49 protein-coding genes and 5 tRNA genes (1 of these 54 running past the window's edge) are annotated in these 57,671 nt (G+C 40.9%); 29 read left to right on the forward strand and 25 right to left on the reverse strand.

Translation table 11 applies throughout. The features are described 5' to 3' along the window. Window positions 1-258 precede the first annotated feature (258 nt). From BM308_RS06595 to BM308_RS06635, 9 genes are all read left to right on the forward strand, one after another. Entirely contained in the window at window positions 259-1,692 is a 1,434-nt protein-coding gene (locus tag BM308_RS06595; RefSeq protein ID WP_074943909.1) for an FAD-dependent oxidoreductase, read from the forward strand. Then, window positions 1,693-2,289 (forward strand): RdgB/HAM1 family non-canonical purine NTP pyrophosphatase, encoded by a 597-nt coding sequence (gene rdgB, locus BM308_RS06600; protein WP_074943911.1) that lies wholly within the window; start codon window positions 1,693-1,695, stop codon window positions 2,287-2,289. It begins immediately after the preceding gene. Next, window positions 2,289-3,419, forward strand: coding sequence for a radical SAM family heme chaperone HemW (gene hemW, locus BM308_RS06605; protein WP_074943914.1), 1,131 nt, complete (start codon window positions 2,289-2,291; stop codon window positions 3,417-3,419). Before rdgB ends, hemW begins: the two co-directional genes overlap by 1 nt. Window positions 3,420-3,708: 289 nt before the next feature. After that, entirely contained in the window at window positions 3,709-6,225 is a 2,517-nt protein-coding gene (gene rnr, locus BM308_RS06610; RefSeq protein WP_074943915.1) for a ribonuclease R, read from the forward strand. A gap of 8 nt (window positions 6,226-6,233) precedes the next feature. Beyond that, window positions 6,234-7,007 carry a 23S rRNA (guanosine(2251)-2'-O)-methyltransferase RlmB gene (gene rlmB / locus BM308_RS06615; RefSeq protein ID WP_074943918.1) on the forward strand — a complete coding sequence of 258 codons (774 nt, stop codon included), beginning with the start codon at window positions 6,234-6,236 and terminating at the stop codon, window positions 7,005-7,007. Window positions 7,008-7,198: 191 nt separating this feature from the next. After that, window positions 7,199-7,603, forward strand: coding sequence for a 30S ribosomal protein S6 (gene rpsF / locus BM308_RS06620; RefSeq protein ID WP_074943919.1), 405 nt, complete (start codon window positions 7,199-7,201; stop codon window positions 7,601-7,603). Window positions 7,604-7,614: 11 nt separating this feature from the next. After that, window positions 7,615-7,845: a 30S ribosomal protein S18 gene (gene rpsR / locus BM308_RS06625; RefSeq protein WP_021890783.1), complete on the forward strand. Its 231-nt coding sequence runs from the start codon at window positions 7,615-7,617 to the stop codon at window positions 7,843-7,845. A 12-nt stretch (window positions 7,846-7,857) separates the two neighbouring features. After that, window positions 7,858-8,310, forward strand: a complete 453-nt coding sequence (rplI, locus tag BM308_RS06630; RefSeq protein ID WP_074838881.1) for a 50S ribosomal protein L9 — start codon at window positions 7,858-7,860, stop codon at window positions 8,308-8,310. Window positions 8,311-8,372: 62 nt separating this feature from the next. Further along, a complete protein-coding gene (locus BM308_RS06635; RefSeq protein WP_074943921.1) occupies window positions 8,373-9,188 on the forward strand; it encodes a DNA adenine methylase in 816 nt (271 codons plus the stop codon). An 88-nt stretch (window positions 9,189-9,276) separates the two neighbouring features. Here BM308_RS06635 and BM308_RS06640 read toward each other — a convergent pair whose 3' ends face one another. From BM308_RS06640 to BM308_RS06655, 4 genes are all read right to left on the reverse strand, one after another. Then, entirely contained in the window at window positions 9,277-10,443 is a 1,167-nt protein-coding gene (locus BM308_RS06640) for an iron-containing alcohol dehydrogenase (RefSeq protein ID WP_074943922.1), read from the reverse strand. 74 nt (window positions 10,444-10,517) lie between these two features. After that, window positions 10,518-11,396 (reverse strand): 4-hydroxy-tetrahydrodipicolinate synthase, encoded by an 879-nt coding sequence (gene dapA / locus BM308_RS06645; protein WP_074943924.1) that lies wholly within the window; start codon window positions 11,394-11,396, stop codon window positions 10,518-10,520. A 16-nt stretch (window positions 11,397-11,412) separates the two neighbouring features. Next, on the reverse strand, window positions 11,413-12,423 hold the full coding sequence (gene pdxA / locus BM308_RS06650; RefSeq protein WP_074943925.1) for a 4-hydroxythreonine-4-phosphate dehydrogenase PdxA: 1,011 nt from the start codon (window positions 12,421-12,423) through the stop codon (window positions 11,413-11,415). Between the two features lies 1 nt (window position 12,424). Beyond that, window positions 12,425-13,726: a four-carbon acid sugar kinase family protein gene (locus tag BM308_RS06655; protein WP_074943928.1), complete on the reverse strand. Its 1,302-nt coding sequence runs from the start codon at window positions 13,724-13,726 to the stop codon at window positions 12,425-12,427. 167 nt (window positions 13,727-13,893) lie between these two features. On the opposite strand from BM308_RS06655, the gene BM308_RS06660 reads away from it, so the two are divergent. From BM308_RS06660 to BM308_RS06685, 6 genes are all read left to right on the forward strand, one after another. Further along, window positions 13,894-14,646: a DeoR/GlpR family DNA-binding transcription regulator gene (locus BM308_RS06660; protein ID WP_074943929.1), complete on the forward strand. Its 753-nt coding sequence runs from the start codon at window positions 13,894-13,896 to the stop codon at window positions 14,644-14,646. A gap of 412 nt (window positions 14,647-15,058) precedes the next feature. Continuing rightward, window positions 15,059-16,081 carry a TAXI family TRAP transporter solute-binding subunit gene (locus BM308_RS06665; protein WP_074943932.1) on the forward strand — a complete coding sequence of 341 codons (1,023 nt, stop codon included), beginning with the start codon at window positions 15,059-15,061 and terminating at the stop codon, window positions 16,079-16,081. 70 nt (window positions 16,082-16,151) lie between these two features. Further along, on the forward strand, window positions 16,152-18,134 hold the full coding sequence (locus tag BM308_RS06670) for a TRAP transporter permease (protein ID WP_074943934.1): 1,983 nt from the start codon (window positions 16,152-16,154) through the stop codon (window positions 18,132-18,134). Continuing rightward, entirely contained in the window at window positions 18,131-18,574 is a 444-nt protein-coding gene (locus tag BM308_RS06675) for a NanQ anomerase/TabA/YiaL family protein (RefSeq protein ID WP_074943936.1), read from the forward strand. The genes BM308_RS06670 and BM308_RS06675 overlap by 4 nt, the downstream gene beginning before the upstream one ends. A 7-nt stretch (window positions 18,575-18,581) precedes the next feature. Then, entirely contained in the window at window positions 18,582-19,742 is a 1,161-nt protein-coding gene (locus tag BM308_RS06680; protein WP_074943937.1) for a sialidase family protein, read from the forward strand. A 142-nt stretch (window positions 19,743-19,884) separates the two neighbouring features. Then, on the forward strand, window positions 19,885-20,757 hold the full coding sequence (locus tag BM308_RS06685) for a DNA adenine methylase (RefSeq protein WP_074943939.1): 873 nt from the start codon (window positions 19,885-19,887) through the stop codon (window positions 20,755-20,757). A 421-nt stretch (window positions 20,758-21,178) separates the two neighbouring features. Here BM308_RS06685 and BM308_RS06690 read toward each other — a convergent pair whose 3' ends face one another. The 13 genes from BM308_RS06690 to leuS all read right to left on the reverse strand — a co-directional run bounded on the left by BM308_RS06690 (window position 21,179) and on the right by leuS (window position 35,600). After that, entirely contained in the window at window positions 21,179-22,201 is a 1,023-nt protein-coding gene (locus BM308_RS06690; protein WP_306705633.1) for a SanA/YdcF family protein, read from the reverse strand. Between the two features lie 49 nt (window positions 22,202-22,250). Next, window positions 22,251-22,562 (reverse strand): DUF493 domain-containing protein, encoded by a 312-nt coding sequence (locus tag BM308_RS06695; RefSeq protein ID WP_074943942.1) that lies wholly within the window; start codon window positions 22,560-22,562, stop codon window positions 22,251-22,253. A gap of 31 nt (window positions 22,563-22,593) precedes the next feature. Then, window positions 22,594-23,874 carry a serine hydrolase gene (locus BM308_RS06700; RefSeq protein WP_074943944.1) on the reverse strand — a complete coding sequence of 427 codons (1,281 nt, stop codon included), beginning with the start codon at window positions 23,872-23,874 and terminating at the stop codon, window positions 22,594-22,596. A 23-nt stretch (window positions 23,875-23,897) separates the two neighbouring features. Then, on the reverse strand, window positions 23,898-24,893 hold the full coding sequence (locus BM308_RS06705) for a septal ring lytic transglycosylase RlpA family protein (protein ID WP_074943945.1): 996 nt from the start codon (window positions 24,891-24,893) through the stop codon (window positions 23,898-23,900). A gap of 141 nt (window positions 24,894-25,034) precedes the next feature. Continuing rightward, window positions 25,035-26,042 carry a lytic murein transglycosylase B gene (gene mltB / locus BM308_RS06710; protein WP_074943947.1) on the reverse strand — a complete coding sequence of 336 codons (1,008 nt, stop codon included), beginning with the start codon at window positions 26,040-26,042 and terminating at the stop codon, window positions 25,035-25,037. 36 nt (window positions 26,043-26,078) lie between these two features. After that, entirely contained in the window at window positions 26,079-27,140 is a 1,062-nt protein-coding gene (rodA, locus tag BM308_RS06715; protein ID WP_373604443.1) for a rod shape-determining protein RodA, read from the reverse strand. A 123-nt stretch (window positions 27,141-27,263) separates the two neighbouring features. Continuing rightward, window positions 27,264-29,198 carry a penicillin-binding protein 2 gene (mrdA, locus tag BM308_RS06720; RefSeq protein WP_373604444.1) on the reverse strand — a complete coding sequence of 645 codons (1,935 nt, stop codon included), beginning with the start codon at window positions 29,196-29,198 and terminating at the stop codon, window positions 27,264-27,266. Window positions 29,199-29,409: 211 nt separating this feature from the next. Next, the gene (gene rlmH, locus BM308_RS06725; RefSeq protein ID WP_074943950.1) at window positions 29,410-29,880 is read right to left on the reverse strand and encodes a 23S rRNA (pseudouridine(1915)-N(3))-methyltransferase RlmH; all 471 of its coding nucleotides are present in this window, start codon (window positions 29,878-29,880) and stop codon (window positions 29,410-29,412) included. Window positions 29,881-29,883: 3 nt separating this feature from the next. Further along, window positions 29,884-30,219, reverse strand: a complete 336-nt coding sequence (rsfS, locus tag BM308_RS06730) for a ribosome silencing factor (protein WP_074943951.1) — start codon at window positions 30,217-30,219, stop codon at window positions 29,884-29,886. Between the two features lies 1 nt (window position 30,220). Beyond that, window positions 30,221-30,943: a nicotinate (nicotinamide) nucleotide adenylyltransferase gene (gene nadD / locus BM308_RS06735; protein ID WP_074943953.1), complete on the reverse strand. Its 723-nt coding sequence runs from the start codon at window positions 30,941-30,943 to the stop codon at window positions 30,221-30,223. Then, entirely contained in the window at window positions 30,943-32,040 is a 1,098-nt protein-coding gene (holA, locus tag BM308_RS06740; protein ID WP_177214425.1) for a DNA polymerase III subunit delta, read from the reverse strand. The genes nadD and holA overlap by 1 nt, the downstream gene beginning before the upstream one ends. Before the next feature lie 140 nt (window positions 32,041-32,180). Beyond that, the gene (locus BM308_RS06745; RefSeq protein ID WP_074943956.1) at window positions 32,181-32,984 is read right to left on the reverse strand and encodes an LPS-assembly lipoprotein LptE; all 804 of its coding nucleotides are present in this window, start codon (window positions 32,982-32,984) and stop codon (window positions 32,181-32,183) included. An 18-nt stretch (window positions 32,985-33,002) separates the two neighbouring features. Next, complete coding sequence (leuS, locus tag BM308_RS06750; RefSeq protein WP_074943957.1) at window positions 33,003-35,600, reverse strand: leucine--tRNA ligase; 2,598 nt, start codon at window positions 35,598-35,600, stop codon at window positions 33,003-33,005. A 673-nt stretch (window positions 35,601-36,273) separates the two neighbouring features. Here leuS and BM308_RS06755 point away from each other — a divergent pair. After that, window positions 36,274-37,188 carry a L,D-transpeptidase family protein gene (locus BM308_RS06755; protein ID WP_074943959.1) on the forward strand — a complete coding sequence of 305 codons (915 nt, stop codon included), beginning with the start codon at window positions 36,274-36,276 and terminating at the stop codon, window positions 37,186-37,188. A gap of 8 nt (window positions 37,189-37,196) precedes the next feature. After that, window positions 37,197-39,809: a hypothetical protein gene (locus tag BM308_RS06760; protein ID WP_074943961.1), complete on the forward strand. Its 2,613-nt coding sequence runs from the start codon at window positions 37,197-37,199 to the stop codon at window positions 39,807-39,809. A 65-nt stretch (window positions 39,810-39,874) separates the two neighbouring features. Here BM308_RS06760 and lnt read toward each other — a convergent pair whose 3' ends face one another. From lnt to BM308_RS06795, 8 genes are all read right to left on the reverse strand, one after another. Next, window positions 39,875-41,473, reverse strand: coding sequence for an apolipoprotein N-acyltransferase (gene lnt / locus BM308_RS06765; RefSeq protein WP_074943963.1), 1,599 nt, complete (start codon window positions 41,471-41,473; stop codon window positions 39,875-39,877). A gap of 1 nt (window position 41,474) precedes the next feature. Further along, window positions 41,475-42,338 (reverse strand): HlyC/CorC family transporter, encoded by an 864-nt coding sequence (locus BM308_RS06770; RefSeq protein WP_074943964.1) that lies wholly within the window; start codon window positions 42,336-42,338, stop codon window positions 41,475-41,477. 42 nt (window positions 42,339-42,380) lie between these two features. Further along, the gene (ybeY, locus tag BM308_RS06775) at window positions 42,381-42,857 is read right to left on the reverse strand and encodes an rRNA maturation RNase YbeY (protein ID WP_074943966.1); all 477 of its coding nucleotides are present in this window, start codon (window positions 42,855-42,857) and stop codon (window positions 42,381-42,383) included. Then, window positions 42,841-43,956 carry a PhoH family protein gene (locus BM308_RS06780; RefSeq protein ID WP_074943968.1) on the reverse strand — a complete coding sequence of 372 codons (1,116 nt, stop codon included), beginning with the start codon at window positions 43,954-43,956 and terminating at the stop codon, window positions 42,841-42,843. Before BM308_RS06780 ends, ybeY begins: the two co-directional genes overlap by 17 nt. 9 nt (window positions 43,957-43,965) lie before the next feature. After that, window positions 43,966-45,330 (reverse strand): tRNA (N6-isopentenyl adenosine(37)-C2)-methylthiotransferase MiaB, encoded by a 1,365-nt coding sequence (miaB, locus tag BM308_RS06785; protein ID WP_074943970.1) that lies wholly within the window; start codon window positions 45,328-45,330, stop codon window positions 43,966-43,968. Window positions 45,331-45,347: 17 nt separating this feature from the next. After that, on the reverse strand, window positions 45,348-45,944 hold the full coding sequence (locus BM308_RS06790) for a Fic/DOC family protein (protein ID WP_083425482.1): 597 nt from the start codon (window positions 45,942-45,944) through the stop codon (window positions 45,348-45,350). Window positions 45,945-45,947: 3 nt separating this feature from the next. After that, window positions 45,948-46,106 carry an antitoxin VbhA family protein gene (locus BM308_RS13340; RefSeq protein WP_177214426.1) on the reverse strand — a complete coding sequence of 53 codons (159 nt, stop codon included), beginning with the start codon at window positions 46,104-46,106 and terminating at the stop codon, window positions 45,948-45,950. 778 nt (window positions 46,107-46,884) lie between these two features. Next, window positions 46,885-47,739, reverse strand: coding sequence for an HAD family hydrolase (locus BM308_RS06795; protein WP_074943973.1), 855 nt, complete (start codon window positions 47,737-47,739; stop codon window positions 46,885-46,887). Window positions 47,740-48,082: 343 nt separating this feature from the next. Between BM308_RS06795 and BM308_RS06800 the strand changes: the two genes are divergently transcribed. From BM308_RS06800 to ilvN (BM308_RS06855), 12 genes are all read left to right on the forward strand, one after another. Then, window positions 48,083-48,158, forward strand: a tRNA-Gln gene (locus tag BM308_RS06800). Window positions 48,159-48,184: 26 nt separating this feature from the next. Beyond that, window positions 48,185-48,260 (forward strand) — tRNA-Gln (locus BM308_RS06805). A 6-nt stretch (window positions 48,261-48,266) separates the two neighbouring features. After that, a tRNA-Met gene (locus BM308_RS06810) sits at window positions 48,267-48,343 on the forward strand. A gap of 35 nt (window positions 48,344-48,378) precedes the next feature. Then, a tRNA-Gln gene (locus BM308_RS06815) sits at window positions 48,379-48,454 on the forward strand. A gap of 6 nt (window positions 48,455-48,460) precedes the next feature. Then, window positions 48,461-48,537, forward strand: a tRNA-Met gene (locus BM308_RS06820). Window positions 48,538-48,669: 132 nt separating this feature from the next. After that, on the forward strand, window positions 48,670-51,768 hold the full coding sequence (locus BM308_RS06825) for an FAD-binding and (Fe-S)-binding domain-containing protein (protein WP_074943975.1): 3,099 nt from the start codon (window positions 48,670-48,672) through the stop codon (window positions 51,766-51,768). Then, window positions 51,761-52,267, forward strand: a complete 507-nt coding sequence (locus tag BM308_RS06830) for a methyltransferase family protein (protein ID WP_074943976.1) — start codon at window positions 51,761-51,763, stop codon at window positions 52,265-52,267. The genes BM308_RS06825 and BM308_RS06830 overlap by 8 nt, the downstream gene beginning before the upstream one ends. A gap of 21 nt (window positions 52,268-52,288) precedes the next feature. Beyond that, a complete protein-coding gene (gene ilvB / locus BM308_RS06835; RefSeq protein ID WP_074943978.1) occupies window positions 52,289-54,001 on the forward strand; it encodes a biosynthetic-type acetolactate synthase large subunit in 1,713 nt (570 codons plus the stop codon). Window positions 54,002-54,003: 2 nt separating this feature from the next. Continuing rightward, window positions 54,004-54,507: an acetolactate synthase small subunit gene (ilvN, locus tag BM308_RS06840; RefSeq protein WP_074839461.1), complete on the forward strand. Its 504-nt coding sequence runs from the start codon at window positions 54,004-54,006 to the stop codon at window positions 54,505-54,507. A gap of 108 nt (window positions 54,508-54,615) precedes the next feature. Next, the gene (locus BM308_RS06845) at window positions 54,616-55,641 is read left to right on the forward strand and encodes a suppressor of fused domain protein (RefSeq protein WP_177214427.1); all 1,026 of its coding nucleotides are present in this window, start codon (window positions 54,616-54,618) and stop codon (window positions 55,639-55,641) included. 49 nt (window positions 55,642-55,690) lie between these two features. Next, a complete protein-coding gene (gene ilvB / locus BM308_RS06850) occupies window positions 55,691-57,409 on the forward strand; it encodes a biosynthetic-type acetolactate synthase large subunit (protein ID WP_074943981.1) in 1,719 nt (572 codons plus the stop codon). Further along, window positions 57,410-57,671, forward strand: partial view of an acetolactate synthase small subunit gene (ilvN, locus tag BM308_RS06855; protein ID WP_031490918.1) — the 5' portion only. Its footprint extends 242 nt past the window's final position; the window shows 262 of its 504 coding nt (coding positions 1-262); it begins with the start codon at window positions 57,410-57,412; the stop codon falls past the right edge of the window.

Raw genomic sequence — 57,671 nt, forward strand, 5'->3', positions numbered from 1 at the left:
GAATATAAGTTAAAAAGAGAAAGTCGCAATTTTTTAAAATAAAATTCATGGGGTGTGTTTCAAATTTTGGAGCAGGATTTAAAAAAAACGGTAATTAAGAAAATTTTTATAGAAATTTTTCGAAAATGATCTTACTGCTAAAAGGAGGTCTGCTTGATGCTCTTAAGTTAGGACCTAATCTCTCAAATAGTATGGAATTATCTGTCTCTCATTGTTAAAATCTTCCTATAATAAGATGAGAGTTGAAAGGATAAAGTCATGGAAACTCGAAAAATTGAGTGTCATACTTTGATTGTCGGAGCCGGATCTGCAGGCATAGAGGCCTTTAAAAGTGCGGTTGAGAGTGGTGCAGACTGTGTTATAGTGGATTCCGGTCCTGTTGGAACGACTGCTCAGCGTTCCGGTGAACTTCCTACCAGTCTTTTAATGTCCGCTGCTCAATCCTTAAAAGCTATAAAAAATCTCGAACAAAGTGGCATCAGTTTCCCAATTCCTGTTCAGCCTGACACTTCAAATGTTTTATCTTCTTTAAGAGCTGTAAGATCAAGAGCAACCTCAGATGTCCTCTCTTTTATGTACAGGATCCCCGAAAATAAAAGAATCCGCGGAACCTTGAAGTTTATGGACAATCATAATGCGGTTGTGGATGACTCTGTTGAAATACATTTTCAGACTGCTGTAATTGCTACCGGTTCGTCACCTCTGGTCACCTTTGAGCAGTCAAGACTGAAGAATATTCTTACCTCAAACGAGTTCTTCGAGCTTGAGACTCTGCCAAAATCAGTTGCAGTGTTCGGTAGTTCTAAGGTAGGTCTTCAGTTAGGGCAGTCACTCTCATATCTAGGAGTTGATACTGTTGTTTTCGGTCAGAAAAAACTCTGGCAGTTTACGGATGAATCCGTGTTACTGGTAGCCCATCAGCTTCTGTCCTCAAGATTCAGACTCTATGTCGATACCTATGTCACCTCCATGGAAGATGATGGAGAGAAGGGCTATACCATTTATTATGTAGACGGTAAAGGCTATGAGAATTATCTGCACATGGAAAGTATTGTTGCGGCAACTGCCAGAATTCCTAATGTTGGCGGAATGAATCTGCAGAAAATAGGAGTGAAGCTGCTACCTCATGGTCTTATAAAAATCAATGAAGACACTATGCAGACCTCTGTGCCAAATATCTTTGCTGCAGGTGATGTCTGTCGCGATACATTCCTCTCATCAGTTGCCTTTTCGGATGGTAAGTACGCTGGAAAGAACGCAGCCAACTATCCGGTTTTAGTCAACAAGCCTTCTCAGGTAAAGGTAAATCTTGTATACACCGATCCTGTTCTTGCTATAGTTGGTAATTCTCTTGAGGAAATGAGAAAATACGCGAAAATGACCGGTGATACTTTTATTACAACAGAAGTCAGGTTGTCTCAGGGGCATTACAGAGGTTTAAGGGAAGATGGCGGCATCCTGAATATATATACTTCAGTCTCTTCTCACAGGATTCTCGGTGCTGAAATATGTGCCTACAGAGGAGATAAAATAGCCAACTTTTTAGCCCTGGCAATGGAAAACAATTATACTGTTGAAAGATTATCAGAGTATAATTTTGCAAATTTATCTGCAGAGTCAGCAATCGGAATAGCAGCAATGAACACTGTAGATAAACTAAAGAAGAGTAATAAATTTAGAGTTAGACATTAAATGAAAAAGAAGATTGTTCTAGCCTCCGCAAATGAAGGAAAGGCAAGAGAGTTTCGCGCAATTTTAGAGCCATTAGGTTTTGATCTGATTCTTCAGTCAGAGCTTGGAGTTGAATCTCCTGAAGAAACTGGAAAGAGCTTTATTGAGAATGCTATTTTAAAGGCCAGATATGCTGCTGAGCAAACTGGAATGTGGGCTCTGGCAGATGATTCTGGTTTAGCAGTTGACGCTCTCAACGGTGCTCCTGGCATTTATTCAGCCCGTTTTTCAGGAGGCGATGATAAAAGCAATAATGCCAAACTACTTGATCTGATGAAAGATGTCCCTGCAGATAAGAGAACCGCAAGATATTACTGTGCCTTATGCCTTGTAAAACACAAGGATGATCCTGTTCCTCTGACTGTTCTTGCTTCATGGGAAGGTTCAATCGGTTATAAAGAAATAGGCTCTGGTGGTTTTGGCTATGATCCTTTATTCATGGTAACCGGTCGCCACTGTTCAGCAGCACAGCTGCCTCCTCAGATTAAGAACCTGATTTCTCACAGAGGAAGAGCTCTATCAGCATTAACCTATAAGCTTGAGCATAATTACATATAATGTCATCAGAACTTCCTGTCGGTTTATACGTTCATTATCCCTGGTGTGTAAGGAAATGTCCTTACTGTGACTTTAATTCCTATCCTATTAAGGAACGTAACTGCACCGAGGATAAATATGTAAAGGCGCTACTTTCAGATTTTTCTTCATTTGAAGAATATCTGAACGGACGATCTTTGCTGTCCGTATATTTTGGCGGAGGTACTCCATCCCTGTTTTCTCCTTCTGAGATGGAGAAGATTATCAAAAGGATTTCTCCTTACCTTACGGACAAAACCGAAATCTCAATGGAAGCTAATCCTGGTACCGTTGACCTTGATCTTCTTAAAAAATACCGTGGTATAGGGGTTAATCGAATCAGTATTGGGGTACAGAGTTTTAACGATGTTTCTTTAAAACTACTGGGAAGAATCCATAGTTCTAAGGATGCTGTTGTCTGCTGTGAAAATGTTATCAGTGCAGGATTTGACAATTTCAATATAGATATTATGCACGGTCTGCCTAAACAGACGGTCTCAATGGCGCTCGATGATATCAATAAGGCTGTTGAACTTGGATGCAATCATCTCTCCTGGTATGAACTGACTATAGAAGAGGATACCGCCTTTGGTCTGAATCCACCGGTACTACCTTCTGAAGATGCTCTGTCTGAAATAGAGGAGCGAGGCTTTGAACTTTTAGACTCCAAAGGTTTTAACCGTTATGAGGTTTCAGGTTATACCAAAGACAGAAGATGTCTTCATAATCAGAATTACTGGTATTTTGGTGATTATGTAGGCATTGGTGCTGGCGCTCATTCAAAGCTTAAAATAGGCGATGATACTTTCAGAAACGCCAATCCTGAGAGCCCATCAGAATATATCTCAAAGGTTTTGAATACTCCTCTTGAGCTTTCTAGAGTAAATCCGGAGGATCTGCCTTTTGAATTTATGCTGAACCGACTCCGTATCTTTGATGATATAAAGTACAGCGAGTTTGAGACTGCTACCGGGCTTTCCTTTGAAACAGTCAGAGAAAAACTAGAGGAGTCTCAATCTCTTGGTCTTCTGATTATGGAAAAGGAATCCTACAGACTCACGGAAAAGGGAAGATGGATGCTTAACGATATTCTGGAAATGTTTCTGGATTAAGAGTAAACTGCAGTCACATTCCACTCCAGAAAACATTTTTTTGTCAAAAATGAGCAGTAGAACACTTAACTTTTTTAAAACGCTCTGCTCTTCCACATAGTACCCTTTTTTTAAGATGCTATAATTTTAGTTAGTACAAATAAAATCATTTCAATAAAACAGCGGGAAACAACATCATTTTTACCCTGTCAGAAAACAGGCTGCTTTACAGACGGATTTTGGATAAGAAAGATCCTCTTTGCTCAGACTTTTCCCCGCAAAAGAGTAAAGATTTTCAACGAGAATACATATGAATACAAACGATAAAAAAAGAATTAACTCACTGTTGGCATTAAAGAATGCTCCAAAGGGAAAAATAGAATCTGATTTCAGAGTGGCTCTTTATATTGTGGCTGCCTTATATCATTTGGATTTTGCTAACAAATCCAATCTTGGAGTCTGCTCCTATCTGATGGGAGAGGTCGGATTTAAGGGTGATATTACCAGATATTCTGACAGGGATTATTCCGATTGTCTTAAGGATCTTGTTGATAAAGGCTGTCTGATCCCTCTAGGCCAGGGAAGTTCCTATACAACTCCAAATGATCTGATGATTTTTAAATCAAAGGTTTTCTGCGTTGAAGATCCTGCCATGTCAATTGAGATGGGGGAGAAGTTCTTTAATTACTGTGTTGCTGATGAGACCGGTAAAGAATATCGCCTGAATTCTGATTTTGTGCTGCTGCCTAATGATGAGGTTGAGGCTGTGGTTTCAAAATCCGGAGATGTTGCCTACATCAGAAGTATCACCAAGGTAAGACAGTGCGTTTTAGGAAGAGTTATTCCTCTGTCTGGTAAAAAGGCAGGCTTTTCTCCTGATGAACCAAATTTAAAGCAGCTTAAGTTCTTCTTTAAGTCAAAAGAGGATTTGGGTGAGGCAACCTCAGGTGATGTGGTTATTGCACAGGTTGTTAAAAGAGATGCTTCTGGCTTTGAAATCAAGACCAGAGAAGTGGTAAAGGATATCGGTAATCTTAACAACATAATCGTTATGGCAGTCCTGAGAAACGATATTCCTAATGTATGGCCGCAGAATCTTTTAAAGTCCTTATCCAGAATCCCAGATACCGTAAGTGAAAAGGAGACAAAGGGCAGAGTTGATTTAAGAGAACTGCCTTTAGTTACTATTGATGGTGAGGATGCCCGAGACTTTGATGATGCAGTTTACTGCAGAAAGGAAGGCAAAGGCTGGAGACTGTGGGTAAGCATCGCTGATGTTTCAACCTATGTAAAGCCAAATACGCTTCTTGATAAGGAAGCTGTAAACCGCTGTAACAGCTGCTACTTCCCTAATTTTGTAATTCCAATGCTGCCTGAAAAGCTTTCAAACGGAATCTGTTCTTTAAATCCTAATGTGGACAGACTGTGTATGACTGCTGAAATGGAAATCTCTCATCAGGGTAAGATAACCTCTTATAAATTTTATCCTGCAGTGATGAGATCTCATGCCCGACTTACCTATACCGAGGCATGGCAGATGATGGAGAAGGGCACTGTTCAGTTTGATGAGCATGAGAGTGTGGTTGAGGATGTTAAAGAGCTGCACAATCTGTATCTTGCCTTTAAAAAGGATCGTATCAATCGCGGCGGTATTTCTGTTGAGTCAGAGGAACTTCATTTCGTATTCAATGAGGATATGGAAATCGAAGGAATCAAGCCTTTAGAGAGAAACGATGCTCACAAGGTTATTGAAGAGTGTATGATTGCTGCAAACGTCGCAGCTGCCTGCTTTGTGGCATCCAAGAATGCTCAGACTCTTTACCGTGTTCATGCTAAACCTACCGAGAAGAAACTTGGCCTTCTGTTCACTCAGCTGGCTCGATTCGGTCTGTCTCTTCCTGGCGGTAAGGAGCCTACCTCAAAGGATTACATGAAACTTGCCGATTCTGTTGCCAATCGTGTGGATGCGAAGATCATCAATGAGCTGATTCTAAGAAGTATGTCAAAGGCTGAGTATACTCCTGAGAATATCGGTCATTTTGGTCTGGCTTTGGAAAAGTATGCGCATTTTACATCTCCAATCCGTCGTTATGCAGATCTTCAGCTTCATCGCGTAATCAAGTATCTTCTGGAAAAAGAGGAAAAGCGTTCCTGGGGCAAGATTGGCTCCAGATCCTATACTAGAGCGGAACTGGTGGCTCTTGGAGTAAAGTGTACCGACAGAGAAATTGCTGCAGATATGGCAGAGCATGAGGTAGATGCGGCTCTGGCCTGTATCTATATGGAGAAGTTTATCGGTGAAACCGTCGAGGGTACCGTTACTGCTGTAACCAGCTTTGGTGTCTTTGTCAGAATCGATGACTTCGGTATTGACGGTATGATTTATATCGGAAACTTCAATTCCTATATGGTCTTTGATGAAAGAACCCAGACTCTGACCTCAAATCGTGGCGAATCATATGCAATCGGCAAGAAGGTTAAGGTTGTGGTTGCTGATATAAATCACGAAGAGCATAAGATCAACCTGATGCCGGCCAATATGAGCAAAGGTCAGATTAACGCTCTGAAAAAAGAAAGAGATGCAATAGTTGCAAATAGACAGAAAATTGTTCAAAATGCACCAAAAAATGATAAAGAAACAATTTTCAAGAATCTTTCAGACATATCAAAAGGAAAAGATCCTTCTGAGCAGGATATTGTGTTGAGAAACAAAAAACAGGCGTTTTCAATTGGAAAGGAATATATAAGTGATCCATATGATTCAGCCATTGATATGAAAAAGATCAAGTTCTCAAAGAAATCGAATAAAAAGAGTAAAAAAGGTTAAAAGATTATATGTACGTAAATAAGAAAAAGGCTAATACCAGAGAAATCATCTACGGTATTAACGCAGCCACTACAGCGATTCAGTCAAATCCAGACAAGATTACCGCAGCCTGGGTGGTTAAAGGTCGTGAAGATGACAAGCGTATCCGCCAGATTGAGCAGATGCTCTCTCAGATCGGAATCAAAGCACAGGTTGCAATGCGCCATTCTCTGGATGAGAAGACTGATAACGGAGTACACCAGGGTATTGTTCTTGAGGTTATTGCTACTCCTCCAAAGGATGAGCGTTTCCTTGAGACTCTGTTAAAGGATCTTGAAGGACAGCGACAGCTTTATCTGATCTTAGACGGTGTAACCGATCCTAGAAATCTTGGTGCTGCCATGCGTTCTGCCTGGGCAGCCGGAGCTGCTGCAGTAATTGTTCCAAAGGACAAGTCTGCATCTCTGACTCCTGTAGCCAGAAAGACCGCTGACGGTGCTGCCGAGCATGTTCCTTTTGTTGCAGTAACCAACCTTGCAAGAACCATTGAACTTCTTCAGGAATTCAATGTTGAGGTTGTTGGAATGGCAGGTGAGGCAACAGATACCATCTATGATTATGATTTCCAGAAAGCCACTGCTCTGGTAATGGGCTCAGAGGAAAGCGGTATGCGTCATCTGACCCGCGAGAAGTGCGATACCATTGTAAAAATTCCAATGGCCAAGGGCGTTGAATCCTTAAATGTTTCAGTTGCAGCCGGAATTGCAATGTTTGAAGTTGTACGTCAGCTTTCTGTAAAATAAAATTAACAATATTTTTTGCTATCGTATCAGATAGATACGATAGCTTCCCCTCAAAGTCCTCGTTTTTTCTTGATAATCCTCTCAAAAAGCGTATAATAATCGCACTCAGTCATGTGGATAACATATTCACATTGGTCTCCTTGTCTGATAATTGACTGATTTATCAGATTTTTACCGTAAGGGGCATTTTAATGCGTAACTACGAAATTGTATTCCTGGTTCACCCAGATCAGACCGATCAGGTTCCAGGTATGATCGAGCGCTACAAGGGCGAGATCGAGAAATCAGGTGGTAAGGTTCACCGTTTAGAGAACTGGGGCCGTCGTCAGCTGGCTTACCCAATCCAGAAAGTACACAAGGCAACTTATGTTCTTATGAACGTTGAAGCTGAGCAGGAAGTTATCGATTCAATCGAGAACACCTTCCGTTTCAATGATGCTATTATCCGTAATTTAATCATTCGTACCAATGAGCCAATTACCGAGCAGTCTCCAATGATGAAGGCTCGTGATGACCGTCGTGTACGTGATGAAGAAATTTCTTCACAGAAGATTGAAGATGATGCAGATGCTGAAGCTTCAGTAGATGCAGAATAAGGGGATTAATCATGGCTCATTACTATCACCGTCGTAAGTTCTGCCGTTTCACTGCAGAAGGCGTTACCGAGATTGATTACAAGGATGTTGCTTTATTAAAGAACTATGTTACCGAGTCAGGTAAGATTGTTCCAAGCCGCATCACAGGTACAAGTGCTAAGTATCAGCGTCAGCTGGCTACTGCTATCAAGCGTGCTCGTTTCTTAGCTCTATTACCATACACTGACCTACAAAGCCGCTAATTAGGAGCTAAAATGGAAGTTATTCTATTAGACAAAATTGGCCGTCTAGGCGGTCTAGGTGACAAGGTTAAGGTTAAGAATGGTTATGCTCGTAACTACCTGTTACCTTTAAAGAAGGCTGTTTTAGCAACTAAAGAGAACCTAGCTAAGTTCGAAGCTGAGCGTGCTCAGTTTGAGGCTAAGATTGCTGCTGAATTAAAAGCTGCTCAGGAACGCGCTGAGAAGTTAAACCAGATCGGCAAGTTCGAAATCGCTGCTCAGGCTGGCGACGAAGGCAAGCTGTTCGGTTCAGTTGGTACTCGCGATATTGCTGAAGCTGCATCAAAAGCTGGTGTAGAGTTACACAAGTCAGAAGTTCGTCTTCCAGACGGTGTTCTACGTTCAGTTGGTGATTACCAGATTGAGATTCAGCTACACGCTGACGTTAAGACCGAAATTACTGTTTCTATCGTTCCAGAGAAGTAATAGTTTTTCGCTCTAAAACAAAAACGGAGACTTGTTCTCCGTTTTTTAATGCATAAGAAGTAATGATTCAACCTGTTTTAAAATGGGTCGGTGGAAAAAGACAGATTATTAAATCCATTGCACCTCTTGTCCCAAAATCCTTCTCAAGCTACTGTGAACCTTTCTTTGGTGGCGGTGCTGTCTGTTTTCATTTAAAACCTAGCTTAGCAATCATTAACGATATTAATACTGAACTTATTGAATTCTATAAGACTGTTAGGGATTATCCTGATGATTTAATCTCAGAACTTCTGACTTACGTTAATGATGAAGAGTTTTATTATTCTATAAGAGCTTTGGACAGGTCTGATTCTTTCAGGGATTTATCTCCTGTAAAGAAGGCTGCAAGAACTTATTATCTGAATCGAATGGGCTATAACGGACTGTATAGAGTAAACAGCAAAGGACTTTATAATGTTCCTTATGGCAAATATAAAAGACCGTTTTCTCCTTTTGCTGACTCCATCAGAGAATTAAGTAATTATTTTAATTCAAATAATATTGTGTTCCTGAATGGACATTATTCAGCGGTTCTTAGCTATCTGGATTCTGATTCCTTTGTGTATCTTGATCCTCCTTATGATCGTGTTTCTACAACATCCTTTATAAGTTATTCAAGTAATTGTTTTTCTCGTTTAGATCAGATTGAGCTTAAATATTTCTGTGATCAGCTTTCTTCAAAGGGAATCAGATTTATGCTGTCCAATTCAGCAACTGACTTTATCAAAGATCTTTACAAAGACTACAAAGTATCTATTGTCGGCGCTAAAAGAAGTGTCAATTCTGATGGGAAGAATCGAGGCTCTGTCGATGAGGTTATTGTCAGAAATTACAAGTAACCATTTACTGAATAAAGAAAGGATCTTAGCAGGTGAAGGCTAGATCCTTTTCTTTTGGTTAGTTTTGCTATGTAGTTGTTTTCAATCTTTATCTGTTGGCTTCGATAAGTTTACGATAAATATCTGCCATTTCTTCGTGCGTGAAGGCCTTAGGATTATTGCCAAGCAGTCTTGTTACCTTTGAGGCGCCTTCAACCAGCTCTGGAATTACATCCTCAGAAATTCCCTTTTCCTGAAGATTGCACTTGATGTTTAGATCTTTATTGAAAGCGTAAAGCTCTTTTACGAACATATCTGCGACTTCCTGCTTTGACTTTCCGTTAACATCCAGTTCCATTGCAACAGCCATGTCATAGTACTTATCAAGGCATGCTTCCTTGTTTGCATCCATTACAAGTGGCATAAGGATTGCGTTGGCTAGACCATGTGGAATATGGTATCTGCCACCTAAAGGATAAGATAGGGCATGAATAGCAGTTGTTGATGAAGAGGCAATACAGATTCCTCCATAGCATGCTGCTAACAGCATCTTCTCTCGTGCCTTCAGATTAGAACCGTTCTTATAGCATTCACGAATGCTCTTGGCTACGAGCTTGATTCCCTGAAGTGCAAAAGTGTCAGATAAAGGATTTGCTTTCTTTGATATATAGCATTCCATTAAATGACATAGAGCATCAATTCCGGTATTAGCGGTTATGTGTGGAGGTAGACCTGCTGTCATGGCAGGATCTAGAATTACGCAGTCAGCAATCATAAGATCTGTTACGATACCAACTTTAAGATTCTCTTCTGGTACAAGAACAATTGCGTTTGGAGTTGCTTCAGAACCTGTACCAGCAGTGGTAGGAACCATTAGTGTAGGAACTCCTCTCTCAACAGGTTTGGTTCCGCGAACCATCTCTTCTAATGTGCATTTGTTCTTCAGCATCAGAGAAACTAGTTTGGTGGTATCCATTGAGGAGCCACCGCCTACAGCTACTAGTAAATCACAGGAGAAATTCTTTGCCTGCTCGTAGATATGATTTACCTGAGCAACTGAAGGCTCTGGAGGAACGTCATTGATGACGCTGACATTAAGACCAGCATCCTTTAATAACTGAATAGGCTTGTTAACAAGACCTGTTGCGAACAAACCTGCGTCGGTTACAACAACAACATTTTTTGCATTTAACTCTTTGGCTAGATTTGGCAGCTCAGCAATTGAATTTTCACCGCCAACAATTTTACGAATAGAACCCTGACTAAATACAGCCATTTTAACTCCCATATGGTTAACTATTTTTGTTTATTATAAAAAGACATAACCATTGTGGTTATGCCTGCTTTTTTTTATTCGTACTGCTTGAATACTTCAAGAAGTGCGTTATCTATCTCTTTGCTTTCGATGTTAGATGGAGCTCTTGCAGGACCAACCTTGAATCCCTTAAGCTGAGCAGCTCTCTTAACTACGCTGTTTGGATTACCCATCTGCATTACGTTACGGAAAGGACGGATCTTCTTCTGTGACTCATTTGCTTTCTCAAAGTCCCCCTTTACATAGTAGTTGTAGATGGAGGCCATTAGTTCAGGGAACACATTTGAACATCCTGAGATTGCTCCGCTACCACCTGCTTTTAAGGTCCATAGAATCAGAGAATCAGAACCAGCCAGTACACATAGACGAGGATCTGTATTCTCAATATACTTTAAGGTGTTATCAAAATTACCTGAACTGTCTTTGATACCAATGATGTTCTTGTGAGTGGCAAGGGTCTTAACAGTCTTGTAATCGATGTTATTTCCTGTACGAGCAGGAATGTTATACAGAAGAATTGGAAGTTCTGTACACTCAGCAACTGCATTGTAATGTCTAATCAGATCATCCTGCTTGATTGCTGTGAAGTAAGGAGAGATAACAGACAGACAGTCAATTCCCTTTAATGATGAAACTTCACGGGTAAGTTCAACGGTTTCCTTGGTTGATACACAGCCGGTACCAGCATAGAAAGGAACACGACCGTCAACAGCCTCAATTCCTGCCTTGATAATGCGTAGTTTCTCATCTGCATTGAATGCATAGAATTCGCCGTTGGTTCCCAGAGAGAAAATACCGTGTACGCCAGACTTAATCAGATGATCGATAAAATTCTTGTATTCAGTCTCGTTGAAATTCTCGTTATCATCCAATGCAGTTAAAACAGGTGTAATAATTCCGTATGGCTTGAACATTGTCTATTTCTCCAGGTTATATTAAATCTTCTTTAAAACGTACTTTTGCCATCTGAGCACCGATCTCCATAGCCACAATCATTGACTCTGGATCTGCAATTCCCTTACCTGCAATCTCAAATGCGGTACCGTGATCAACAGAGGTTCTGATGATTGGCAGGCCTACAGTGATGTTAACACCTGAGCTGAAGCCTAGTACCTTTAGAGGAATATGTCCCTGGTCGTGATACATTACAACCACGATATCAAACTCATTTCTGTTGGCTGCACGGTGGAATACGGTATCAGGTGCAATAGGCCCCTGAACATTGATACCTTCCTTTAATGCATCCTTAACTGCAGGAACGATTTCATTCGCATCTTCCCATCCGAAGAGTCCATTCTCTCCACAGTGTGGATTTAGACCTGCAACGGCAATACGTGGATTCTCAAAGCCCATCAGTTTCATGGTTTCATCAGCCAGCTTGATTACACGGTATACTCTGTCTTTCTGAACAGCATCACAAGCCTTGCGCAGTTGAATGTGAGTTGAAACGTGGATAACTCTTAAATTCTTACCAACTAAAAGCATGGAGTAATCTTTGGTGTTGGTCAGATTTGCTAAAATCTCGGTGTGACCTGGGTGAGGGCATCCGCCTGCATGTAAAGCTTCCTTATTTAGAGGAGCGGTAACAATAGCCTGAATCTTGTGCTCTTTTGCACAGTCAACTGCAGCCTTGATATACTCATATGCAGCCTTGCCGCATTCTGCCTGTACCTGTCCGAAAGGAACGTCTGCAGCAACATTGTGAAGATCGATTACTTCAATTCTCTGTGGTGAAGGCTGAGCCTCATCAGGATCGGAGATTACATGTACTTCAACGTCAGCATTAACGATCTTTGTAAGACGCTCTAACTGCTTGGCATCTCCAAACACAACTGGTCTTGAGATGTCATACATTTTTTTATCTAACAATGCCTTTACAATAATTTCAGAGCCAATACCAGCAGGATCCCCCATGGTAAGACCTAAAACAGGTTTTTTCATTTTATTTCTCCAAGTGTTTTAATTTTTTAACTGCATCGGTAAAAGCACTGTCATTTCCGAATGCACCAGCTTTGGTAACCAGATATCGATCTTTTAGGTTACCCGTTAGAATCTTTGTAAGAGGAATTCCGCTCTGGACTTCCTCGATTATTTCCAGCATACCTGCGTTACATGCTTTACAGGCATGGATTGCGGTATCACCGCCTGTAAGTACGTAACCGTCAAACAGATCAGCACATTCATGCATGATGTCTGACATGCAGCTAGCCATAATTTCTCCTATTTCAAAGAAGGAAATTCCAAGTCTCTCTCCTTCTTTTGCGGTTCTCTGAACATCTGATGCCTCAAAGGCAGCACTGACTACTACAATGTCACTCTTTAAAAGAGCTTCTCTGATTTTATTGCAGCAGTCTTTTGCTGACTCTTTTGGAGAAGAAACTGTAAGTTCAGGATTGGTTCTAATCAGTTCACAGTCAAATTGCTTTAAAAGCTCTTCTGTCTGAGTACGTGTGGTCTTACTGATTGAACCTGCAAGAACCAGAATCTTTGAAACTCCACTAATTGCCTTAGAGTCTCTCTTATGTTTGTCTGATGCAGATAAACTTCTGCTTAAGGCTAAGGCAAGGCCTGCTGAGCCGCTGTAGACAATATTATTAAGTCCACTGCAGGCTGCTACCAGTTTTTCCTGATGGGAGGCCTCAGCTGCGTCGCAGATAAGGATTTTTACATCGTCATTAATCGAAGAGATTATCTTCTGATGGATCTCTTCAACACTTTTATTCAGATCCTCTATATAAAGGTTTGAGCATTTAAGTGCACTCTGTTTTGAAATGATTTCCTTTATATCAGAGGTAGTAACGGGGCTCTTTGGTATTCTTGCAAGCTCAGTTTCCTCAAGTCTTACTCCCTTTAGATACTGAACTCCGTCAATAGTGGTTCTTTCTGAAGGTATAAATGCAGGACTGAAGATAATAAGCTGAGGCTTGAAGGTATCAGATACTGCCTGAAGTTCAGAACCAATATTGCCTCTCAGAGTAGAATCAACCTTCTTATAAAGAAGGATATCCATATTAAGTTTCAGAACCTTCTTACAGGCCTCTGTAACCTCTATATATGCATCTTTTTCTTTAACATCACGTGATTCACTATCAATTACAATCACGTCAAGATTATTATCAGTAGGAATATCTGAACCCGGCATTACTACGGCGGTTGCCATTTCTTCTGATGCAAACTGGACTGCACTGTCTGCAGATCCGGTTAAGTCGTCAGCTATAATTGCAATTTTTGGTAGTAATGGCATTTGTTAATTCCTTTTTTGTGATTACATGAATGATTATAAATAATCACATTAAAAAAAACGTGATTATTCTCACGCAAGCTAAAAATTTATAGTCATATATGCTAAAATTATGATTGAATTAAATCATCAAATATAATTCAAATATCGCATAAATAAAGGTGTTTACTATGACCCAAGACAGACAGCAGAGTATTCTTGAGTACCTTAAGAATCATAATCTGGCGACTGTAGACGATCTGGTACAGGTTACCGGAGCGTCTGCTGCAACAATTCGACGAGATTTAATCAAATTAAATAAAGATGGATCTGTATATAGAGTACATGGCTCTGTTACACTGAATAATTCGGTTCGCCAGCCTACTACCAGTGAAAAGGTCGGCCTTAACCATGAAGCAAAATTAAGAATTGCTGCTGAGGCTGTTAAGCTTGTGAACAGCGGTAACAGTTTGATTCTCGACGCAGGAACCACAACTATTGAGCTTGCAAGAAATCTCAATTCGATCCCTGTTAAGGTGATTACCTCTGATCTTAATATAGGTATGCTACTTTCTGACAATCCGAATGTTTCTGTTGTAATTACTGGAGGCGAGCTTGATTCAAGTAGTCAGTCTTGTATTGGAGAAATAGCCCGTAATATTCTTCGCAAGCTTCATCCTGATTATGCCTTTATAAGTTGCAATGCCTGGGATCTCAAGTATGGTATTACTGCTCCAACTTCTGATAAGGCTAACTTTAAAAATGATCTGATAAAGACAGGGGCTTGTACCGTACTGTTGGCTGACAGCAGTAAATACGGCAAGAGTCAGCTTTTTTCCGTTGCAGATCTTAAAGATATAGATGTGATTATCACCGACAAGAATCTTCATGAGGATATCGCTGAGCAGATTAGAGCTTTGGGTATTAAACTTATTCTCGCTTAAATATAAACATCTTTTCTAATTTAGCTGAATAATCAAATGATTACTCAGCTTTTTTTTATTTTGTCAATCTGAATATTTCAATAATAAAGCTCTCCTTCATAAATTTTAAATAAAAATAATCATTCATATCTGAAAACCTTGTTTTACACTATCTTATTGTTATTTAATATTTTTTATAATACATTTGGGGCCTACAAATTTTTTTTTATTTATTTAACTGATTAAATTATTAAAAAAAATCAAAATATTAAAAAAAAATGAGTGCGTTTTATCACATTTAATCAGACGTGAGCTTTTATAATCATTTTTTGTTTTTTATACTCAGCAATGTAAGAATTCGATCGTGTATTCCATGATCACACTATTTTAGAGTTTCATATTTAAAGACAACAGACAAACAGGAGCATTATCCATGAGACACTCTTTTTCTAAATTAGCACTGGCAGCATGTATTGCTGTGGCACCTTTTTTCAGCGCAAATGCAGCATATGATTTAGATAAGCCAGTTAACCTGACTTTTGCTGCTCAGGAAGTAGGAACTGCTGCATACACCTACGCAACAGCTATTCAGTCAGTAATGCTAAAGGAATTACCAAAGGGCTCAAATATTACTATTACTACCACTTCTCCTGGTGCAGTGGGTGCTCCTCTAATTGTTAATAACGCTGCTAAGTGTGACGTCGTAATGTCAAACTCTGCTCCTTCAAAGTGGTCAAAGGAAGACGGCATTCTTGGAAAGAAGCCAACTCCTAACATTGCTGCAATTGCAGGTGGATTAGGCCACGACTTTATTAACGTTATGTTTACCAAGAAGTTTGTTGACAAGACTGGCATTAAGACAGTTGAAGAGCTGGTAGCTAAGAAACATCCTGTAAAGATTGTTATCAAGAAGAACGGTACCTTAGGTGAACTTTCAGCTGAGAAGTTATTCGAGGCTTTAGGTGTAAAGCTTGAGGACGTAAAGGCATGGGGCGGTGTTGTTGAGAAGACAGGCGGTGACGCAATCAAGTCTGGTCTGCAGGATGATATCTATGATATGACCATCGACCACATTGGTGCGGGGCAGTCAAACACCACAGAGCTTTGCATGACTCACGATATGGTTGATGTTCAGTTAGCAGATTCAACTTTAGATAAGCTTGTTGAGATGGGCTATAACTACGTAACTGTTGAACCAAATACCTGGAAGGGCCAGACTGAGCAGATCAAGACCGTTGGTTCTCAGCAGCTGGTTCTGGTTTCATCAACCATGGATGATGCTGTTGCATATCACTTGGCAAAGGCAGTATGTGAGAATGCTGATGCTTTAGGTGATCAGGTTGCATCTATGAAGTACTTCGATCCAAAGGTTGCTGGTTCAAAGGCTGTTACAGGTGTTGACGTACACCCAGGTGCAAAGGCTTATTACGAAGAGAAAGGTTTTAAGACTGAATAAAACCAATACATGACAACTTATAAAGAGGGGGAGCTCTCCCCCTCACTTTTTTAAAGTTATCGAGGCTATCATGTCAGAGGAAGTAAAAAAAATAAACATTAGAAAGGCTGCAATTATAGTTGTTACCGCAGCTTTCTTCTGTTTCCAGATTTATCTGGCCCTATTCAAGCAGTTAACACCAATGCTGCAGAGCCCACTGCATCTAGTGTTCGCTCTTACTGTAATCTATCTTTATATGCCAGTGGATTACACCTATCGCAAGAAAACAAAACTCAAGGCAGAGTTGAGCGGAACAACTGCCGATGAGAAAACCCTAAGCAAATACTCTTTCCTGAATATTCTGGATATTGTGTCATTTGCTGCAATCGGTTACCTTCTGTACTATGTTGTAACAAATTTCGAAAGATTACGTGACTTTACCCCATTCATTGATGATGTCGAGCTTATTGATAAGCAGATTATGGTAATCACTATTATTCTGCTGTTAGAGGCTGTAAGACGTTCATTAGGTCTTATTCTGTTCTTCTTCATATTGGCTTTCATCGCTTTTGCATGGCTGTCTCCATATTTACCGGGGGTGTTTTATACTAAGTCAGTCGGCTTTGAACAGATGCTGGATCAGTTCACTACCGGTATGACCATGGGCGAGGCCGGTGTATTCGGTACTCCTTTATATACATCTGCATCCGCACTGTTCTATTTCATTGTATTCGGTGTTTTCTTCAGTACCTGCGGTGGTGGTCAGCTTCTGATTGATATCGGTATGAAGTTCTCAAACGGTTCTGCTGGAGGTCCAGCAAAAGCAGCTGTTCTTTCATCTGGTATGATGGGTATGGTTTCAGGTTCAGCTGTAGCAAACGTATCTACAACCGGCGTTATGACCATTCCTATGATGAAGAGAATTGGTTATGCTCCTCAGGAAGCAGGCGCAATTGAAGCTGTTGCTTCAACCGGTGGTCAGATTATGCCTCCTATCATGGGTGTGGGTGCATTCATTATGGCTGAGATGCTAGGTGTAAGCTACTTTAGCGTAGCCTGTGCCGCAATCATCCCTGCTTTTGCTTACTATTTCGGTGTTTTCGTACTGGTAACCTACATCGCAAAGAAGCGTTCTGTAAGATCAAGTGCAGCTGACGCCAAGATTGTTATTGAGCAACCAATTCTTCCTCGTCTTTATCTATTAACTCCTGTTATCCTTCTTGTTGTATGGATTATTTCAGGTTCATCTCTGATGCGTGCCGGTATGGTGGGTATCATTTCCGTTCTGATCTGTAATGTTATCAGCTACTTTGTAAACGACAGAAAGAACTTTGCTGACTTAAAGTCCTTATGGAACTGCTGTCTGCGTGGCGCAAAACAGTCTGCTGAGATAGCAATCCCAACTGCGGCCTGCGGTATTATCATCAACGTTGTAACCGGTCAGACTTCACTTGCAACCAATTTATCATCTCTAATTGGTTCTTTAGGTACAAACTATCTATTCCTTGCTCTGTTAGTTGCAATGGTAGGATGTATGCTGTTAGGTATGGCTCTTCCAACTGTTGCTGCATATCTGGTTGGTGTTATCCTGTTCGTTCCAATTATTCGTGCTTTAGGAGTTGATGCTCTGTGCGCTAATATGTTCGTGTTCTACTACGGCATTATGGCTCAGATAACTCCTCCTGTATGTGTTGCCTCCTATACCGCAGCAGGTATTGCCGGTGCTGATGCCATGAAGACTGGTATCAATGGTATGCTGTTCGCTCTTGTTGGCTTCATGGTTCCATTCGTATTTGTATACAATCCAGCAATCCTCCTGGAAGGTACAATTATCGAAATTGCTATCGGCGCTGTTCAGCTGCTGGTGGGTACCTTCTTCCTGGCTCTGACTGTTGCTGGTTACTACAAGACTACAATGCCTGCATGGTTAAGAGTTCTGTCCTTTATTGTGGCACTTGGTTTCATTAGCCCTGATATGACTACTACAATTGCAGCAGTTGCCTTAGGAGCATTTGTTCTTGTAATGAATCGTCATCAGGCAGGTCATTCAGTTAGCGCAAAGGTGATGGCATGATTATAGATAGAACTGAAAATCTAATGAAGTATCAGAGTATGCTTCCAAATTTAAAGGCTGGTTTAGATGCTCTGAATGCTTTAACAGACAAAAAGGTTGGACGTTATGAGTTCAATGGCGGGTTCTTTATGATTCAGCAGGGGAATACTTCCCCTGCGGATTCTGGAGAGTTTGAAGCTCACCGCAAGTACATTGATGTTCAGATTATCCTGTCCGGCTCAGAGATTGTTGTCTGGGAAGACATTTCCCGCCTGACTCAGAGTGTTCCTTACTCTGAGGAGAAAGAGCGCGAAATGTTTAAGGGCCCTGTTGCTCATACCTTCAAGATTGAAGCTGGTATGTTATGGGTTGCCTTCCCTCAGGATGCCCACAAAGCCTGTAAGCATCTTGATGCTCAGAATGACTATTTAAAAGTAGTAATGAAACTGCCTGTAATGTGAGAATAAAATGAATTATAAGAAATTACCCACACTAACTAATGATGGCACCATGTACGAGAATGAGGACATGAATACCGTTGAGGCTCTGCTTCCTCCGGGCCCATACCGTACAGCTCATTCTCCTGCTATTCTGGAGCTGCCTAATAAGGATTTATTATGCTGCTGGTTTGCAGGATCCTTTGAAGGAAGTCCTGACGTAAGTATTGTCTGTGCTTCTTTAAAGCATGGCGATACCAAGTGGTCAGAGCCGGTTCAGGTTTCATCTGATCCTGAACGCAGTGAACAGAATCCATCATTGTTCTTTGGACCTGATAATGCTGTGTGGTGTATGTACACTGCTCAGAAAGCCAGAACTGAGGGTAAGGATAACATGCAGTATACTTCTCAGGTTCGCTGCCAGAAATCAACTGATGGCGGTAAGACCTGGAGCAAGTATGAGACCATGTTTGCCCGTGAGGGAACATTCTGCCGTCAGCCTATTCAGGTTTTAAAGAACGGTCGCTGGATCTTCTCAAACTGGCTGTGTACTGATTCTCCTGATGGTCTGTCAGGTGATCCAACTGCTTTCCAGATTTCTGATGACAAGGGAAAGACCTGGCGTCAGGTTGATATGCCACAAAGTTCCGGTCGTGTTCATGCCAATGTTGTTGAACTAGAGGATTCTCATCTGGTTGCTTTTATGCGCAGCAGAGAAGCAGACTTTATCTACAGAAGTGAATCTCTGGATAACGGAGATACCTGGAGTGCTCCTGTTCCAACTCCACTTCCAAACAACAACTCAAGTATCAGCGCTATCAAGCTTAAGAGTGGACGTATCGCAATTGCCTACAATCCAACCTGCACACCTAATCCTCAAAAGGGTAAAGCTGCATGGCCAGGGTTACGCTGTCCTGTGGCAATCGCTCTGTCAGAGGATGGCGGTAAGACCTTCCCACTGATTAGAAATATTGAATTAGGTCAGGGCTATGTTGGTGAAGAGAACCGTACTAATAACAAGCAGTATGAGTATCCATACTTAATGCAGTCTTCAGACGGTATGCTGCATCTTGCTTATGCATATCACGACAGACAGGGCGTCAAGTATGTAACTCTAAGCGAAGAAAGTGTTACTGGTAAGAAAAGAGAGAAGGTTGGTCTTTACAACCCTACCTCTGCTAAAGTTTCTTAATTTCCTCGATCTTTGTAGTTATTTATTTCTGGAGGACTTAGTTCCTCCTTTTTTTTCTCAAAATTCTGAGCAATAACGTATCAGAGCAGAAAAACTTACTCATTATTCTGTAAAATATATAGAATATAAGGAGTTTTCTGATATGCATAGCCCAAACAATTTCCCTAATCTAAAGCCATTTGTTAAATGGGTTGGAGGGAAAACTACCAGCATTCCAAGTCTTCTGGAGTATATTCCTGAACATATCTCAACATACGTTGAGCCATTTGTTGGTTCAGGCGCTGTGCTTATGTCTCTGAATTTTGATAAGGCTATTATCAATGATTTAAATTCAGAGCTTATCAATGCTTATAATGTCATCAAATCCAATCTTGGAGAGCTTGAGTTTTATCTCTCCACACTAATCTATGACAGAAAGCTTTATGATGAAATCAGAGCCTGGGATAGATCTCCTGATTTTGATAAAAGAACAGATGTAGAAAGAGCATCCCGTTTTATTTTTCTTATGAAAACCTGCTATAACGGCCTGTATCGAGTTTCAAAGAAAAACTTCTTTAATACACCATTTGGCAATTACAAGAATCCAACCATATGTGATACTCAGACCCTGGAGGCCTGTTCTTCATTCTTTAATCAGAAGGATATCCGTATTCTTTGTCAGGACTATCAGACTTTACTTGAGATTATTCCTAAGGATGCCTTTGTCTATTTAGATCCTCCTTATTTTCCTGTATCAAAGACAGCTAATTTCACACAGTATCAGTCTGGAAACTTTAAGCAGGACGAGCATCAGAGATTGTATGAGTTCTGTCTGGAGTTACACAGAAGAGGAATAAAATTCCTGCAGTCTAACTCAGATGTTCCTCATATAAGAGAACTGTACCGTGATTTTAATATCAATACGGTTGCAGTAAGTCGCAGAATCAATTCAAATACTTCAAAGAGAAATGCTGTAAACGAACTTATCATTACCAACTATGACAAGGATTCATTTGAGCTTGTAAAAATAGGGTAGTTTAATTTAAAAATATAAAACTACTATAAATCAAAGAGAATGAAGAGACAAAATACATGTGAGGCTTAACAGTGTAAATGGCTCTAACAGTTGCTATTGCCTTAGATTAACCAATCTAGGAGATTCTATGAAAATCCTAAATGTTATCGTGGTTGTAGCCTTGTTACTGTTATATTCCAGCGCAGTGTACTAGAGCTAGACCACTAAGAGGGGCGGGGATAAATCTCCGCCCTTCGTCTTTATTATAGATCCCAAAACATCTGATTAGTATTTTATTTATTCATAGAATTTATCTATTTCTCAAACAGTTAATCAGAATTATTCAGTATAAAAAAATCTCTTTGAGTCATATAAGTTGAAGGACATAACTGACTTCAATCCAAACTAATCCTTATGAGCTTTTCAATGCCTGCTCTTCTGACTAGTCTGGATTTGCCTGAAGATTTGGCTTTGCAGGAATGTTTGGATCGATGTAGGTATTTGTGGTGCCGACGTTCAGGCTTTCAGAAGCTACTTCATTGGCTTCCTCCAGAGCTTCAGTCTGCTCCTCACTTAATACCTCGATCTGCTGTTTATCAATCTTGTTTTCCGGAACTCTTGCCTCAGGAATGTAATATTCATACTCTGCCTGCTCAACTCTCTTTCTGATCATCTTTGCAGTATCAGTAGTCTTCTTGGCGATAGGCTCGAATTTAGCAATACGGGCTTTCTCGTTCATGATCTTGGCATTATCAGTAATGAATTTGAGCGGAGAAGTCAGTTTCTTTGGCTTATTTGACATTTCCTTTGGAAGAGCTGATTTGCCTATAGATTCTGGTTTACCCAGGAACTTAGGCTGACTCTTTAAAAGATAAACATCAAAGGCACATTTGATTCTGGCAAAGAACTCTCTTATGGACACCTTTGAGAAGATGCCGTAATTTGGACTTAACGCATTGAATCCTACTGCATTCAGCTCATAATTGTCTGCGATAAACAGAGCGCGTTCGTTCTGAAAATCCTGAGAGATGATGGTTACATTCTTAAGCAGGAAGACTTTTCTTGCTCTGATTACTGAATCCAGAGTAGATATACCCGCAAAATCGGCCACAATTCTATCTGATGGAACGCCTGCCTTAATAAGGGCTCTGATCATCTGTCTTGGCTCGTTATAGGAGTGATGCAGATTGTCTCCTGAAGCCAGAATATAATCAATCTTGCCTGACTTGAACAGCTGGGCTGCAGCAATGATTCTGTAAGTAAAGTAATCATTAGGCTGGCCGTTTGAATTAAGTGAAGAGGTTCCAAGCAACAGACCAACTTTGTTATGAGGGATTTTGTCTATACTTTCATAGGTCTTAAAAGCATAGCTTGAAATTCTGAAACAGCCTAAAACCAAGAAGAGAATTCCTATGACTACAGCCAACAGGCCGATGTAGCCTACAGCCTTTAAAAAGCTAGACATATCAGAGGAAAACCTCATTTCAGACTGATCTTGATATGACATATTCTTCCTAGATTACATGTTTAACACAAGGTAGTGCACTGATCTTCTCGTATAAAAGTTTCAGGTTTTCTGCCTTATTTACTTTTACAGGTATTGTGTAGGAAACATAGTTCCCTTTTGAACTTTTGCGAGGTTCATCTGTAATTTTCTGCATAATTCCAGCCTCTACCTCATTTATGGCTTTCTCTACCTCACCAAGTGAATTCACAATTGATGCATCAACAATCACTCTGAATCCAACTACACATGGAAATTCCATGAGTTTTTCTAATTTATTATATGAATCAGTCATAAACTTTGATGTTCTATCCATTTTCATGGATAGAACCTATCTCCTGTGAAGGTATAAATTATGCCTCTTCTACAACTTCTTCGTCTGATGAGAAGAACAGGCAGATCTTATCCCAGATTCTTCCGAAGAATCCGCATTCCTCAATAGTATCTACAGATACCAGAGGTACGGTTGAGATGATGTTGTCATCGATCTTAACCTCAATTACACCAAGCTCATCACCTTTGTTGATTGGAGCAGTGAAGACACTCTTCTTTAATCTGTAGCCAAGCTTGATATCCCCCTGACGTCCACGTGGGATCATTAAATTCAGATCATTCTGGATTGCAAGACGAACCTGATTGGTCTGACCCATACGTACATTTCTTGTCAGAAGCACCTTGTTAGCTGAAACAGGGGTGTATCTCTGGAAGTAACGGAAGCCATAGGTTAAAAGGGCCTTGTTGTAATCAGCACGTAGTTTTTCTGACTTGGCGCCGATAACAGAAGCAACCAGTCTCATGCCGTCATTGGTGGCTGAGGTAACAAGGTTATAACCAACCTGTGAGAGGTGTCCGGTCTTGATACCGTCAACGTTCATTGACTTATCCCATAGCAGACGGTTTCTGTTCATCTGCTTGATGCCGTTGAATGTGAAATCCTTCTGGCTGTACAGAGGGTACTCATCAGGAAGATCTCTGATGGTAGCGCGACCTAACAGAGCCATATCATAAGCTGAGGAATAGTTCAGCTCATCATACAGACCGTGAACATTTGAGAAATGAGTATCCTTAAGACCTAGTTGTGCTGCATAGTTGTTCATTACAGAAACGAAACCTTCCTGGGTTCCTGCAAGATGAATTGCCATAGCAACACAGGCGTCATTACCTGACTGAATAATGATACCCTTAACCAGATCACCTACTTTAATGGTTTTACCCACTTCAATAAACATCTTTGATGAATCAGAGTATTTCTTGGCCCAGGCATCCTCAGTGATGGTAACATCATCATCCATGTGAAGTCTGCCGGCCTTAAGCTCCATACCTATAACATAGGCGGTCATCATCTTGGTCAGTGAAGCTGGCCAGATCTTTTCGTGAGAGTTGTGTTCACAGATAACTCTGCCTGAGCTGTAATCCATTAAAACCCAAGACTGGGCATCAAATACTGGAGGCTCTGGAATTACAACAGGAGCAGGTGCAACTCCATTAGCTGGAACAGCTGAAGGATTGGATGCATCTGCATTAGCCTTCATCTGTGCGAACGGATCTGGAATGTTTTCCTGCGCTGAGGCACTTAAACCAGTAACAAGAGCAGTAACTAATAATGTGGTTTTAATTACCTTATTTAATGACATTTTATTTTCCTAGTTTTTCTTTTTTAAAAACTCTTTACAAAACAATCAGTATAACCTTTCTGCTTTAAAGAGGCGGCTGCATTTCTTGCAGAGCCTTCACTTAATGGGCCTACCAGCACCTTGTTGATGTTGCCTTCCTTACGGATCACGATAGGATAGGAGATTTTAGTCTGAACATTGTTCTTAATCTCATTTGCCATCAGATCAGAATTACATGCAACCAGCTGAACATACCAGCCTGGAACTGTATTAGATACAGAGCTTGCTGTATTAGATGTTATTCTCTGATTATTAGTATTTATGTAGCCTGTATTAGCACTTCCTGCAGATCTTGAGGTTGCAGCTCCAATATGCTGATAGGACGAAGTTTTCTTGTTGACAACCTGTGCATACTGCTGCTGTTTTACTCCTGCAGGTTTTCCTACAGCATTGGTGTAGGTACCGTTTGAGCTTACATTGATAAGCTCGATTTTAACCTTTGAGGTTCCGGTTCCAACCATATCAATGGCACGGGCTGAACCTTCTGATAAATCAAGAATTCTGTCTCCGACAAATGGTCCTCTGTCATTTACTCTTACGATAACCTTTTTACCGTTGCGAAGATTTGTAACCTTAAGATATGAAGGTAATGGCAGATTTTTGTGTGCTGCGGTGAATCCCTTCTGGTCATAAATTTCACCGTTGGAAGTCTTCTGTCCGTGGAAGCCTGGACCGTACCATGAGGCAATACCCTCTTCAACATATGAAGTGGTTCCATTCCAGACCATGTAGTTTTTACCCAAGACTCTATAATCTTTGTTACAACCTCCGGTCCTCTGGTACTCGTATCTAGGTACTGCGCCTCCTACACCGTTGATATTGACGGTTTCAGTCTGAGGCATAGGTTTTGTCTTGTTTGGACCTGTTCCGTATCTGTATGAACCTGAGAATGATGGAGAACCACCTGATGATGAACACCCCTGAAGAACAAGTGCCGCTGAAACTGTAATAATGGTAGCTATAAATTTTATGTTTTTCATTAAAAAGAATCTCTCCATTCTCATCGGCAAAATCAGACCTTCAAGCACAATATTTTAATAACTACTGATTACACTTAAAAGCCTTTTATTTCATTATTTATTGTTTTTGACTGTCAGTGCGGATTGACAGTTTGTCTGTGATTAAGGCTTCTTACTTCTGTGTACTACTTTCTGCCCCTGCTGCTGTTTAACCTTGTTTACTCCCATAGCAATGAACTCAGACAGTTCATATACTGCACGGGCATACAGTTGAGAGGTGTTGTATCTCATAATTGAATGGAAATTCTCAAGTCCAACTGCATAGCCTTTCTGACCGTTCTCAAGATCATAGGCAAACAGTCTTATTTTCTGGTTGGGACTCAGATTAACCTTGGTGGTTGCACCTGACTTGTAGAGTTCATCAACAGTAAGATTCCACTGCTTGTCCATAAGAGCCTTAGGATCGGCATTGTTGATGTGACAAGGATAGTAGATCCCTCTACCGGTCTGCCAGCCGTGCCCCTTGAAATAATTTGCTACAGATCCAATGGCATCTACTCTGTTGGTAAACAGATTTACATAGCCGTCTCCATCATAGTCTACAGCATAATCAAGATAGGCTGAAGGCATAAACTGTCCCATGCCCATTGCTCCTGCATATGAGCCCTTGATGTCGTTATAGTTCCATTCCTCTCTTGAAGCCAGAGCGACAAATCTAGCAAATTCTTTTGAGAAGTAGGCTTCTCTCTTTGGATAGTTAAAGCCGAGAGTATAAAGGGCATCGAGAACTCTCCAACTGCCCATGTTCTTTCCAAAGAAGGTTTCTACTCCGATAATCGCACAGATAATCTCATATGGAACACCAAAATCCTTCTGTGCTTTAAGCAGTGTCTTCTCATTCTCAAAGTAGAATTTAACCGCAGCTTCAATTCTTGAGGTGGTGATAAAGATCTTTCGGTACTGCCACCATGGCTTACCCTCTGATGGTCGGGTTATTGCATCAATGATCTTCTGCTGATATACAGCTTGGGAGACAGCATCTTTTAGTGTCTGAACATCAATGCCAGCATACTGTGCCAGTTCATTATAGTTAGGGGCTGCCTGTACGTATGAATTTGCAAAAAAGGATAATCCCAATGCTAAGGCGAGTTTACTGATTGTTTTTTTCATTCTTTTCTATATGTCTGCACAATGTGTGCAGCCTCCTTACTTATTATCCTTCTTAAAGAAACTTACTTTTTTATGAGTATGAATCGACATCATGATTCCAAAGCAGATCATGAGGGTAATCATTGCTGTTCCTCCATAACTGATAAGAGGCAGAGGAACACCTACCACCGGCAGAATTCCTGAAACCATGCCGATATTTACAAAGATGTAGAACATGAAAGTGAAGGTGAAACTTCCACACAGGATCCTTTCAAAGTTATGACGGGCATTCAAGGTGATGACAACACATCTTCCGATTATAAAACAGTAAAGTGATATCAGAATGAGGAAGCCTACAAGTCCGGTTTCCTCTGAGAGTACTGCAAATATAAAATCAGTATGAGGTTCAGGTAAGAAGTCCAGCTGTGACTGACTTCCCTGCAACCAGCCTTTTCCATATAGACCACCTGAGCCAATGGCAATTTTTGACTGAATAATATGGTATCCGGCACCTAGAGGATCTGAGGATGGATCCAATAGTGTAAATACACGCTGTTTCTGATAGTCATGAAGTACGAAATTCCAGATTACAGGCAGTGCCGCCGCACCTGCAATTGCTCCTGTAATCAGCCACCACCATGAAAGACCAGCAATAAAGATACAGATAAATCCTGCAACGGATACCAGAGCTGCGGTTCCTAAGTCAGGCTGCATCAGGATCAGAACGGTTGGAATACCCACAATAACGAAGGAACAGATGGTATGCAGCAGTTTTGGGGGAAGCGCCGTTTTAGCGAGGAAAGCTGCCACAGACAGAGGCATAACAACCTTGAAGAATTCTGATGGCTGAATTCTTACAATACCAAGATTAAGCCATCTCTGAGCTCCCTTTGAAATATCACCGAAAAGCTCAACTAATATCAACAGAATAACGCCTATGATGTACAGATATGTTGAAGCCTTGGCAAAATACTTTGGCGGGATCTGTGCTACAGCAATCATGAGTACGAAAGCTGCGCCTGTTCTTGTGATCTGTCTAATCAGCATATCTGCCTGCTGACCTGAGGCGGAATAAAGCACAAACAGACTGAAACATAGCGCTAAGAACAAACCGAACATTAAAGGTAGATCAATGTGGTGTCTGGTAAAGAAATTCTTACCAATGCTGTTGCTGTTAACCTGACTTAATGTGTTTTTATCTTCTGACATATAATTTCTTGATATTAAGCTTTGTTGTCTGTTTTACTGTAATACGACAGTACCGCCCATTCCGAACTTTACTACCTGAGGATTTGGGTCGCCCATGTAGCCGTTAGGATAAAGATCTAAAAGATATTTATCGATCATTGCTCTGGCAACTGGGGCTGCCTTGGTAGAACCGCCACCTTCGTTTTCAAGAATAACTGCAACAAGAATACGTGGCTTTTTAAATGGGGCGTAGGCAACGAACAGGGCGTTGTCACGGTGTTCTACCTTCAGCTTTGAAGCATTGTATTTTTCACCTTGCTTGATTGAAACCACTTGAGCTGTACCTGATTTTCCTGCTGCCTTATATTTTGCTCCAAAGAAAGCTCTTCTGCCGGTACCTTCTGGTCCGTTAACAACAAGATACATACCGGTTCTGCAGTCCTCGTAGTACTGAGGATCAGTAACCTTTAGCATATCTTCCGGTTCTTCCTGTGCGTATTCAGTGACTTCATTGGTAGTAGGGTCAACCATTTCCTTCAAAAGATGAGGTGTTCTGGTTACACCACGATTAGCAAGTGTTGCATGTGCCTTAGCAAGCTGCATCAGAGTAGATGTCCAGTAACCCTGACCGATTCCGATAGGCACTGTGTCACCAAGGTGCCACTGCTGATTGAAACGGGATTTCTTCCAGTCTCGTGATGGATTGATGCCTAAAGATTCCTCGGAAATATCAATACCGGTCTTCTTTCCAAAACCGTATCTGTCAAGGTAGTCATGAATTCTGTTAATTCCTGCTCTGTATGCAAGATCGTAGAAGTAGGTATCTGCTGAAATTTCAATTGCTCGGTATAAATCCATCCAGCCATGACCCCAGGCTCTCCAATCTCGGAACTGATGAGATGACCCCGGCAGTTTGAAATAAGGTGCACCAAAGAAATTACCCTTGGTGGTTATGAGTTTTTCATTCAGACCCATTACACAGAGCAGTGGCTTAACTGTAGAAGCTGGCGCATATCCGCCCTGAGTTGCTCGGTTGATCAGGGGATGACCTGGATTGTCTAAAAGACGCTTGTACTCTCCTGAACGAATGCCTCTAACAAAAGGATTAGGATCGTAACTAGGGTTGGAATACATTGCCAGAATTTCACCATTGGCAGGATCAATGGCAACAACCGCCCCTTTCATCTGACCGAATATTTCCTGTGCATAATACTGCAGTCTGATGTCGATGGTAAGCTTCAGATCTTTTCCTGGAACAGGTGGTTCATAGTTCAGGGTTCTTATGACCTGACCATGTGAATTGACTTCAACCTTGGTTGAGCCGGTTTCACCATGAAGTGAATCCTCATAGAATTTCTCAATACCAAGCTTACCTATTTCAGTAGAGCCCTCGTAGTTTTCAAGTTTGCCAGTACTTGCCAGTTTCTTTACGTCATTCTGGTTGATTCTTGATACGTAACCAGTGGTATGGGTTGTAATATCTGCAAATGGGTAATATCTCTTCAGATTGGCCACAATCTGAGCATTTGGATATTTATATGAGTTAACCGCAAATGTTGCAATCTGCTCCTCGGAGAGGAAGTTAGACAGCTCAACTCCGGAGAATCTCTTTCTGGTTTTTGATTCATAAAGTAATCTTGAGATATCCTTTTCGGACAGATTGAGCTCAAGGAGCTTATCTAACTCAACAATTGTGTCTCTGGTGTTGATCTGTTTGTTAGGGAATAGTACCAGATGATAAACTGGTGAGTTATCTGCTAGAACTACGTGATTACGATCATAGATGATTCCTCGAGGAGGCACTACTGGCATAACCTTGATGCTGTTTTCATTAGATCTGGTTTTGTAGTCCTGATAGGAGATAATCTGCAGATAATATAGATTACAGAAAAGGATTATCACCATCAGTATGGAGATACCAATGCATATGAATACACGTGAACGGAAGACTCTAAGTTCAAGCTCCTCGTTACGATTTTCTTTACCAATTCCTCCTCTGGAGCTGTAACGTCTTTTCTTGATTTCTCCGAAAAGAGGACGGTCGTGTCGACTTTTTTTGCTAAAAAATGACAATTTTTTCTCTGAAATTCTTCTTATATTTTCCGCACTTACTTATTATTTTAGCGATAAATAATTATAGTTATCGTATATTTTATTTTTTTTAACTAATTTTGCGGAGTTTTTCAAATAATCTTGATTTTTATGCTCGATGGTAAGGGAGATTTGCGTAAATACTCCATCCTCGATAGATGGTTTCAGCAAGAAATACTCTTACCAGAGGATGAGGCAATGTAAGTTTTGATAACGACCACAGCTCATTGGCCTTATTTCTAACTTCATCAGTAAGTCCGTTTGGGCCTCCGATAATAAGAACCACATCCATACCGAGGTTTTGCCAGAAACCTACCTTATCTCCGAGTTCTAGGGAGGTAAACTGTTTCCCTCTTTCATCCAGCGCGATTATGTAGGCCTTCTTTGGTAAAGCCTCAAGGATCATCTTTGCTTCCTGCTCTTTAGCCTTTTCGTCTGAGTTTTTGCCGTTACGTTTTACAGGAGCAATTTCCTCTAACACCAGTTTCATCTCGGGAGGAAATCTTTTCTGATAGTCTGTAAAAGCTTCAGTTACCCACGAAGGCATTTTGTTGCCAACAGCAATGATAATCAGTTTCATGCTTTAAAATCCTGCGGCCATGCAGCGGTATAGGTCATCAAGCTCATATCTTTCTCTGGCGTCATTCTGAAGAATGTGAACCATTACGGTGCCTGTATCAACAATAACCCATTCACCAAGTTGTTCGCCGGAAATCTTGATGTGCTTTAAACCTTCCTTGTAAAGATTGTCCACAAGTCTTTGAGCGATGGCGCTTACGTGACGGTTGGAGGTGCCGGTGCAGATCACCATATTGTCTGCAATTGAAGAGTGTTCCTTAACATCAATGCTAACCAGATCTCTTGCCTTTGAATCCTCAAGAGTCTTGATGCATTTTTGAATTAAAATTTCGTTTTCCAAATTAAGAGTCTCTCTTTTTGTATAGTGAATTTTTTGTAATATACTCAATAATTCCCTTATCAAGATAAGTCAGTGAGTAGGGGAATTTATCTGTGTATTCTGATAAATCCGTATGCTGTTCAGCTGTTTTATAATAATCTTCAAATTCCTGCCTTATTTTACTAGAACTTACATCATTAAAGCATTCTTTTAGTAAAAAGCAGTTACCTTTTTCTTCATTAAGTTTTTGGAAAAAATCAGAATTATCTTCATAAACAGCATGGGTTGTCAGATAAGTCTTTACCTCAGGGTTGGAATCTTCAATACTGTAGCCTTTTCTTCCAATAACAACAATATTGCATTTATCTGTAATCTGAAGGCCGTTACGCCATTTATCAAGATAAATAAGTGAGTCCATGCCCATGCAGAAGAATACTGTGGCCTCAGGGTATTGAACCTTGATTTTATCAATTAAATCAATGGTGTAATGCGGAACATTAGGATCTTTCTCAATATCACTTATATTAAGATCACTATATTTCTCTGTAAGTATTTCAAGCATTCTTCGGCGGTGTGAAAAATCCACATGACAGGTATCTTTATGTGGTGGTAGCGCATTTGGCACAATGAGGAATATATCAAGCTCAAGTCTGTGCTTGATATATTCTGCGATTCTTATGTGATCGTTATGTGGAGGGTTGAAACTTCCTCCAAGAACGCCAATTTTCTTAATAGTTTTTGTCATTAGAGTTTTTTTAAATCTCGTACTGCAGCAGTATATACAGACACAGCCATGTTCTGTAGTGACTGATAGGCTTTTTTATCGTCAAATTCCTGCAGATATTTAGCTGCCTGGGCAAGTTCGGTTACCAGATAATTATAAAAATCCTGAGGCATGGTTTGGGCTGCTCGGAGTATTACATCTGAAGTTGAAGGAAGTACAATTCCGTGTGACTTAAAGAAGGCTGAACGCTCCTTAAAGTTTCTACTTTTTAGGATTTGAGCATTTTCAGGTTCTTTGAGTTTCTTCATAACCCAGAGCATCTTGTCGAAATTTGAGACCACCATAGAAAGGATCTGTGCTCTGTTGGTGTTTGTCTGACAAAGGGATGCCAGAATATTCAGCGCTCTCATAGTGTTTGGAGCTAGAACCGCCTCTGAAAATTCAAAGCCAGTGTAGCGGCTGCTTGATTCGAGGTAAGCCCTTGCAGTTTCAAGATCAATACTGTTTTTTCCTGAGATTTTTGCAATCGAGAAAAACTGATCCACTGCCACAAGATTTCCTTCACAGCATAGAGATAGAAATGAGATAACGTCATGTTCTATCTTAAGTCCATGTTTCTGTGCCTGTTTGCCAATCCACTGGCTGAACTGAACTCCTGATGGTGCATACAGTATTTCATTTATTCCGCCAATATCCATCAGGAAAGCTAGTACATGCTTGAGTTTGGTTTCAACTGAACTCTGTCCTTTGAATTTATCGGTATATTTCTCTGGAGCTGTTGGCAGAGTGGTTTTCTTTATTCTAGGAATCTCAACAACACATACAACTCCCGGTCTTGATCTCTTGGCTAAGAGCTGAAGTACCTGAACAGTGGTTGAATTTATGGCATCAAGATAAATCTTGATGATGCGGTCACCGCCAAAAAGCCCTGGATCGATAAGCTCATTCTCCAGTCTTGCCAGATTAGCAGTAGCACCGGACGAAAAATCGTTATTGGTAAAGAGCATGAATTCAGCTTCTGGCAGTTCTTTTCGTGCCATCTGAATCAGCATTGAGCTTTTCTCATTCTTAAGAAAAGGCTCATCACTTGAAATAACGTAAACAGGTGCTAATGACATAAAAAATCCGCTATATATTCTGGTAGTTTTAGTTCTGTTATGTATTGAACTGATTTTAACAGAATCATCGAAAACAAAAGTCAGCATTAAGCTGACTTTCGAGAATTTCCCAAAATAAAAATGCGTTAGTCTATTAAGGACTATTTTGCTTTCTTAATGAAGCCTTCTTCAGTTAGATCATCAGGGGCTTCATTTACCATTTTTATCTTAGTTTTTGGCAGTTCATATTTCTTTTCAGGATTTAAGACTCTAATTCCATTGTTAAGTTCTGATAGAGCAACGGAATCTGCCTCATATTTTTCCTGAATCTGCTGAGCCTTCAGGGCATCAATCAGAGTCATTGAAGGAGAATTATCAATGTAGACTGCATTGTTATCCTCATCCTTTGCTAATACCAGCTGAGCCGGTGTTGCCTTTGACTCGTCAGGATCAGACTGCTTTCCAAGATAGTTGATGCGTCGAATCATCTGATCTGAAAGCTCATCTAAGCTTTCATCCAAAATGATTTGTCTCTCATTGGCACTGGCCAGAGAGTTATCTCCCTTGTTAATAGTAAGTCTACTGATACCGTTTCTGATGATGATGGGCTTACTGTGATTAGGGATCTTCAAGGTAGCGGAAGTAGTTACCACTATATTGTATTCCTTTGCAGAACCTGCATAATCAATAGAAACTATCGGTGTACTTACAGAAGGTGCGGATATTTCCAGGGAAGGAACATCCTTGCGACTTTTGAATTTTCGATTGGCTGTTCCCTGATAGTTAACCTTAACACCTCTAACCTGAAGCTTCTGCACAACCATCTTGTAGAACTGTTCGTGGTAAGCTCCTGTAACATCTATTTCAGCAAGAGTCGATCCAAGTCTGTTCTGATTAGGAATATGAAAACCACAGGCGCTGAGTCCTAATAGCATTACTCCGACTGCAAAAAGCTTAAATCTCATCCACTACATCCTTAGTTGTTAGACAGCTACAATATTAACCAGTCTACCCTTTACGTAGATTGATTTCTTGATCTGCTTACCCTCGGTAAACTTCTGAGCTTCAGGAGTTTCTTTTGCCTTGGCAATAACTGTTTCCTCATCCTCATTAGGAGCAACGCTGATCTTCGCACGAACCTTGCCGTTGATCTGGACAACGATAGTGATCTCGTCTTCCTTCAGTGCTTCTTTATCGGCTACAGGCCAGGTCTCAGTGTCAATCTCGGTGGTATTACCAAGCATTGACCATAGCTTGAAGCAGATGTGAGGAACAATAGGGTACAGCATGATAATAACGTTATTATATACTTCATAACGTACTGCCATAGAAACTTCATCAGTTCCTGTGCACTTGTTAGCAAGGTTCAGAAGCTCCATGATTGCAGCAATTGCTGTATTGAAGGTCTGTCTGCGACCGATATCATCGGTAACCTTCTCAATGGTTACGTGAAGCTCATGTCTTAGCTTCTTAAGCTCAGGAGTAAGTTTGCTCTTGTCCAGTTCAACCTTAGGACCTGCATTAACAAGATCCTGAACCTGAGACCATAGCTTACGCAGGAATCTCTGTGAACCTTCAACGCCTGACTGTCTCCACTCAAGAGTAAGTTCTGCTGGAGATGCGAATAACATGAACAGACGTACTGTATCAGCACCGTACATCTTAACCATGTACTCAGGATCGATACCGTTAGCCTTTGACTTAGACATCTTGATCATGCCTTCATGATGCAGCTGATGTCCTTCCTTATCTACAGCTGAAACGATGTTACCCTTCTCATCACGGGTAGGGAATGCGTCCAGTGGATTTACCCAGTTCTTGGTTCCCTTCTCGTCAAGATAATAGTAAGCATCCGCAAGTACCATGCCCTGACATAGTAGACGCTTGAATGGCTCGTCATACTTAACCATTCCTGCATCTCTTAACAGTTTGAAGAAGAAACGAGAGTACAGAAGGTGTAATACAGCGTGCTCAATACCACCGATATACTGATCAACTGGAAGCCAGTAGTTAGCTGCATCCTTGTCGAACATTTCCTTCTCATCACGAGGAGAGCAGTATCTTGCAAAGTACCATGATGACTCCATGAATGTATCAAAGGTGTCGGTCTCACGGGTTGCACTTTTTCCTTCGTAAGTGGTCTTGTACCACTTTTCGTCGGTCTTCAGAGGAGAAATTACGCCGTTAATCTTAACGTCATAAGGAAGTTCAACAGGAAGATTCTCATCCTTCTCAGGAACAACCTCACCGGTCTCATCAATGGTCAGCATAGGGATTGGTGCTCCCCAGTAACGCTGACGGGAAATACCCCAGTCACGTAATCTGTAGTTTACCTTACGCTCTGCACAACCCATGCTCTCAAGCTTGTTTGCAATTGCCTTGAATGCCTCTTCAAAGTTCATGCCGTCAAATTCGCCAGAGTGGCAGGCAATTCCGTGTTCAACGAAAGCGTGCTCTGAAAGATCAGGATCTCCTGATTCCTTTGATTCCTTGATTACAGGAATGATTTCAATGCCGTACTTCTTTGCAAACTCATAATCACGCTGGTCGTGACCAGGTACAGACATAACAGCACCAGTACCGTAATCCATGATAACGAAGTTAGCAACATAGATTGGTACCTTTCTGCCGGTAATAGGGTGAATAGCATACAGACCGGTTGCCATTCCTTTCTTTTCCATGGTGGCAAGATCTGCTTCTGCAAACTTCTGAGTGCGGCATTCCTGACAGAAAGCTTCAAGCTCAGGATTGGTCTCGCAGCACTTCTTAACCAGCGGGTGGTTTGCAGAAATTGAAATGTAGGTAATACCCATGAAGGTATCTGGACGGGTGGTGTAAACAGTAAAGGTATCATCGCTTCCATCTACATTGAAGGTAATGTTCAGACCCTCAGAACGACCGATCCAGTTTTTCTGCATGGTACGAACACGCTCAGGCCAGCCCTCAAGCTTATCCAGATCATTTAAAAGTTCTTCTGCGTAGGCAGTGATCTTCAGATACCACTGAGGAATTTCCTTGATCTCAACCTTAGAACCGCATCTCCAGCAGCAGCCGTCTTCAACCTGCTCGTTGGCAAGCACGGTGTTGTCTACAGGACACCAGTTAACTGAAGAAACCTTCTTGTAAACAAGTCCTTTCTTGTATAGCTCACCGAAGAATTTCTGTTCCCACTTGTAGTACTCTGGACGGCAGGTTGCAACCTCACGAGCCCAGTCGTATGAAAGACCAAGTGACTTTAACTGTCCCTTCATGTAGGAAATGTTTTCATAGGTCCAGTCGCCTGGCTGCTTGTTATTCTTGATAGCAGCGTTCTCTGCAGGTAGACCGAAAGCATCCCAGCCGATAGGGGCCAGAACGTTTTTACCTAATAAACGATTGAATCTGGCAATAACGTCACCTAGAGCATAGTTTCTAACATGACCTAAATGTAATCTGCCTGATGGATATGGAAACATTACTAGGCAGTAGTATTTCTCTTTGTTTTTATCTTCTGTTGCGTGGAAAGTCTGATGCTCTTCCCAGTATTTCTGTACTTCAGGTTCAATTTCCTGAGGATTGTAGGCAACTTTATTGTCAGCCATGGACTAAGTGCTCCAAGTTAAAATTTAAAATTCTGTTAAATTCTATTCAAATTGAAAATAATCATATATTTTGCCACATTTATGCCATATTTTGACGAATGCACTAGAAAAAATTTCTAAGAAAGTTTATTGGGACGTAAACTTAAAACTAGATGTTTGCTACTTTGTGTATAAGGAAATTTACGTAAACTTGGCAGAGTCTAATGTTAGAAGATAATGAGAATTACGGGCAGGAGAAGGGTGATTGCCAAAAGCAGATCTCTGTAGAACGTCTTTTTGAATCTGGTTTTAGGATTAACTTTATAGTTATAGTGGGTGTAAGCCCACAAGAAGGCCCAGAACCAGAGTGCCAGGATAATGAATTCTACAATTAAGCCTTTGTTAATCATTTGATAAACTGAAATTTTTTCTAAATCTCAATGCTTCATCAGAATATCTTATGTATTCCATGAATAGATTATAACGAAATTTTTTGAATAAACCTATTGTTTGAACTCTTCTAACAATAGTCCAAAAATATGATCTGTGTTAAAATTACACTCCGGTACGGAGTATAATCAAGTACCTGAATGCTTCAGGTTTTCATGCAGTATCATATTTGCATAATCCTAGGGAAGCCTTAGTCCTTAGACATACGTCTTTGGATATTAAACAAGATATTAATGAGACAATCATGTATAAGAAATTAGCTCTAGCTTTTGCTTTTCTTTCTTCTGTTACAGCTGTAAATGCAACCAATGTTTACAATCTAAATGGCAACCGAGTAGTTGGCGAGGAGCAGATCTATCAGATCGATCCTAACGGTATTACCACTCTTGAATATGTTGCAGCTGAGTATCATTTAGGACTTTCCAACATGATAGAGGCTAATCCGGAGGTTGATCCTATTGTTCCTCTGAAAGGTCTTAATCTTGTTGTTCCAACCAAGCTGATCCTGCCTGATACTGTTCATGAAGGCATTATTGTTAATTCTGCTGAAATGCGTCTTTACTATTACAACAAGGGTAGAGTTGAAGTTTATCCAATCGGTATCGGTCAGATTGGAAAGGGTACTCCTTTGGCCTGGACTACCAAGGTTGAGCGTAAGAAGGCAGGTCCTACCTGGACTCCTACTGCAGCCATGAGAGCAGAATATGCTGCTGAAGGTGAGTATCTCCCTCCTGTAGTTCCTGCTGGTCCTGATAATCCAATGGGACTTTATGCCATGTATGTTGGAAAACTTTACGCTATTCATGGAACCAATGCTGATTTCGGTATTGGTCTTCGTGTAAGTCATGGCTGTGTTCGTCTGCGTAATGAGGATAACGAGGAGTTATTCCATAAGGTTCCTGTTGGTACTAGAGTTCAGTTTATCAACGAACCAATAAAGACTGCAGTAGAGCCAAACGGAGATATTTATATTGAAGTTCATCAGCCATTATCGAGAAGTCAGTCTGAATTTGATAATTTTGATGCAAATGTTCCTTTCTCATTTACAAAGTCTCAACTAGAATTCTTTAAGGATCCTCGAATTAATCAGGACATTTTGCAGCGAGCTCTTCATGAGAGAACCGGCAGACCTGTTTTGCTAAATCCAGTGGAATTTTAGAGAATTAAGTGATTCATGCTAAAACTGTAATTGCAATGGTTTTATTTGGTCTGATGTATCAGCATCAGGCCATGGCTAATTCTGACTCCTCAACTTATCCCTCTCAGGCCGTAGGCCACTACCAACACAATGATATTCACAGACTTTTCTCTGATCTCAAAGAGTCCGACAAGATTTTTGTAAGCAGAAATTCTCTGTTTAAACCATATGTTGTGACTGATGAGAATGAAATAAAAGAACTGTTTTCCGTCAGAGCAAAAGGAATTAATCCTCCATCACAGATGGGAACACTGGAGTTTTCTCCATCAAAAATGACCTGGGTTAATGCATCCTCTATCCTTTCATTCCTTTTCAGAAGATATGTTGCTGACAACCAGACTTTTAATGTTCCTTTTGTGGCAAGTACGGACAGAGATAGACCTTCAAGAGCGTATGATCTGCATTACAATGCCTCTAATTTATGCTCAGGAATGGGATTTTTTGAGTCTAATCTGAAAAATGTCTGTGTTTTGGACAAACATGATAACTTTGGTCTGGTAGAGATTAACTATAATCCTGATATCGGTTTATTCAGTTCAACCTACAGAATAAGACTGCTGCCTGAAAATGGTGTACAGGAATCTTTATCTCATAAGTTGTTTTTAACTTTTGCCTCTCTTATTGGTGTGTACTCAAATCATAATCAGGTTGGCTTTAGATCTCCTCTTTCTACTTTTGATTACCACTTAACCAATAATAATACTTTTATAACAGAGAATGTTAAATTTTCAGATTTACAGAAAAAATGTGAATATGACTCATTCTCTGCCTGTCACTTCAAGTTTGTGGGAGAGAATACAGAAAATCTTTTAGCAGATGGAAAAAAAATAACAAGCCAAAGCGATTTTTCTTCAAAGAAGAGATTCAGTGTTCATTTCACCAAGAGTGGATCTCCAAAGCTTAATCTCAATAACAGTATTCTTTCTGGTTCTTCCTATATAAATTACGGCTTCTATAATCAGGCTGAGCTGGAGATGTTCCGAGATATTGGCTATAACATCAATACAGCCGAGTTCTTCGGAACTTCTATCTACAATTCAGGTACTCCTGAGAAAAGAGTGGTATACAATATCACTTCTTCCTTTACTGCCTCCAATGGCGAGTTAAGACCTTTCAAGCAGGAAAAGGCTTCTATAGTGCCTCTTTCCATTGGAACCCACATTTACGGAAGCTACAATGACGTAACCCAGTCAGGAATTATCGCAAGTCAGGGCTTTGGCAGTATTGGTATCCGTGTTGACGGCTCCAGAAACAGACTCCTGATTCCTAAATCATCTTCTATTATTGAAAACGGTGAATCAGCTACCGGTCTTGCTGTAACTTACGGACGAAACAACATCATTGATATCCGTGGCGATGTTGAAGCTAGCGGTGTAGATGGAACAGCACTGCGTTTTGATTTTGGATCAAATGTTCTGTCTGATTTAAAAGAGTTCCGTGGTTCATACAGAAGAGTTCGAACCTATGATTATCTTCAGAGAAAAATCTCCAAGGAGCAAGCTGAAAGCTACAACGTTCCAATTGATATCAGAGGCCCTCTGGTTTCGTCTCTGAACATTTCAGGAAAGATTACCGGCAAGAAGTACTCTATTTATATAGATGATTCTGCTCATGTAGAAAACATAAACCTTACCAGTAAAGCAAAGATCAATGGAGATATTGTTTCCAAGTGGAGTTATTTTGTAGCTCCTGATGGTAAGTCTTTATACTCAAAGGCATATAATCCAAAGCTTCTTGCGGGCAAGCTTCATTTTGATGCTGCATATGGTGAGAATCTAAATATGCCTTTCTTTGTTAAGAAGCTGGCAACTAACATCAATCTTGGTGTTAAGAAAAAGAATAAAGCCAAGGATTTTACTTCTGACAACATTGTTTCTGATTCCAAGTCGCATGTGGAAATCAATGGCAATATCATCGGTAAAACGCTCAACCTGTTAAGTTATGGTGGTATGAGCGATATTATTGGTTTGATAAACATCAATCGTCTTTATATTAAAGATTCTTCTGTCTATATTGCTCCTACTAAGGATGGAACCAACTCAGTTGTGGAGATTCTTGATCTCAACAGAGGCGGTCAGCTTGATTTGACCAATGGTGGCAGTCAGACTTTCATTGTTAAGGAAAAGGCTTCCATATCAAGTAATGCTGTAATCTGTCTTGATGCTGACAAGGACGGAATGATTATAGATGATATTAAGTTTGAGGGCAGTCTGTTTGCTCCTGATGGAGTAGTAAATATTGAGCCTGGTATCTCCTATAATGACGTTAAGCGCTATTCATCTGATCCTAAGGCTCTGCTTGAGTTCATGAATAACTTCGTAAGACAGGCCAATCAGAAACTAGATAAATACCATGCCTATACCAGATTCCCTAAACATCTGTGGTATACACAGGGGGGCATGGGTAGAACCGTTAACTGCTCATCTCGCGGATGTTATATCGGTGATTTTATCAATACCTACAGCAACGCAACCAAACCTCTGCCAATGTGGAGATATATCCTAAGTATTGCAGGATGTATTCTGATGCTGGCTTTCTCTGTTGTTCTGATTAGAAAGACTGGTTCTGGTCGTTATGGCTAGTAGTTAAGATAAGAAATTATTTCTCTGGTAACAGGAAAAGTGTTACCAGAGATTTTTTCTTCTGGTTAAGGTCTAACCAGCTTTGTCATTGTTTCTTTGGTAGGATCATCTTTCTGTCTTAATCCGCGAATACCTAAACCAAACAGTATCAGCAGAAGAAGGAACAGAGTCTGTGTTCCATATTTTGAATAGAAAGTCTGTCCCTTAACAGGTGAGAACTGTACGGTCAGAACTCCTTCCTTATCCTGAGGAAGTCTGTCCACAACTTTTCCATTCTCATCAATGTAAGCTGTAATGCCACTGTTGGTGCAGCGCAGCATTGGTTTTTGAAGTTCCATTGATCTCATTCTGGCAATATTCAGATGCTGCTGTGGTGCCTGAGTAGGTCCGAACCAGGAATCATTGGAAACCATAATAATTCCGTTGGTCTGTTCTGAATCCATGGAGGAGATCACCTCAGGGAAAATTGCCTCATAGCAGATTGCAGGAATGAACTTATGATCATTGATGGCGATTGGCTGCTGTTCATCAGCACCATAGCTGAATGAAGAGTTTGGAATTACGAATATAGAGCCTAGAGGTCTTAGTAAATCCTCGAAAGGTACAAATTCTCCAAATGGAACAAGCTTTCTCTTCTGATATGGAAGATCATGGGCTAGATCTGCTCCCTCACCGATACGGACTATTGAGTTGTAAATCTTCTCCTGAGCTGTTGTGAAGATACCTGTAACAAGGGCTGACCTGTCATTCTTGAATACGGTATCCAGATCACCAATGAGCTCAGCGGATGAATAGTAATCAACAGGTAGTGCGGATTCTGACCAGACGACAATCTTAGAATTGGATATCTTTGGTTTGGTAAGTGTCCAGTAGGTTGAGAATATTTCGTTTACGCTTGCAGCATTGTTATGTACGGACTGTGTGATGTTTGCCTGTACCAGAGATGCATTGACGCTTGGCATTTTTTCAACCTGAGGAATGTTCTCAAGGAAAACTCCAACAACAAGAATCATTGCTGCGATAGGCAGGAACAGGAACTTTCTCATAGCTGTAAGAGCAAGAGCTGCACTTAGAACATAAAGTGCCAGATTGATACCTCTTACACCAATAAACGGAGCATAGTTCTTAAGAGGTCCTTCTACACATGAATAACCTGCATAAAGCCAAGGGAAACCTGTCAGGAAGTAGTATACAAAATAATCTGCAAGGAAGAATCCGATCGGTACAAAACAGCACAGATATACTGATTTTTTCTTTTTTGCAATGTTAAAAGCCATCATATTCAGAATGGCATATGGAAAGGCGATATATCCGAATGAAAATCCAAAAACAATGGCATAGGATAAAACGAGAGGAACCTGTCCAAAACCTTCCATTACAAAGTTCAGCCAGGTCAGAGACAGCGTGCCGTAGGTTCCGAAGAAAAGCAGGGAAATAACTCCAACTTGTGGTGTGTATTTGCAGGTGTAAAGCTGCATCATGAAAAAGCCCAGCGCAATTACTGCAAAAGGCCACTTCTCAACAGGGGCAATTGATAAACTCATAATTGCGCCCAGTACCACTGAGGATGCACACATTCCAAGTGGTTTATTAACCAGAGTCAGCAGTCTCTTGCCATCAAGCAGACTGGATAGAATAAAGTATAATTTAATAAAAAACTGCATATTACTGCTTACTGTCCTGATCTGTGGTTGGAGGCGTTACCTCAAGAAGATGCACTCTTCTGTCATTAGCTTCCAGTACCTTGATTTCAAAGCCCTCAATGGTAAGCTTCTCCCCTATGTTAGGGAATTTGCCCAGCATATGAGTGGTCAGTCCCGCTATGGTGTCAACTTCTGCAAGCTCTGAGAATTTTGTGTTAAAGAATTCGTCGAATTCCTCTAGCTCAGTTACTCCGCTGACAATGAAGGACTTTCCTTCCTTTGATTTTACAATATGCTCAGAGTTAACCTCAGTATCATATTCATCATCAATGTCGCCAACGATAACCTCAAGGACGTCCTCAATGGTTACAAGGCCAGATACTCCACCGAATTCATCCACTACGATTGCAATGTGGAATCGGTTCTGCTGGAACTCCTTTAACATGGAATTAACACGTTTGGCTTCCGGCACGATAATAGGGGCGCGAAGAATTGATTTGATAGAACCGCCTTCAAGTTCCTTTAAACCGCAGGCATAAGGGATCAGATCTTTTGCCAAAAGAACGCCGACGATGTGGTCCTTATCTTCTCCGATTACAGGGTAACGGGAGTGTGCAGTCTGAAGGACGATTTTGGCAGCATCCTCAATGGTGCTGTTAACATGAATGGTAACAATCTCGTTTGCAGGGATCATTACGTCAGAAACACGAAGTCTGTTGATATCAAAGATACCCTGAAGCATTTCCTCGGTATCTTCATCGATAATCTCATTTTCCGAAGCTTCGCGGATAACCTGTTCGAGTTCATCCTGATTGGTTGGTTCAGTTTTTTTTGAAAAAATCTTTGATAAAAAGGAACTATGTTCCTCGTCATGATTATCTGTCATAGTTTTTTCCAAATGTGTTTATTCTTCTATGCTTGTTCAACCTTAGAATTCGTCATCCTTGTAAGGATTCTCATAGCCAAGCTCTTCCATGGCCTTAACCTCTAAAGGTTCCATTTCCTTAGCATCATCTTCTTCAATATGGTCGTATCCGATAAGATGCAGACAACCATGAACAATCAGATGAGCAAAATGCTCCTCAAGAGTCTTGTTCTGTTCTTTACACTCGCGTTCTAATACTTCCTTGCAGACTACAAGATCACCAAGTAATGGCAGATCATCTACTCCCTCCGGAAGCTCAAACGGGAAAGACAGAATATTTGTTGGTCTGTCCACATGTCTGTAGGTGGAATTGAGGTGATGAATCTCCTCAGAGTCCACCATACGGATGGTGATTTCACTATCCTTGTTTCTGCCGCCGGTTTTAAGGGCAACAGTAGCCCATTTAGTCATAAGCTCCAGTGATGGATAACTTTCAAGTTTCTCGTCTGTAGCAATCTGCAGATCAATTATTACTTGCATTAGACACCTCTTTTTCAGAATGTTCTGTGGAGGATGAATCGTTTTTGCTATTTCTGCCGTAGTAATGCTGATTATCCTTTTCGTGAGTCTTTTCATACTCGTCATATGCATTAACGATGGCCGCTACAACAGGATGTCTTACAACATCTGATGATTCAAAGAAGGTAAAGCCGATTTCCTCAACTGACTTTAAAACCTCCATTGCGTGTTTAAGACCGGATCTTACATTTCTTGGCAGATCGATCTGGCTAGGATCACCGGTAATTACAGCATGGGAATTGAATCCGATACGGGTCAGGAACATTTTCATCTGTTCAACAGTAGTGTTCTGAGCCTCATCCAGAATAATGAAGGAGTCATTTAAGGTTCTGCCTCTCATGTAAGCTAGAGGGGCAATTTCAATAATCTGTTTTTCTATCAGCTTCTCAACCTTTTCAAAACCCAGCATTTCAAAAAGCGCATCGTATAGAGGTCTCAGATAAGGATCAACTTTCTGAGACAGATCTCCTGGAAGAAAACCAAGTTTTTCACCGGCTTCAACTGCAGGTCTGGTCAGGATAATTCTTCTGATTTCATTTCTCTCTAATGCATCCACGGCAGCTGCAACTGCAAGGAAGGTCTTACCGGTTCCGGCTGGACCAATACCGAAGCTAACATCGTGAGATACAATCTTGTTGATATAGTCAGACTGATTTGAGGTTCTGGCCTTGATAAAACCGCGCTTGGTTTTAAAGTTATTGGCCTTTGCATACAGAGAGTCAATTGAGCCTTTAGCCTGTTCTCCTGAATAATCTGTGCTGTCCTGCTCAAGAGAGGTTGTCTCGGTGATAGCAAGGTGCACCATGTCAGGTGTAACTTCTGATGGTTTCTTGGAACCCTTGATAGGAGTAGTGTCAACATACAGAGACTTAATCAGCTTATATGCCTTTTTAACATGTCCGGCTTTGCCTTCAAGATGAAAGTGAGCTCCTGAATAGCTGATTTTTACGCCTAATCTTTTTTCTATCTGTTTAAGATTCTCGTCTTCAGGTCCTACAAGGTAGGCAATTCTGTCTTTGTCATCAGGATCTAAAACAAAATCTTGAGTAATTGTATTCATCACATTGCCTTACTGATTTACAAGCTCACCCTTAAGGGTATGGGCTGCTACAGAAGTAATCTTTACATCAACCATCTGTCCTACAAGAGATAATGGACCTTTGAACACCACAATTCTTCCTGAGGAGGCTCTGCTCTTGAGCTCATTCTCGTCTTTTCTTGAGGTTCCCTCTACAAGACATCTCTGGGTGGTTCCGATAAAGGCTTCGGTATATTCTGAGGCTAGCTCTTCAAGTCTCTTCTGCAGAATATACAATCTCTCCATCTTGGTTTCCTTAGAAATCGGATCTTCAAGAGTTGCAGCAGGGGTGCCTGGTCTTATTGAATATACAAAAGAGAAGCTCTGATCGAATTTTACTTCATTGACAATCTTCATGGTTTCATTGAAGTCCTCATCGGTTTCTCCAGGGAATCCGACAATGAAGTCAGATGAGATATGTACAGTAGGGCGTGCAGCTCTGATTTTCTTAATCAGCTCAACATATTGCTCTGCTGTATATCTTCTGTGCATTGCCTCTAGAATTCTGTTTGAACCTGACTGAATTGGAACGTGAATTCCATCTGAGATTACAGGCAGTTCTTTAATTGCCTCAATAATGTCATCGGTAAAGTCCATTGGATTTGAGGTAGTAAAGCGTATTCTCTCGACTCCAGGAATAGCTGCAATTTCGTAGAGCAGGGAAGAGAATTTACAGGCTGAACCGTCAGGATTTAGTCCGTGATAGGAGTTAACATTCTGACCTAGAAGGTGAATTTCCTTTACTCCGTTGGCAATATGACCTACACATTCATCAATGATGTCCTGAACCGGTCTGGACTGCTCTTCTCCTCGGGTATAAGGCACAATACAGTAGGTGCACTTGTTGGAGCAGCCTTCCATGATGGTAACAAATGCTGAAGGTCCAACTGCTCCTGCCTCTGGCAGATAATCAAACTTATCGATGGCATCTGCGGTTACATCAACTACGGGTCTGCCTGAAGCAATAAACTCTCCAACCATCTTAGGCAGTCTGTGGATGGTTCTTGGTCCGAAGATAATATTTATGCTCTTATCTAGCTCAAGGATCTTCTCGGCTAGCTCGGCTCCTACACAGCCTCCAAGTGCAATGATGGTATCCTCATTGATTTCACCGGTGTGTCTCCATGAGGCGATCTGGTTGAATACCTTGTCCTCTGCCTTTGCTCTTACGGCACAGGTTACCAGAATAATTATATTTGCTCCCTTAGGAGTTGATGATTCTGCAAAGCCTGCAGCTGTCATTAAATCTTTGATTCTGCCTCCGTCATATACATTCATCTGGCAGCCCCAGACGTGTACATAGAAGGAGCCTAATTGAAGTTTCGGTGCAGATAAGGTGGTTTGAATTGTAGTCATGATTAGTAAGTTTTATTCTAATTTTGTGGTTTGGCAATAATGCACTTATCAAATAACTCAGTCATTAACTCGTAATCACCGGCAAATGCATTAATGGATGCATAGAGCATCATTTTAGGATCACATAGAGAATAATCAACCTTAAATCCTAGAGGGATTAGAAGCTCGCGGACAAACTCTCTCTGCGCTCTTCCGTTTCCTTCTCTGAATGGATGTACAGCGTTAATCTCGCCTAGATAATAAGCGGCTCTTTCTGCAATCTTTTTTTCACTGCAGTCTTTGAGGTAATTCTCCTGAGCAAGTTCATCAAAGACCTTGGTTATGGTTTTCTGAATAAACTGTGCGTCACAGAAAAGAATCTCCTTGGAAATATTAACCTGACGCAGTTCCCCTGCCCAAGGATAAATATCCTGAAAGATATACTTATGAATTGCCTTTAAGTGGTTTAGATCAAATTTGCCCTGAATAGGCTTTTTGAGTAGATCGATGATCCTTGCTCCAGTATACATTCTCTCGTACTGAGAAAGTACTCTAGGATCATGCTCATTGAAGTTATTGATTAAAACTTCAGTACCTGGATAACAATAGACTTTATCGAAAGTCGAGGCTTCCAAAATTCAGGCTACCTTGCTATCATCGGTTAATTTTAATATCTGTTCTTGAAATTCTTTGAAAGAAATTTCTCCGTCAGCATAGCTTTGTAATAGCTTTTCCTGTTCCTCTGACAGATATAAATTTTCCATTGCTAAAGTAGCTTTTACTTCGTCTAGCAACATACGATCTCCGTAGTAATCACACCAACTTAATTATAACAGAAAAAGTGCTTTTTTTTCGTGTTTTAAGGTGGATTAATACTACATTATTTTGTGATAAAAATCTCAATTATTAAAAATATTTTTAGAGCGTGTTTCAGGTAATTTCTTTATAGGGAAAAAAGACAAAAAAATACCTCTGACAAAAACGTGTCAGAGGCGATTTAGGTATGTGAAAATTTGAAAACGTTAGTAAAACATCAAGTGTTACTTAATCGATGAGTTCGGAAAATCTTCCAATAAATTGCTGGAACATTAGTCTTAATTTTTAAGTCTAATTTCGTCTGTGCGTGATATATGTTAGTGAATATTTCTTAGATGTTACTTAGTGATCTGAACTTTAAGGAAATTTATCGTTTTTGGATAAAAAAATGCCTAGGTCAAAAGGTGTGGACCTAGGCGATGAGGTATGTGATTCTTTTTTGTTAAAAACAAAATCATTTAAAACTGTCAGAGTTCGAAATCATTTTGTCTCTTCCGCTTTTCTATTTTCTATTCTAGATACTCTAACTTAGTTAACACTTAGAGCTCATTATTCTTTTATCAGCGGCTACAGTTTTAATTATATTTGTAAAAATTAAGCAAAAAGTTGATCTCCGTTTGAAAAATTCGCAAACCTATCAATCTTTTGCGTAATTTACTGTTTTATAAATAAATTAAATTGATAAATGATAGAGTTTGCAACTTTTGTTTAAAAATCTACAAATGTGTAATTATAGAATTGTGCAAGAACCTAAAAAAATTATGCAAGATTCTCTGCCTCGTCCAGATTCTCCCAGTAGTCACGGTTTAGCTTGTAGGCTGCTGATGTGTAATCGATGATGTTATGCATAAGTTCATCAAGCTTACTTCCCTTTGAGTAGTCAGCCTGGGCAAAGTGCTTAATGCGCTTGTCCTTGATGAGTTCGTGTACTCTTGCTTTGTTGTTATTTACAGGATCGTAAACTCCGATAGAGTGGCCTCCAAGAGAATTTACCAGCTTCATACATGGAATATCGGTCTGACTGTCACCGATATAGACAATATTATTGAAAGGAACTCTGATATTCTCTGGCTCATAATAGCGGTTAACATCATTGTCGTTTACATCAAGTGTTCCTTTGGAGATTCTGAAAAGAAACTGCGTCTTGTTTGTAAAGTTAATGTTCTGTGCCGGCCATACTGCTGCGCCGTTATGATCGTATAAGAAGGAGTTTGCATAGATCATTCTGAATTCATCAGCAATCTTTGTACCCTCTATCATTTCCTTAAGTCCGGAGGAAATAATGTAGTGCTCAATCTTTACTTCTTTTTTCTTTCCATACTGATTGATTCTTGAAAACCAGTCCACAACACCTTTGTACAGTTTTACCTTTGAACCAAATTCAATTAGTTTCTCTCGTTTTACCTGAAATTTTCCCTTAGCTCCGTTGAGCATCAGGTACATATAGGAAAGGTTTGGATCCATCTGATTCTTGATGGCAAGATCTGATGAGAGCTTCCAGAACTCATCAACATTCTCATTTAGCTGCTGAATGTATCCCTGTGCCTGCATTTCATATGGGGTAAGGGTTCTATCAAAGTCATAACAGATGGCGAGTACGTTTTCTTTATTCATTTTGCTTATCGAAAGTTTGTTTGAACTTTCGGCTCCAGTTTAATCAGTATATTTTTGAAATATTTGTAAAAGAGTGTGCCATAAATCTTTTTTCAGATAAAACATATTCATTAAATATCTGTGAATTTGTCGTCCATAAAAAGAGAGATTATATTTTCAGAAATTTTTTTATATCAGAAAAAAACATTAAACTTAAGATAAGCTGATATAAATCATCATCATCGGGGCTTTATAATCTAAATAAATTTTGTGACGTAAATTTATTTTTTTTATTTTGTTGACAAGCATTTTTATTTTCATATAATAATGCACGTTGTCGAACAAAAGCACCTTTGTACTTGATAGGGGTATAGCCAAGTGGTAAGGCAGCGGGTTTTGATCCCGCCATTTCCCTGGTTCGAGTCCAGGTACCCCTGCCATTATTGGGGGTTGTTCAGCACACTGTTGGGGTATCGCCAAGTGGTACGGCAGCGGATTCTGATTCCGCCATTACCTAGGTTCGAATCCTAGTACCCCAGCCACTCAATGGCTATGTAGCTCAGTTGGTTAGAGCGCGGCACTCATAATGCTGAGGTCACTGGTTCGATTCCAGTCATAGCTACCATTCACCTTCCAAGGTGTCTTAAATCTTGTCTCAGTTGGGGTATCGCCAAGTGGTACGGCAGCGGATTCTGATTCCGCCATTACCTAGGTTCGAATCCTAGTACCCCAGCCATTCAGTGGCTATGTAGCTCAGTTGGTTAGAGCGCGGCACTCATAATGCTGAGGTCACAGGTTCGATTCCCGTCATAGCTACCATCGCATCACGATTTCTTTAACTTTCTCACAATTTTGGGTAGTTCTTTATAAGTCATTGCAAATAATCATTACTTGTCGCATTATTCTATTTATTAATCTAAAAAAATAGAATACATGAGGCCTGTTTAGTCAATGATTCCTAAAATATCGAATCTCCCTTCCGTTGATCATCTATATAAGAAGTATTTTGATGTTCTTAAATCAAAAGGTTTTAAGGGCGATATAGAGTATTCTCATTCTTCAAGACTGCTTGTCTCTACAGATAACTCTGTATATCAGAGAATGCCTCAGGGCGTGATCTTTCCTAAAGATAATCAGGATATTGTTACCGCACTTAAATTAAGGGCAGAACCTTTATATGAAAAGCTGATTATTACTCCTAGAGGCGGAGGCACAGGAACTAACGGTCAGTCTCTGAATGATGGAATAACCATTGACTGTTCCCGCTACATGAAGGAGATATCTGAGCTTAATGTTAAGGGTAGATCTGTTCATGTTCAGGCAGGTGTAATCAAGGATGAGCTGAATGATTATCTGAAGCCTCACGGATTATTTTTCTCTCCTGAGCTTTCTACCTCAAACCGAGCCTGTGTTGGCGGTATGATCTCAAATGATGCCGCAGGTCAGGGCTCTCTTAAATACGGCAGAACCTCATCCCATATCAAGGATGTTACAGTAGTTCTTGCAGACGGTACTTTAACTACCTTTGGACCTGTAAGCGGTGATAAGTTAAAGGAGTGTCTGAACAAGGATGGTCTTGAGGGGGACATCTATCGTGAATGCTATGCCTTACTGAAGGATAACCGTAAGCAGGTTGAAAAGATCTTCCCTAAACTTAACCGCTTTATGACCGGCTATGATCTTGATCATTCCTATGATCCTAAAACAGATACCCTGAACCTGGCCCGACTTATCTGTGGCGCTGAGGGTACCCTTGCGGTTATATGCGGGGCAACTTTAGATCTGACCAGAATCCCTGATTTCAGAGAACTGATGGTGGTTAAATATGAGGATTTCGACAGTGCTTTAAGACATGCTGTAGAACTAATAGATGCAGGTGTCTTCTCTGTTGAAACTGTTGATTCCAGAGTTTTATTCCTGGCAAAGAAGGATACAGTCTGGGATTCAGTAAAGGACTATATTGAAGAGGTAAAAGGTCACACCATCAAAGGTATCAATATTGTTGAGTTCAATGGCTACAACAAGGATGAGGAACATAAGAAACTTGTTGATATCTTCTCTAATGTAACCGAAAAGGCCAAAACCTTTGCCAACGGAATCTTAGGAGCTCAGTTGGCGGTGACCCCTGAGGCTATCTCCGCAATCTACGGCATGAGAAAGAAGGCGGTTGGTCTTTTAGGCGCAGCCTCAGGTGATAAAAAGCTTGTTGCCTTTACTGAAGATACTGTAGTCCCTCCAAGAAATCTTGCGGATTATATTTTGGAGTTCAGAGCACTTCTGGATTCTCTGAAAGTTACTTATGGAATGTTCGGTCATGTGGATACAGGTCTGATGCATGTTCGTCCTGCTCTCGATCTGACAACTGATTCGGACAGAAAGAAACTTGTTACCATTTCCGACAAGGTGGTTGAGCTTGTAAACAAATACCAGGGCCAGATGTGGGGAGAGCACGGTAGAGGCTATCGCTCCTGCTATGGAGAAGTTTTCTTTAAAGAACTTTATCCTGTAGCCAGAAAGATCAAAGCTGCCTTTGATAAGAACAATATCCTCAATCCTGGCAAGATCTGTGTGCCTTATGGCAATGACAAGGATCAGATTGTTTCTATTTCTGGTCAGATGAGGGGAGATTTAGACAGGACTATTCCAGTAAACATCAGAAATTCCTTCAAAGGGGCAGTAAGTTGCAACGGAAACGGACAGTGCTTTAGCTATCAGAGCAGTGCGCTGATGTGTCCTAGCTACCGTTTTACCAGGGATCATATCCGTTCTCCAAAAGGCTATAGTGAACTGATGAGAGAATGGTTAAGACTCTTAAATGACAGAGGCCATAATATTGCTGCCGAAGAGCTGTCTCTTCTGACATCAAATCCTTCTCCGGTAAACTTTGTGAGAAGATGTTTTAATACGTTAACGTCAAAGCATAAGGATTACTCCACAGAATATCTGCAGAAGATTAAAACCTGTCTGTCCTGCAAGTCCTGTAAGAGTATCTGTCCTGCTCACGTTAATGCTGCTGATCTGAACTCAAGATTCCTGTCTCTGTACTATGGTCGCTACCTGCGTCCTATGATGGATCTTCTGATTTTAAAATCAGAGCTGACTCTGCCAATCCTCTCAAGATTCCCAAGGTTATCTAATGCTGTTTTATCCAACTCACTGGTTAAGTTAGCAGTAAAGAGAATCTTTGGTATGGTTGATCTGCCTTTATTTAGCAGAACTACTTTCAGAGCCTTATGTGATAAGGAAGGCTTTGATGTGCTGTCCTCAAAGCAGGCATTGGTTTCTGGAAATGAAGTACTGATTGTTACCGACCCTTTCACCGTATGCTATGAGTGTGAAGGGCTTTTGGCTATGGCCAGAGTAATACGTAATCTAGGGTATAAGGTCGCATTTTTAAAGCCTTATGTTAACGGCAAGATTCTGGTTATAAGAGGCGATCGCCGAGGCTTTATGCATTATGCCGCAAAACAGGCCGCCCGCCTTGAGATGCTGTCAAAAGCTGGTATTGATCTTGTAGGCTACGATCCTGCATTAACCATCTGCTATCGTGATGAGTATACTCAGATCTTAGATGATGCCAGAGGCTCCTTTATTGTTAAGCTTCCTGAAGAGTGGCTTTCAGAACAGATGGAAAGCTCATCTTTCTCTGCTCATTTTGAAAAGATTAAAGAGAAGGTTTTATCAGTTTCAAGAACAGAAGAGTTCAAGGAAATGTACTATCTGTTCACTCACTGTACAGAGCGTGCGCTGATTACTCAGTCTCCAGTATTATGGCAGAACATTATGTCAACATTTGGTCTGAATCTTATTCCGGTTAATGTTGCCTGCTGTGGCATGGCCGGTCTCTTTGGTCATATGGCTGCAAATCAGAAACAGACTTATGCGGTTTATGAGAGGAACTGGAAGAATGAGATTGCCAAGAGAGATTTTAATCACTGTCTGATTACTGGTTTCAGCTGCCGTTCTCAGGTTCAGAGAATGGAAGGAAAGAAAGCTATTCATCCATTGTTTGTTGTGGATGAACTGCTCAAGAGGTCGTTGAATGGCTAGAAACATTTTGGCGTATCTATTCGGATGCTCAATTTTTTTTATTGCTATTCCTGCTATTATCCTATACATAGCAGTCTTAAGCCCATACACCTTTATGCCTGAGGGCAAGACTGCCGTGATTTTCGGCTCCATAAGCTCAGCTGTTGGACTTTTATTCATGATCTGGTCGAATAAGGAACTGATTGAAAAGGGCCATGGTGGTGCAGTAGTTATCGGCCCTATAAAACTTTCAAAAGAAACTATAAAATTAGTAACAACGGGACCATATTCAATGTGCAGAAATCCTATGCATATGGGGGCTTTTCTGTTTTATCTTGGATTATGCTGTGCTGTTAACTCTCTGCTTACGCTGGTCGTACCTTTTGGCTTTTTGCTGTTTGCATATTGCTTTGCAGTATTTCTTGATGAACCAAGATTAAAAAGAGATTTTCCTGAAGACTACGAGAAATGGATTCAGGATGTACCACAAAGGTTTTGGCCTAAACCTAAAAAAGGCTAACACAATAAGAAGGAGATTTTGATGACCATGATGTCAGGCGCACAGATGTTAGTGCGCACTCTTGAGGATTTAGGGGTAGATAATCTTTTCGGTTATCCGGGCGGTGCTGTTTTGGATATTTATGATGCTCTGTTAGAGTCCAAAAAGATTAAGCACGTGCTGGGAAGACATGAACAGGGTGTAGCTCATGCTGCTGACGGATATGCCAGAGCTACAGGAAAGGTAGGAGTCTGTCTTGTGACCTCAGGTCCAGGTGCAACCAATACTGTAACATCTATTGCAACTGCATACATGGATTCAATTCCTATGGTAGTAATCACCGGTCAGGTGGTTTCTCCTCTTATCGGTTCAGATGCCTTCCAGGAAGTTGATACCGTTGGTATCACCAGACCGATTGTTAAGCATTCTTATCTGTGTCAGAGCGCACTTGATATTCCTAAGTTTATCAGACAGGCTTTTTACCTTGCATCTTCAGGAAGACCAGGCCCTGTAGTAGTGGATATTCCAAAGGACTGTGTGCGTCCTTCAATGAAGTTTGAATATCCTGAGATGAAGTCACCTGTAAAGATGCGTTCATACAATCCAACCAAGCAGGGACACAAGGGCCAGGTTAAGAGAGCAGCCAAGCTTCTGGCTGAGGCAAGTCATCCAGTACTTCTGATTGGTGGCGGAGCTCAGCTATCCGGAGCTCAGGATGAGGTTCGTACCATTGCTCACAGATTCAATCTGCCTGTAACATCAACTTTAATGGGACTGGGTGTTTATCCAAGCACTGACAAACAGTTCCTGGGTATGCTGGGTATGCATGGTACCTTTGAGGCCAACAACGCAATGGACAAGGCTGACCTTGTATTTGCTGTAGGTTGCCGCTTTGATGATCGTGTAACCAACAATCTCTCCAAGTTCTGTCCTGCTGCAAAGATTATTCATATTGATATCGATCCTGCATCAATTTCAAAAACAGTTGTTGCTGATATCCCAATCGTGGGTGATGCCAAGACTGTGTTAGGTCAGTTCATTGATGTCTTTGATGAGTTCAAGCTTGTTGAAAACGCCTCTGCCATGAAACAGTGGTGGACTCAGATCGGCAAGTGGAGAGAGGATAAGTGCCTTGACTATGAGACTGACGGCAAGATTATTCAGCCTCAGCAGATAGTAGAGGCTGTATACAAGGCTACCCACGGTGATGCTATTATTGCCACCGACGTTGGCCAGCATCAGATGTTTACTGCTCTGTACTATAAGTTTGATGAACCTCGTCATCTTTTAACCTCCGGCGGTCTGGGCACCATGGGTTATGGTTTCCCTGCTGCAGTTGGCGCCAAGATCGGTTGTCCTGATAAGGAAGTTTGTCTGTTTACTGGAGACGGTTCTTTCCAGATGAATGTTCAGGAGCTTTCAACTTGTCTTGAATTTAACATACCAATCAAGATATTCATCTTTGATAACCATACCTTAGGCATGGTTCGTCAGTGGCAGAAGATGTTCTATAGAGGACATATCAGCTCTACCAATCTGAATTCAAATCCAGACTTTGTGGCTCTTGCCAAGGCATATGGTCATGAAGGCTTCAGAGTAACTGATCCTAAGGAGCTTGATGCTGCTGTTGAAAAGGCTCTGTCAATGAAGGACAAACTGGTTATTGTTGATATTGCATGTGATACTGATGCCAAGGTGCTTCCAATGCAGCAGATGGGCGGAAGTATGTCAGATATGTTCTTAGGTGAGGAATAGTCATGCGTCAGATCATTTCAATTCTGCTTGAAAACGAAGTTGGTGCTCTATCCAGAGTAGTCGGTCTCTTTTCTCAGAGAGGCTATAACATTGAGAATATTACTGCAGCTCCAACCGAGGATAAAACTTTATCCAGAATCACAATTCTTACAGAAGGTGACGGTTCTATCGTAGAACGTATTACCAAACAGTTGCATAAGCTTGTTAATGTCATTAAGGTATCAAGCCAGCAGGATAACTCCGTAGATATTGTTGAAAGAGAGATCCTTTTTGTTAAAGTGCAGGCTGTAGGTCACACTTTAAGAGAAGAAATCAAGACACTCTGTGATATTTTTAAAGCACAGATTGTAGATATCACACCTGAGCTCTATATTCTCCAGTATGTGGATACCTCCTTTGAGGTCGACAGATTCCTCAAGGCCGTCTCAGAACAGGCTGAGGTCGTCGAAACCGTGCGTTCTGGAGTGTGTGGAATATTTAGAGGCGAACATTCACTGCATTCATAGAAAACAGCTGAATATACAAGAAAGCCTCGATACAAATCGGGGCTTAATTTTAGGCGCCATAGAAAAAAATAAATAACAGGTGTTCAGTTCACAAACGTAAGAATGGTTATGGACAACAAAGAATTTATTGAATACAAAAAAGATCTGCTAGGTAAGATTGAGGCTCTGTATCAGAGCCAGGAGCTTTTCAAGATTATAAATCTTCTGGAAAGCTCTGAGCTGGATTTTGATTTATGCAACGAGCTGGTTAGAGCTTATATCAACGCTGCCAATAAAACCTCAGATCCATATTCTCTTTTCGAGAAGGCAAATCTGCTTTTAGACAGATTCTCTCTTGAAGGGAAGGATAATGCCAAGCATCAGTTCTACAGAGGCTATATTCTGTTTAAACAGGGACTGATTGAAGACAGCAAAATCAGATTTGAAAGAGCTCTGCGTTTTGCTTCAGTAGCTGACGGCAAGCTTTTTGAGCAGATAACCACCATGCTTGCAAATGTTAACTCCATGATTGAGCTTGCAACCTTCAAAGGGCAGAGTGAGGAACATAAAAAGCAGATCCTTGAACATATAAAGAAGAATTTTGGTGAGTATCAGCATTTATGCTCTTTTGACAATGTTGAAATCTACAGAATTCCTCCGACCTCTGAGCATAATTATAATCTGCTGGTCAGTGTCGGTTTATCCGGAAAGCTCATGAAGGGTAGGGCAGGTGCCAAGGATGAATGTGTAGAGATTTGTTTTGCTCTGCCAGAGGATTACAGATTTAATCCCGAGTCAAAAAGCAATTTTGAAGTGTTCCTGATGATTGAGGTCATCAAACATCTGATTGCCACGAAGGATAATATCGGCTTTGGCTATTATCTTGAGAAGGATACAGGCTTCAGCTCAAGAACCGCATTTAACGGTGCGATGCTGGTAGGTCTTGGAGATTACGATAAGTCACAGCAGATAATGGAACTTGACGGTGCGGAACTTTCTTTTCTGGAGCTTCTGCCTTTAAGACCAATGGAGCTTAATTTCAGAAAGTCTCATTCAGCATTGGAGCTGCTTGAACTCTTTAAAGAGAAGCTCGTTATGATTACACCTTTTATCTCCACCCGTGATGATGTGTGCAATGTGGTGCCTAAGCTCTAGGACAGATTAGAAAAATAATTGTTTTACATTAAATTTACAGAAACAGACTATGGAAAAATTAAATGGTGCAAAGCAGGTTGTAAGGGTATTGGAAGATCTCGGTGTTGACCGTATTTTCGGATATCCAGGTGCAGCCGTTACAGATATTTATGATGAGCTGTTCGATTCAAAGATCACTCACGTTTTAGCCCGCCATGAACAGGGGGCTGTTCACATGGCGGATGGTTTTGCCCGTTGTACCGGTAAGGTCGGTGTTGCTCTGGTGACATCTGGACCTGGCGCAACAAATACAGTTACAGCTCTTGCAACTGCATACGGAGATTCAATTCCGCTGGTGCTGATTACAGGTCAGGTAAGCACTGATCTTATCGGTACAGATGCTTTCCAGGAAGTGGATACCATGGGTGTGACCCGTCCTGTGGTTAAATACAGCTTCCTCTGTAAAAAGCCTGAAGATATTGCCAAGAATATCCGCAAGGCATTCTATATTGCTTCAACTGGTAGAAAAGGTCCGGTAGTTGTTGATATTCCAAAGAACTGCCAGAATCGCAGCTATCTGTTTGACTATGAAAAGAATTCAGATATTTCCATTCGCTCCTATAACCCTACCGTCTTTGGTCACAAGGGACAGGTTAAAAGAGCTGCAGCTCAGCTTGTAAAGGCCAAGCAGCCGGTTATGCTTTTAGGTGGTGGTGTAGTTCAGGGTGATGCCTCAGAGATTGCGGCAAAGCTTGCAAGACGTCTGAATTTCCCTGTAGTTTCAACTCTGATGGGTATTTCTGCCTATCCAACCACTGATAGACAGTATCTGGGAATGATCGGTATGCATGGTTTATATGAAGCCAATGAGACTATGCACAATTCCGATCTTATCTTTGCGGTAGGTACCAGATTTGCTGACAGAGCTACCAATATGGTGGCAAAGTACTGTCCTAATGCGACTGTGGTTCATATTGATGTTGATCCTGCATCCATCTCCAAGACCGTAAGTGCAAATATTCCTATTGTTGGTGATGCCAGAACAGTTCTGACTCAGATTGACAAAGAGCTTGATGAGCAGGGACATAAGGAGCCTAATGATCTGTCCCTATGGTGGAAACAGATTGAAGAGTTCAAAAAGAAGAACTGTCTTAAGTATTCAAGAAAAGAGGGCATGATTCGTCCTCAGGAAGTAATTGAGACCATCAACAGAATCTCAAACGAGCTTAAACTGAATCCTGTGATTACCACCGATGTTGGTCAGCATCAGATGTTCTCTGCTCAGTATTTTGATTTTCAGACTCCAAGACATTTCATAACTTCAGGTGGTCTGGGCACTATGGGGGTAGGTCTTCCTGCCGCTATCGGAGCTAAATTTGCGCTTCCTGATGCCAATGTGTTCTGTATCACCGGTGACGGCTCATTCCAGATGAATATGCAGGAGCTTGCTGTCTGCAGAAAGTATAAACTGCCAATTAAAGTTTTTATTCTGGATAATTCTGTTTTAGGTATGGTTCGTCAGTTCCAGACCGTGTTCTACAAAGAGCGTTACAGTGCCACCAACCTCGATGGCAATCCTGATTTTGTTAAACTGGTTGAGGCCTACGGCTTTAAGGGCATCAGAATTACTGACAATGATAAGCTAGAGTCAACTATCAGAGAGGTTCTCATGGCAAAGGATGAATTTATCCTGGTGGATATCATTACCGATACCAATACCAAGGTAATGCCATGGCTGAGAGCTAACGGCTCAATGATAGACATGATGTTGAATGAGGAGGAGAAATAAATGAGACACGTTATATCAATCTTGCTGGAAAACGAAGCCGGTTCCTTATCTCGTGTTGTAGGTTTATTCTCTCAGCGTGGATACAACATCGACAGTCTGACTGTTGCTCCTACTGATGATCCTACCTTATCACGCTGTTCAATTCTGACCACCGGTGAGAAGTGGGAAGCGGAACAGATCACCAAACAGCTGCATAAGCTGGTTTGTGTATTCCGTGTTTCAGCTCTTTTAGAGGAAGCTGAAGGTGGAATAGAGCGCGAGA

The sequence above is a fragment of the Succinivibrio dextrinosolvens genome, from assembly GCF_900116345.1.
GTDB classification, from domain to species: Bacteria; Pseudomonadota; Gammaproteobacteria; order Enterobacterales; family Succinivibrionaceae; genus Succinivibrio; species Succinivibrio dextrinosolvens_B.

What these genes read in the sequence shown, in the direction of transcription:
- rplI (WP_074838881.1), top strand. Translation starts at nt 7,858, where the DNA reads ATGGAAGTTATTCTATTAGACAAAATTGGCCGTCTAGGCGGTCTAGGT.
- rdgB (WP_074943911.1), top strand. Translation starts at nt 1,693, where the DNA reads ATGAAAAAGAAGATTGTTCTAGCCTCCGCAAATGAAGGAAAGGCAAGA.
- nadD (WP_074943953.1), bottom strand. Translation starts at nt 30,943, where the DNA reads ATGACAAAAACTATTAAGAAAATTGGCGTTCTTGGAGGAAGTTTCAAC.
- pdxA (WP_074943925.1), bottom strand. Translation starts at nt 12,423, where the DNA reads ATGAAAAAACCTGTTTTAGGTCTTACCATGGGGGATCCTGCTGGTATT.
- rpsF (WP_074943919.1), top strand. Translation starts at nt 7,199, where the DNA reads ATGCGTAACTACGAAATTGTATTCCTGGTTCACCCAGATCAGACCGAT.
- ilvB (WP_074943981.1), top strand. Translation starts at nt 55,691, where the DNA reads ATGGAAAAATTAAATGGTGCAAAGCAGGTTGTAAGGGTATTGGAAGAT.
- lnt (WP_074943963.1), bottom strand. Translation starts at nt 41,473, where the DNA reads ATGCAGTTTTTTATTAAATTATACTTTATTCTATCCAGTCTGCTTGAT.
- BM308_RS06670 (WP_074943934.1), top strand. Translation starts at nt 16,152, where the DNA reads ATGTCAGAGGAAGTAAAAAAAATAAACATTAGAAAGGCTGCAATTATA.
- BM308_RS06825 (WP_074943975.1), top strand. Translation starts at nt 48,670, where the DNA reads ATGATTCCTAAAATATCGAATCTCCCTTCCGTTGATCATCTATATAAG.
- BM308_RS06690 (WP_306705633.1), bottom strand. Translation starts at nt 22,201, where the DNA reads ATGTCTAGCTTTTTAAAGGCTGTAGGCTACATCGGCCTGTTGGCTGTA.
- rodA (WP_373604443.1), bottom strand. Translation starts at nt 27,140, where the DNA reads ATGTTCGGTTTGTTCTTAGCGCTATGTTTCAGTCTGTTTGTGCTTTAT.
- miaB (WP_074943970.1), bottom strand. Translation starts at nt 45,330, where the DNA reads ATGACTACAATTCAAACCACCTTATCTGCACCGAAACTTCAATTAGGC.
- BM308_RS13340 (WP_177214426.1), bottom strand. Translation starts at nt 46,106, where the DNA reads ATGTTGCTAGACGAAGTAAAAGCTACTTTAGCAATGGAAAATTTATAT.
- BM308_RS06780 (WP_074943968.1), bottom strand. Translation starts at nt 43,956, where the DNA reads ATGAATACAATTACTCAAGATTTTGTTTTAGATCCTGATGACAAAGAC.
- BM308_RS06830 (WP_074943976.1), top strand. Translation starts at nt 51,761, where the DNA reads ATGGCTAGAAACATTTTGGCGTATCTATTCGGATGCTCAATTTTTTTT.
- BM308_RS06700 (WP_074943944.1), bottom strand. Translation starts at nt 23,874, where the DNA reads ATGTCATTAAATAAGGTAATTAAAACCACATTATTAGTTACTGCTCTT.
- BM308_RS06695 (WP_074943942.1), bottom strand. Translation starts at nt 22,562, where the DNA reads ATGAAAATGGATAGAACATCAAAGTTTATGACTGATTCATATAATAAA.
- hemW (WP_074943914.1), top strand. Translation starts at nt 2,289, where the DNA reads ATGTCATCAGAACTTCCTGTCGGTTTATACGTTCATTATCCCTGGTGT.
- ilvN (WP_074839461.1), top strand. Translation starts at nt 54,004, where the DNA reads ATGCGTCAGATCATTTCAATTCTGCTTGAAAACGAAGTTGGTGCTCTA.
- holA (WP_177214425.1), bottom strand. Translation starts at nt 32,040, where the DNA reads ATGTCATTAGCACCTGTTTACGTTATTTCAAGTGATGAGCCTTTTCTT.
- BM308_RS06845 (WP_177214427.1), top strand. Translation starts at nt 54,616, where the DNA reads ATGGACAACAAAGAATTTATTGAATACAAAAAAGATCTGCTAGGTAAG.
- BM308_RS06770 (WP_074943964.1), bottom strand. Translation starts at nt 42,338, where the DNA reads ATGACAGATAATCATGACGAGGAACATAGTTCCTTTTTATCAAAGATT.
- BM308_RS06635 (WP_074943921.1), top strand. Translation starts at nt 8,373, where the DNA reads ATGATTCAACCTGTTTTAAAATGGGTCGGTGGAAAAAGACAGATTATT.
- mltB (WP_074943947.1), bottom strand. Translation starts at nt 26,042, where the DNA reads ATGAAAAAAACAATCAGTAAACTCGCCTTAGCATTGGGATTATCCTTT.
- BM308_RS06660 (WP_074943929.1), top strand. Translation starts at nt 13,894, where the DNA reads ATGACCCAAGACAGACAGCAGAGTATTCTTGAGTACCTTAAGAATCAT.
- dapA (WP_074943924.1), bottom strand. Translation starts at nt 11,396, where the DNA reads ATGTTCAAGCCATACGGAATTATTACACCTGTTTTAACTGCATTGGAT.
- BM308_RS06665 (WP_074943932.1), top strand. Translation starts at nt 15,059, where the DNA reads ATGAGACACTCTTTTTCTAAATTAGCACTGGCAGCATGTATTGCTGTG.
- BM308_RS06675 (WP_074943936.1), top strand. Translation starts at nt 18,131, where the DNA reads ATGATTATAGATAGAACTGAAAATCTAATGAAGTATCAGAGTATGCTT.
- rnr (WP_074943915.1), top strand. Translation starts at nt 3,709, where the DNA reads ATGAATACAAACGATAAAAAAAGAATTAACTCACTGTTGGCATTAAAG.
- ybeY (WP_074943966.1), bottom strand. Translation starts at nt 42,857, where the DNA reads ATGCAAGTAATAATTGATCTGCAGATTGCTACAGACGAGAAACTTGAA.
- leuS (WP_074943957.1), bottom strand. Translation starts at nt 35,600, where the DNA reads ATGGCTGACAATAAAGTTGCCTACAATCCTCAGGAAATTGAACCTGAA.
- rlmB (WP_074943918.1), top strand. Translation starts at nt 6,234, where the DNA reads ATGTACGTAAATAAGAAAAAGGCTAATACCAGAGAAATCATCTACGGT.
- BM308_RS06655 (WP_074943928.1), bottom strand. Translation starts at nt 13,726, where the DNA reads ATGCCATTACTACCAAAAATTGCAATTATAGCTGACGACTTAACCGGA.
- BM308_RS06640 (WP_074943922.1), bottom strand. Translation starts at nt 10,443, where the DNA reads ATGGCTGTATTTAGTCAGGGTTCTATTCGTAAAATTGTTGGCGGTGAA.
- rlmH (WP_074943950.1), bottom strand. Translation starts at nt 29,880, where the DNA reads ATGAAACTGATTATCATTGCTGTTGGCAACAAAATGCCTTCGTGGGTA.
- BM308_RS06745 (WP_074943956.1), bottom strand. Translation starts at nt 32,984, where the DNA reads ATGAGATTTAAGCTTTTTGCAGTCGGAGTAATGCTATTAGGACTCAGC.
- BM308_RS06595 (WP_074943909.1), top strand. Translation starts at nt 259, where the DNA reads ATGGAAACTCGAAAAATTGAGTGTCATACTTTGATTGTCGGAGCCGGA.
- BM308_RS06680 (WP_074943937.1), top strand. Translation starts at nt 18,582, where the DNA reads ATGAATTATAAGAAATTACCCACACTAACTAATGATGGCACCATGTAC.
- BM308_RS06755 (WP_074943959.1), top strand. Translation starts at nt 36,274, where the DNA reads ATGTATAAGAAATTAGCTCTAGCTTTTGCTTTTCTTTCTTCTGTTACA.
- BM308_RS06795 (WP_074943973.1), bottom strand. Translation starts at nt 47,739, where the DNA reads ATGAATAAAGAAAACGTACTCGCCATCTGTTATGACTTTGATAGAACC.
- rpsR (WP_021890783.1), top strand. Translation starts at nt 7,615, where the DNA reads ATGGCTCATTACTATCACCGTCGTAAGTTCTGCCGTTTCACTGCAGAA.
- ilvB (WP_074943978.1), top strand. Translation starts at nt 52,289, where the DNA reads ATGACCATGATGTCAGGCGCACAGATGTTAGTGCGCACTCTTGAGGAT.
- BM308_RS06685 (WP_074943939.1), top strand. Translation starts at nt 19,885, where the DNA reads ATGCATAGCCCAAACAATTTCCCTAATCTAAAGCCATTTGTTAAATGG.
- BM308_RS06705 (WP_074943945.1), bottom strand. Translation starts at nt 24,893, where the DNA reads ATGAAAAACATAAAATTTATAGCTACCATTATTACAGTTTCAGCGGCA.